The following is a 47,899-nucleotide window of genomic DNA, read 5'->3' on the forward strand; positions in this document are numbered from 1 at the left end:
GCATCCAGCTGGCGCGCGGCTACCTGCGGCGGCCCGACCTGACGGCGGAAAAATTTATCCCCGATCCGTTCGGCGCGCCCGGCAGTCGCTTGTACCGCAGCGGCGACCTGGCCCGCTATCTGGCCGATGGCAATATCGAATTTCTGTCGCGCCTGGACCACCAGGTCAAGATCCGAGGCCTGCGCATCGAGCTGGGCGAGATCGAAGCGGCGCTGCTAGGCTGCGCCGGGGTACGCGCGGCCGTGGTCATGGCCGAGCCTGACGGCGCCGGCGCGCTGCGCCTGGTGGCCTACGTGGCCGGACCGGAGCAGGGCGCCTTGAACCGCGCGACCCTGCAGGCGCAGTTGCTGGCCAGTTTGCCGGACTATATGGTGCCGGCCCTGTATGTCGCGCTGGAGGCGCTGCCGCTCAACGCCAGCGGCAAGCTCGATCGTAAGGCGCTGGCCGCCGCACCTTCGGCCCCTGCTACGCCGGCCGCCGCAGCGCCCCTGGCCATCGGCGGCGCGGCGGCGCACCCGCCCACGCTGCAGGCGACGCTGGAGATCCTGCACAGCGTCATGCCCGGCACCGCGCTGGCGCCGCAGGACGACCTGTTCGCCAAGGGCCTGCATTCGATCGCCATGATGCGCTTTGTGGCCCAGTGCCGCGAACGCATGGGCGTCACCCTCAAGGTGCGCGACGTGTACAAGCTGTCGACGGCACACGCCATTGCCGAGGCGATCCAGGCGGCCAGGGCGGTGGCGCCATGAGGGACGTGCTGAACTTGCCGCAAGCGCGCACTGGGCCGGCGCCCCACCTGAGCGCGCCGAGCGCGCACGGCTGGTCGTTCTGGCGCGTGCTGGAATGCCGCACGGCCGGCTTCCCCGCGGCAGCCGTGCTGGGCTTTGCCGACCCCGACTGCGCCGCTGCCGCCGACGCCCTGGTGCGCGCCCGGAGCGACGCGCTGGATGCCTGGAACGGCGTGCGCGCCGGCGTCAAGGCACGCATCAAGGCGCTGCTGGACGACGTGCGCCATGACCCGTCCGCCAGTGCCCGCCACCAGCAACTGCAGCAAGAGATTCTGGCGTTGCGCGCCGACGCCAAGGCCATCGACCGGCGCCAGTTCAGCGAGGCGTTTTGTGCGCGCACGCCACTTCAGACCGTGCAGGCGCTGCGCGCTGCCGAAGCGGGCCGGCAGCTGGCCGCCGCGCGCTACGACGCCAGCGTGGCCACCGCCCAGCAGCGCAGCCGCGACTGCGCCAGCGCGTTTGCCCGCACGCCGCGCTTTGCCGAGGCGGTGACCTGGCAAAATCCGCTGGCGGCCCACAGCGCCGTTGCGCTGCTGGCGGCGCCGTCCAGCGACGGCGCCGGGGCTACCCGCCTGCGCCGCAGCGAGCAGCTGGTCGCCATGTATGCGCAGCGCTACTGCACCAAGAACGACACGATCGGCTTTTTCGGCCCGGTGGGCTGGGCCACTCTTGGCGACCAGCCGGAGCCGATCCGCTTTCACTGCGAACCGCACTTGCTGGCGCGCCGCAGCGTGTATTTCGAGGACTGGGCGATCCAGGCACTGGCCGCGCGGCTGTCGGCACGGCCCGCCCTGCGCCGGTGGTGCACCCCGCGGCGCATGCCGTATTTGCGCCTCGAAGGGGTGACCTTGCATCTGCAAACCGGCGCCGCCACGCGCCTGAGCCAGGAACAAGCGGCCGTGCTGGGCGCTTGCGACGGCCAGCTCACGGCCGCCGGGATCGCCGCTGCGCTGACGGCCAATCCCTTCCTCGACTTCGACAGCGCGGACGAGGTGTATGCCATCATGGAGGAGCTGGCCGCAAGCCAGCGCCTGGCCTGGGGCTTTGCCGTGTGCGCCAGCGACGCTTGGCCGGAACGCCATCTGCGCACCCAGCTGCAGGCCATCACCGACGACGCACAGCGCCTGCCGGCAGTGGCCGCGCTCGATGCGCTGGAAGCGGCGCGCGCCGCTCTGGCCGCCGCGGCCGGCGACGCCCGCGCCGTGGCCCGCGCATCCGAGCAGCTGGGCGAGGTATTCGAACAGGTCTGCGGCCTGCCCTCGAACCGCCGCGCCGGCGAAACCTACGGCGCTCGTACGCTCGCCTACGAAGACTGCCAACGCGCCATGAGCGTGCAGCTGGGCACGCAGCTGAGCGCACCGCTGCAGGCCGCGCTCGACCCGGTGCTGGCCAGCGCGCGCTGGTTCTGCTACCAGCTGGCGCAGGGCTTCGGGCTGGCTTTCGAGGCGATCTTCGACCGCCTCGCGCGCGCCGCCGGCGCGCTCGACTTCACCGCTTTCTGGGCCGACGCGCAGGTGCTTTTCTTCGGCAACGCGGCGTTCGATGCCAGCGCCATCCAGGCCCAGCTGTGGGCGCGCTGGGAAGCCATCCTGGCCGCGCCGGCGGGGGCGACTTGCATCCAGCACGACAGCGCCGCCGTCATGGGCGCCATCGGCGCCGCTTTCGACGTGCCGCACTGCGGCTGGCGCGCCGCTTGCCACCAAAGCCCGGACGTGATGATTGCCGCTGCCGACGTGGACGCCGTCACGCGCGGCGACTACCGCTTCGTGCTCGGCGAACTGCACTTGGGTCTGAACACGCTGATGAACCATTCCGCCGTCAACCAGTTCGACGAGCCTTGGCGCCTGCTGGCGATGCTGCGCGCCGATCGCGGCGCCCCACGCATCATGCCGTGCCTCTCGCGCGCCGGCACGCAGCAGCCGATCCGGGTTCAGACCGTACTGGAACCCGGGGTCGACGTCGAGCTGTGTTTTTCGCACGACGCGCGCCCGCTCGATCCGGCCAGCGCGCTCGATATCGGCGAGCTGGTAGTGCAGCGGGTGCAGGGCGGCGCCGCTCTGGTGGTGCAAACGCGCGACGGCGCGCGCAGCTTCGACCTGCTGGACGTATTCGGCGAGCTGCTGTCCGGTTTCGCCGCCGACAAATTCCGGCTGCTGGCCCCCGCGTCGTACCGCCCGCGCATCGCCATCGACCGCCTGGTGGTGCAGCGCCAGGCCTGGCGCTTCAGCTGCGCCGAGCTGCCCTTCGTGGCCTGCAAAGGCAGCGCTGCCGCGTTTCTGGAGGCGCGCAGCTGGCGCCTGGAGCGACAGCTGCCGCGCTGGGTGTTCGTCAAGACGCCATGGGAGCAGAAGCCCTTTTATCTCGACTTCGATAGCCCCCTGTACGTGTGGATGCTGGCGCGCCAGGTCCGCAACGCGCAGGACGGCGGGGTGGACCCAACGACCCTGATCGGCATGAGCGAAATGCTGCCGGCTCACAGCGAAGCCTGGCTGCCCGACGCCGATGGCCATACCTACACCAGCGAGTTGCGTATCGTGGCGATCCATGCCGACGATGCGAACGCGTTCACCCATCGAGCAGGAATGCCATGACCAAGCCAAACACGCACCAGACGCCAGAGGCGCCAAACACCCCGAGCGCGCCATTGCCGCCGGCCGCGCTGCGCTTCATCGTCAGCCGCGGGGTCAGCAGCCTGGGCACCACGCTGACCACGTTCGGCCTGAACGTCTGGGTGTTCCGCGAGACCGGGTCGTACGCGTGGTTCGCCTGGCTGGCCATCCTGGCGGCATTGCCCAGTTTGCTGTTCGCGCCGTTTGCCGGCGTGCTGGCAGACCGCTGGAATAAAAAGTCGCTGCTGCTGTCGTGCGACGTGGCCTCGATGCTGGCCATTTCGCTGGCCTTGCTGTGCCTGGGCGCCGGCAAGCTCAACCTGGCGGTGGTGGCACTGGTCACGCTGGTGCTGGCACTGGCATCGGAACTGCGCTGGTCGGCCCTGAGCGCGGCGATCTCGCTGGTGGTGCCGCGCGCCCATCTGGGCCGCATGAATAGCCTGCAGCAATCGTTCCGCGGCATCAGCGTCATGCTGGGGCCGGTGCTGGGCGCCGTGGGCCTGGATTACTTCGGGCTGGGCCCGCTGCTGGCGCTCGACGTGCTCAGCTACCTGATCGGCATCGTCGGGCTGCTGGGCGTGACCATCGCGGCCGCGCCGGCCGGCGCCGCGCCGGCCTACACCAGCTTCTGGCATGAACTGAGCTTCGGCTTTCGCTGGGTGTTCGCGCGCGCCGGCTTGCGCCGCCTGCTGCTGTTCTTCATGGCGATCAATATCGGAGTGGCCGTGTTCAGCGTGACGTTCGCCCCGTATGTCCTGTCGTTCGCCTCCAGCCACGTGCTCGGCACCAGCCTGGGCCTGCAAGGCGCCGGCGGGGTGGCCGCCGGCATGCTGCTGGCGCGCTGGCGCATGCCCGTCAGCGACCAGAACGCGATCGTCTGGGGCGCGCTGGCCTTTGGCCTGTGCATGGTGGGCTGGGGCCTGTGGCGCGCGCCGTGGATGCTGGGCGGCGCTGCCTGCGCCCTCGGCGTGCTCACCACCGTCATCATGGCGTCCAGCCAGACCGTGTGGCAGATGCACGTGCCGCCGGCCATTCAGGGCAAGGTGTTTGCCGTGCGCACCGTGCTCTCGTTCGGCCTGACGCCCCTGGCCATCCTGAGTTCCGTGCCGCTCGCCGGCACCGTGTTTGGCGCCCTGCTGGAGCGCTCCGGCATGCTGGCAGCGCTGTGGGGGCAGGGCGCCGGCGCGGCGATGGGCCTGATGGTATCGGCGCTGGGCCTTGGCGTGAGCTTGTGCGCCCTGGCGTTGCTGGCGGCCGGCGGCTTGCGGCTGGGGGCCGACAGCGGGGCCGATGCCGCATCGCCCGCCGCACCCGAACCGCAGCCTGCCAGCCGGCTGGCCGCCAAGTGAGGCCCCTCGTGACCAATCCAGAGACAACCATGACAGCAGCAATGACATCCGTTCCCCTGACCATCGCCCAGAATGGGCTGTGGTTCCTCAGCCAGGTCGACGAGCACACCAGCGCGTCCTACAACATGGTGTTCGCGTTCGAGTCGGCGCGCGCGCTCGACGCTGGGCTGATGCGCACGGCGCTGGCGCAGATGACGGCCCGGCACGAGGTGCTGCGCGCCGCTGTCCGGGCGCATGGGGGTATCGCTCAGCTGCAGGTGGCCGCGCCCGGCGCGGCGCTGGAGGTGCCGCTGTATTGCGTCTCCGGCAGCGTGCTTGAGGTGGCCCGGTCTGAGAGCGCGACGCCGCTCGACCTTGCGCGTCTGCCTTGCTACCGCGCGCTGCTGATCGAGGCGGGCGCCGGACAGCCCGGTGGCCTGGTGCTGTCGATCCCCCACCTGATCTTCGACGATGCTTCGGCCACTGCCTTCTTTGACGAACTGGCGCAGCGTTATTGCGCGCTGGCGCAGGACAGCTCTTTTCAGGCCGCGGCCGCCGGAGCGAGCTTGCACGACATCGTGCAGCGCGAGATGGCGTTCAGCGCCAGCCCCGCCGGACGCGCCGCCGTGTCAACGGTGGTGGCCCGCCTGCTCGGCATGCCCGACCGCCTGGCGTTGCCGCGCCGGCAAGCGGTCCGCGAATCGCTGCAGGCTTGCTCGGCTGCGAGCGCCAGCGTGATGCTGGCGCCGCAGGCGCTGGCGCAGGTGCACGCGCTGGCCCGGCGCATGCGCGTGACGCCGGCCGCCATGTATCTGGCCGCTTACCAAATCCTGCTGTCGCGTTACAGCGGCCAGAACGACTTCGGCATCGTCATGCCGGTGGCCAACCGGGGGGCGCCCGCCGTGCAGCACTGCCTGGCGTACCTGACCAACCTGTGTGTGGTGCGTGCCCATATCGATAACGCTCAAAGCGCCGGCGCGCTGGTGGCGTCGGTCCGCGACCAGTTGATGGATCTGCAGGACGAAAACGAAGTGCCATTCCCGCTCATCGCCAAGCAGTTGCGCCGCGCCGGGCAAGATGTGCGGGGGGCCCTGTCGCAGATCGGTTTTAGCTACCTGCGCAGCGGCCGGCATGGCTGGCAGTTTGGCGCCCACCACCTGCGCGTCGTCGAAGTGGCGCCGGCTTACCTGAAAAATGAATTCAAGCTCGACGTGCTGGAGTCGGAGCAGGGCGCGCGCTGCCTGTTCCTGTACGACCGCGACGGCTTCGAGCCGCCCCTGGTCGAACGCATGGCCGGCCATTACGTGGCGCTGCTGCAAGCGATCGCGGCCGATCCGGAGCGCCTGCTCAAGCACCTGCCGATGCTTGGCGCCGCCGAACAGGACCAGCTGCGCGCGTGGAGCGGCGCCGCCGTGCCCGCCGCCGACGGCGGCGGCGGCGTGCACCTGCTGTTCGAACAGCAGGCGGCGCGTACGCCGGGGGCGCGCGCGCTGCTGTGGGGCGCGCATTGCCTCAGTTACGGCGAACTTGACGCCCGCGCCAACCAATTGGCACATCACCTGCGCGCGCTGGGCGTGCTACCCGACACCCTGGTGGCGCTGTGCGTCGAACGCGGCCCCGAGATGGTGGTCGGCATGCTGGCCATCCTCAAGGCCGGCGCCGCCTATGTGCCGCTGGACCCGGACTATCCGCCCCAGCGCCTGGCCTACATGCTGGACGACTGCGCCGCCACCGTGCTGCTGACCGAGCAGCACCTGCAAGCGCGCCTGCCGCGAAGGCCGGCGCACACCGTGTGCCTGGACGCCGAGCGCGCCGCAATTGCCTGCCATCCGACTTACGCCACCGGTGTGGCCACGCTGGGGCAGCAGCTGGCCTACTGCATCTACACGTCCGGTTCCACCGGCCAGCCCAAGGGCGCCGTCAATACCCACGCCGGGGTGGCCAACCTGCTGCACTGGTATCGGCATGGTTCGGCCGGCCTGGGCCGGGCCGATCGGGTCATGCTGGCCAGTTCGCTCAGCTTCGACCTGACCCAGAAGAACATCCTCGGCACCCTGGCCGCCGGCGCGACCCTGATCATCCCGGACGGGCCAGCGTCCGACCCGGACAGCTTCCGGCGCGCGCTGCAACAGCACCAGCCGACCCACGTCAACTGCGCCCCGTCGGCCTGGCGCGCCTACGCCGCGGGCCTGACCAGCCATGGCGCGCTGCGCAGCGTGGTGCTGGGCGGCGAAGCCATCGACGCCGCGCTGGCGGCCGACTTGGCCGGCGCCGGCCTGGACCTGGTCAACTCCTACGGGCCAACCGAGTGCGCCGACGTAGCGCTGAGCTACCTGAACGCCGCCGCCGCGGCGCGCACCGACGTGCCGCTGGGCCGTCCCATCCCCGGCGTGCAGGTGTATATCGTCGACGGCGCCAACCAGCGCGTGCCGGCCGGCGTGGTTGGCGAAATCTGCATCGGCGGGGCAGGGGTGGCGCGCGGCTACTGGCGCCGTCCCGAGCTGACGGCCGAGCGCTTCGTGCCCGATCCGTTCGGCGCGCCCGGCAGCCGCATGTACCGCAGCGGCGACCTGGGGCGCTGGCTGGCCGATGGCAGCATTGCCTTTCTGGGGCGCCTGGACCATCAGGTCAAGCTGCGCGGCATGCGCATCGAGCCGGGCGAAATCGAAGCGGCGCTACTGCGCTGCCCCGGGGTGCGCCAAGCGCTGGTGATGGTACGTGAAGACCAGCCGGGCGAGCAAAAGCTGGTCGCCTACGTCACCCCGATCACGGGAGCCGGCGCGCCGCTGGAGCCGGCCGTCCTGCGCGCCCAGCTGGCCGACAGCCTGCCCGCCTACATGCTGCCCGGCGCATGGGTGGTACTGGACACGCTGCCGCTGAACCCCAACGGCAAGACCGACCGCGCCGCGTTGCCCGCGCCGGATGCAAGCCATCACGCCGCCGCGGTTACCTATGTGGCGCCGCGTAGCGCGCAGGAGCGGCGCGTGGCCGCCATCTGGGCCACGCTGCTCAAGCTGCCGCAAGTGGGCCTGCAGGATAACTTCTTCATGCTGGGCGGGCACTCGCTGCTGGCCGCCCAGGTGGTGGCGCAGGTGGAGGAACAACTGCGCGTGGCGGTGCCGATGCGTCTGCTGTTCGATGCGCCCACGCTGGCCGATTTTGCCCGCGCGCTCGACACGCTCGCTGCGCAGCCGGCCAGCATCGCCCCCCTCGGCGGCCCCATTCAACGCCAGGCCCGCGGCCGGGCGACACAGCAATCTCACTAACCTTATCAAGGACCCATTATGGACAACAGCGTTTTTATGGTCGTGATGAATCACGAAGAGCAGTACTCGATCTGGGCCGATGACAGCCCGCCGCCGGCCGGCTGGACGGCGCTTGGCGTCAAGGGCAGCAAGCAGGACTGCCTGGACTACATCCGCACGCACTGGGTCGACATGACGCCAGCGAGCCTGCGCCAGGCACTGGCAGGCTGACGCCACCCCGCAGCGACGATCTCATTGACAATGGACCCGACCATGACCGACCGCTTTTGCACGTCGTTTGCGCAGCAGCGCCTGCTGTTTTTGGATGACTACGAATCCGGCACCAGCTTGTATAACATTGCGGCCGCCTGGCGCCTGCAAGGCCCGCTCGACGGGGCGCTGCTCGAACGCAGTCTGAATCTGGTGGTGGACCGGCATGAATCGTTGCGCACCACGTTCGCGCCGGATGGGCCGGCCGGCGAGGGCGGCGCGCAGCTGATCGCCGCGCAACTGGCCGTGTCGATCCGCATGCACGACCTGTCGGCCTGCGCCGATCCGGAACAGCAGGCGCGCGCCATGGCGCAGGCCGAGGCCCGGCAAAGCTTCGACCTGGGGCGCGGACCGCTGCTGCGCGCGCAACTGCTTGCGCTGGGAGCGCAGCAGCACATTTTCCTGCTGACGCTGCACCACATCGTCAGCGACGGCTGGTCCATGGGCGTGCTGATGCGCGAATTGAGCCTGTGCTACCGCGCGCTGCACGCCGGGACCGCGCCAGCGCTGGCGCCGTTGCCCATCCAGTATGCCGACTTCGCCGTCTGGCAGCGCGACCATCTGCAGGGCGAACGCCTGCAAACCCAGCTGGCGTACTGGCAGCGCACGCTGGACGGCGCTGCGGCGCCGCTCGAGTTGCCCACCGACCGGCCCCGTCCCGCCGTGCTCACGCATCGGGGCGCAGCGGTCGATTTTGCGCTAGACGGCGCGCTCCATGAGCGCCTGCGCGCCCTGGCCGGGGCCGGCCGCGGCAGCACCTTCATGGTCGCCGCCGCAGCCTTGAACGTGCTGCTGCAGCGCTACACGGGGCAACGCGATATCTGCATTGGCTATCCTGTCGCCAACCGCAGCGCCCCCGATGTGCAGGGCCTGATCGGCTTGTTCGTCAACACGCTGGTGCTGCGCACGCGCATCGATGACGAACACACCTTCGCGGCGCTGCTGCAGCAGGTGCGCGACGCCGTGCTGGACGGTGACGCCCATCAGGGTGTGCCGTTCGAGCGCCTGGTGGAAGCCCTGCGTCCGGCGCGCCACCTGAACCGTACGCCGCTGTTCCAGGTCATGCTGTCGTTCTACGACGCCGGCGCCGAGGGCGGTCTCGACCTGCCCGGTCTGAGCAGCAGTATCGTGCCCGTCGCCAGCACCGGCGCCAAGTTCGATCTGTCGGTGGAGCTGATGGTGCGCGATGGCGCCTTGTACGGCGTACTCGAATACAACACCGACCTGTTCGACCATGCGACCATCGAACGCATTGCCGGCCACTACGCTGTCCTGCTGAACGCTGTCGCTGCCGATCCGTTGTGCGCGCTCAAGCACCTGCCGATGCTTGGCGCCGCCGAACAGGACCAGCTGCGCGCGTGGAGCGGCGCCGCCGTGCCCGCCGCCGGCGGCGGCGGCGGCGTGCACCTGCTGTTCGAACAGCAGGCGGCGCGTACGCCGGGGGCGCGCGCGCTGCTGTGGGGCGCGCATTGCCTCAGTTACGGCGAACTTGACGCCCGCGCCAACCAATTGGCACATCACCTGCGCGCGCTGGGCGTGCTACCCGACACCCTGGTGGCGCTGTGCGTCGAACGCGGCCCCGAGATGGTGGTCGGCATGCTGGCCATCCTCAAGGCCGGCGCCGCCTATGTGCCGCTGGACCCGGACTATCCGCCCCAGCGCCTGGCCTACATGCTGGACGACTGCGCCGCCACCGTGCTGCTGACCGAGCAGCACCTGCAAGCGCGCCTGCCGCGAAGGCCGGCGCACACCGTGTGCCTGGACGCCGAGCGCGCCGCAATTGCCTGCCATCCGACTTACGCCACCGGTGTGGCCACGCTGGGGCAGCAGCTGGCCTACTGCATCTACACGTCCGGTTCCACCGGCCAGCCCAAGGGCGCCGTCAATACCCACGCCGGGGTGGCCAACCTGCTGCACTGGTATCGGCATGGTTCGGCCGGCCTGGGCCGGGCCGATCGGGTCATGCTGGCCAGTTCGCTCAGCTTCGACCTGACCCAGAAGAACATCCTCGGCACCCTGGCCGCCGGCGCGACCCTGATCATCCCGGACGGGCCAGCGTCCGACCCGGACAGCTTCCGGCGCGCGCTGCAACAGCACCAGCCGACCCACGTCAACTGCGCCCCGTCGGCCTGGCGCGCCTACGCCGCGGGCCTGACCAGCCATGGCGCGCTGCGCAGCGTGGTGCTGGGCGGCGAAGCCATCGACGCCGCGCTGGCGGCCGACTTGGCCGGCGCCGGCCTGGACCTGGTCAACTCCTACGGGCCAACCGAGTGCGCCGACGTAGCGCTGAGCTACCTGAACGCCGCCGCCGCGGCGCGCACCGACGTGCCGCTGGGCCGTCCCATCCCCGGCGTGCAGGTGTATATCGTCGACGGCGCCAACCAGCGCGTGCCGGCCGGCGTGGTTGGCGAAATCTGCATCGGCGGGGCAGGGGTGGCGCGCGGCTACTGGCGCCGTCCCGAGCTGACGGCCGAGCGCTTCGTGCCCGATCCGTTCGGCGCGCCCGGCAGCCGCATGTACCGCAGCGGCGACCTGGGGCGCTGGCTGGCCGATGGCAGCATTGCCTTTCTGGGGCGCCTGGACCATCAGGTCAAGCTGCGCGGCATGCGCATCGAGCCGGGCGAAATCGAAGCGGCGCTACTGCGCTGCCCCGGGGTGCGCCAAGCGCTGGTGATGGTACGTGAAGACCAGCCGGGCGAGCAAAAGCTGGTCGCCTACGTCACCCCGATCACGGGAGCCGGCGCGCCGCTGGAGCCGGCCGTCCTGCGCGCCCAGCTGGCCGACAGCCTGCCCGCCTACATGCTGCCCGGCGCATGGGTGGTACTGGACACGCTGCCGCTGAACCCCAACGGCAAGACCGACCGCGCCGCGTTGCCCGCGCCGGATGCAAGCCATCACGCCGCCGCGGTTACCTATGTGGCGCCGCGTAGCGCGCAGGAGCGGCGCGTGGCCGCCATCTGGGCCACGCTGCTCAAGCTGCCGCAAGTGGGCCTGCAGGATAACTTCTTCGCGCTGGGCGGGCATTCGCTGCTGGCGGCCAAGGCGCTCGCGCAAATCCGCCAGCAGCTGGGCGTCGACATCGCCCTGAAGCGCTTTTTTGGTGCCTCCACGCTGTCCGATCTGGTCGCGGGGCTGGCTGGCGAGCCGGCCGCAGCGCCGCCTGCCATTGTGCGCGTCACGCGCAGCGATCCCGTTCCCGCCTCGTTCGCGCAGCAGGGGCTGTGGTTCCTCGACCAGTACCAGCCCGGCGGCGACGCCTATAACATTCCCAGCGCGTGGCGCATCCATGGCGCGCTCGACGCGGCCCTGCTCGAGCGCAGCCTGAACGCCGTCGTCGAACGCCACGAAGCGCTGCGCACCAGCTTTGCGCTCGAGCGCGGCACGCCGGTGCAGCGCATCGCCTCAGCCCTACCACTGGACCTGGCGCTGCTGGACCTGTCGGCGCGCCCCGATGCCGCGAGCGATGCGCGCCATCTGGTACGGCAGGAAGCGGCGCAGCCGTTCGATCTGGCGCGCGGGCCGTTGATCCGGACCCGCCTGCTCAAACTGGCCCAAGACGAGCATGTTTTCATGCTGACGCTGCACCACATCATCGCCGACGGCCGCTCGCTGGGCGTGCTGATGGACGAGCTGGGCGAACTGTACCGGGCCGGGCGCGCCGGCAGCGTGCCCGCCCTGGCGCCGCTGCCACTGCAATATGCCGACTTCGCCATGTGGCAGCGCGCCTACCTGCAAGGCGCGCGCCCGCAGGCGCAACTGGCGTACTGGCAGGCCACGCTGGGCGGCGCCGCCCCCGTGCTGGAGCTGCCGCTCGATCATCCCCGTCCCGCCGTGCTCACGCACCGCGGCGCAGCGGTGCAGTTCGATCTGGGCCCGGCGCTCACGGGGCGCATGCAGGCGCTGGCCCGCCAGCGCCGCGGCACGCTGTTCATGGTCGCCGCGGCGGCGTTCAATGCGCTGCTGCACCGGTATACGGGCCAGAGCGACGTGTGTATCGGCTACGGCGTGGCCAACCGCCAGCATCCCGGCCTGGACAGCCTGATCGGCTACTTCGTCAACACCCTGGTGCTGCGCACGGCGGTCGATGCAGCGCAATCGTTCGACGCGCTGCTGGGCCTGGTGCGCGACGCCGTGCTCGACGGCGACGCCCACCAGGATCTGCCCTTCGAGCGCGTGGTGGAAGCACTGCGTCCCGAGCGCCGGCCCGGCCATTCGCCCCTGTTCCAGGTCGCGCTGTCGTTCAATCATGGCGCCGGCGGCGTGATCGGCGTGCCGGGACTGACGTTCGAGCGCATCGACGGCGCCCTTGCCGTGGCCAAGTACGACCTGACGCTGGTGCTGGCCGAACGGGATGGCACCCTGGACGGGGCGATCGAATACAACACCGCGCTGTTCGAGCCGGCCACCATCGAGGGGATGGCCGCAAGTTACGTGGCGCTGCTGGAGGCGTTCGCGGCGCATCCGCAAACCGTGTTGCAGGATGTGGCGCTGCCCGATGCTGACCGGCGCCGCCAGGCGCTGCATGCACGCCTGCAGGCCGGCCCGCACGCCGCTGCCGCAGGCGCTCCCGCGTCGGAGGGCGGCGCGCCGCAGGGCGACCTGGAACAGGCGCTGGCGCAGATCTGGACGCAGGTGCTCGCGCGCGAGCAGATCGGCCGCAACGATAATTTCTTCGAGCTTGGGGGGCACTCGATGCTGGCCGTGGTGATGCTGGCCCTGGTGGGCGAGCTGGGTCATGCGGTGGAGCTGGCGCAGCTGTTCGCCAACCCGACCCTGCGCGGCTTGGCCGCGCTCATCGACGCGCCGCCCGCGCCGGTCTGCGCGCCCGTTTGCCTGGTGCCGCTGCGCGCCGGGGGCAGCTTGGCGCCCCTTTTCCTGGTGCAGCCGCACCAGGAAGAACTGGGGTATGCCAGCGCGGTGGCGGCGCAGCTGGACGCTGCCATTCCCCTGTACGGCCTGGCCGCGCCAGCCGGCGCGGTGGCGGCCGGCGGCATTGCCGCCATGGCGCAGGAATTCCTCGCAGCCATGCGCCACGTGCAACCGCAGGGGCCATACCGGCTGGCCGGCTGGTCGGCGGGCGGCACCATCGCGTATGAAATGGCGGCGCAGCTGCGCGCGGCGGGCGAACCGGTGGCGTTCCTGGGCCTGATCGACACCAGCCGCGAATATGGAACCGAATACCGGCGCTCGGCCGGGGCGGCCCACGCCGGCGCCCACGACTTCAGCGAGACGGACGCGATCTTGCTGACCCTGGCGGACGAGGTACCTGAGGCGGCCCGGGACCAGCTGCACGCGCTGGGCGCGTCCGGTGAGATCGACGCGATGCTGCTGCTGTGCCAACAACTGGGCGTGCTGCCCGCCGGTCAAGACGGCGCGGCCCTGCGCGCCCATCTGGCACGCCGGCGCGCCCTGATGGCAGCCCTGTACGGCTATGCGCCGGCGCCGCTGGACGTGCCGCTCACGCTGTTCATTGCCACCAACGAAGCGCGCACCAACGCCGACCTGGGCTGGGGCGCCATCGCTGGCGCGCAGCTGGACCCGGTGCGCCTGCCCGCCACGCACCAGGGCATCGTGCGCGCCCCGCATGCCGCCGCACTGTGCCGGGCGCTTGCCGCGCGCCTGGACACAGCGGCGCTGCGCGCGGCCTAGGAGCGAACCATGTCGATCAATTTATTATCTTACCGCCACCGTAGTTGTCACCCCATTTGCCCTAAAAGGAGAACGCCATGCTGATTACCCACCTTGGAAAAACCCCGCGCATCGACCCCAGCGCCTATATCGCGCCCAACGCCGTCATTTGCGGCGACGTCACCGTCGGTCCCGGCTGCCGCATCCTGTTCGGCGCCCAGGTCATTGCCGAGGGGGGCGCCATCGCCATCGGCGCGGAGTGCATCGTGATGGAAAACGCGGTGCTGCGCAGCACCGCGCGCCACTCGCTCAGCGTGGGCAACAACTGCCTGATCGGCCCCAACGCCCACGTGGTCGGCTGCACCATCGAAGACGAGGTCTTCGTGGCCACCGGCGCTGCCGTGTTTCATGCGGCGCGCCTGGGCAAGGGATGCGAAGTGCGCATTCACGGCGTGGTGCACTTGCGCACCGACGTCGCTGCGGGCGATACCGTCCCGATTGGCTGGGTCGCCGTCGGCAGCCCGGCCCAGTATTTTCCGGCCAGTGAACACGAGAAGATATGGCAATTACAAATGCCATTGGACTTCCCCCTGACGGTGTACGGCCTCGATCGGGCCGACGCCAGCATGGTGGCCGTCACCCGCGCCATGTCGACCATGCTGGGCACCCATCTCGATGACGTGGACGGCTAGCCGGCGCGGGACACCGTTGTGCGCCAGTCTGGCAGCAGCCTGGCGAATTAATTCACCCCCTTTTGAACTCTAACCTGACCTGAAGAGCACCATGACGAGCGAAAACGTAGATTACGGCCTGACCCCCGACGAAGTTGAATTCTTCTTCAAGAATGGCTACGTCAAGCCATTCAAAGTGTACGAGCCGGAGGAAATGGAAGCACACTGGAAAAAAGTGCGCCTGCAGACACTCAACCGCAAGCACGCTGTGTATGGCGAAAGCACCCTGTCGAACGGCAAGAACAACAACCTGGCCAACTACGACCGCCACCTCGACATTGGCTTCCTGGGCGACCATGTGTGCCACCCGAAGATCGTGCACAAGGTGCGCAGCCTGATGGGGCCGAACCTGCTGTGCTGGAAAAGCGAATTCTTTTCGAAGTACCCGGGCGACGCGGGCACCGACTGGCACCAGGCCGAGTCGTTTGCCGGCGTGGCCGGGCGTCCCCACATCGAGTGGCCCGACAATGCCGAGCGCAAGGGCACGCTGACGGCGTGGTGCGCGTTCACCGACGCCATGATCGACACGGCCTGCCTGGCCATCGTGCCCGGCACCCACAACATGATGTTCTACGACGAGACCAAGCGCCTGGTGTTCGACCCGGAGCGCAACAACAACCTGGTCAAGAACGGCGTGCACCGCGGCCTGTGGGGCTATGACTACCGCGATTTGCAGAAGGACCCGAACTGGGTGCCGGACGAGTCGCAGGCCGTGTACCTGGAAATGAAACGGGGTGAAGTCGTCATTTTCTGGTCGACCGTGCTGCACTCGTCGCTGCCGCACTTGGGCAAGACCCAGGAAATGCGCCTGGGCTTCTCGTCGCGCTACGTGCCGCCGGAAGTGCGCATCCATCCCGATTCCGACGTGCTCACCGAGTTCGGTGGCGAGGTGAGCCTGGAGAACTACGGTGCGATCGTCGTTGCTGGCGAAAACAACTATACGCACAACAAGATCCGCGACACCAACATGCTGGGCCAGCCTTTCAAGCGCGTGTGAGCGGCGGGGCAACGGAGACATATCGATGAACAACTTCCAGGAGCGCACCGTGCCGCACGCGGTCATTACAGCGATGGCCTACACGCTCGGCGAAACCGAGTGCGCCTACAGTGACGTCGTCAATCTGGACGACTTCTTGAAGGCGAACAATTTCCCGAACCTGCCCTCCCTGTTCGGCTGGGGCAAGTACCGCAAGACGGCGGGCGATATCTTCGACCTGGCCATCGACACGGCACGCAAGTCGCTGGCAAGCAGCGGCGTGGCGCCGGCCGAAGTCGACCTGGTGTATGTCTGTTCCACCTGCGTTCCGGGCGACGAGGTCGCGCACATCAAGTACAACGTGCGCCTGCTGGCGGCACTGGGGCTGTGCAACGCGTATCCGATCGGCATCACGCTCAACAACTGCACCAGCTTCCTGTCGGCCATTGCGATGGCAGCGAGCATGGTGCAGGGGGGGCGCTACCGCAACATTCTGATCGTCACGGCCGACAAGGTCTACGACGAGACCATCCGTTTTCAGAATTTTGCCTTGCTCAGCGACGCTGCCGCCAGCTGCATCGTCACGGCGCGGGACACGCCGGGCTTCGCCTTGGTCAACGAGCGTTTCCTGCCCAGTGCCGACCCGGTCGAGCACAATCGGGGCAAGGACGATTCTCCGTTGTACAGCCGGGTCTGCAAGGAATTGCTGGACGGCGCGCGCCTGACCGCCCGTGACGTCAAGAAGGTTTTTACCAGCAATATCTTCAGGCCCATCACCCAGCTCAAGGAAACCAAGCTGGGGTTTTCCAAGGACCAGCTGCACATGGAAAACGTCAGCCGCTACGGCCACTGCTTTTCGGCCGACACGGTCATCAGTCTGGTCGATTACAGCGCCACCAACGGCTTCGCCAGTGGCGAGCACATCGTGATGTCGGCCGATGCGCCCAACCTGCGGGCAAGCCTGCTGTTGCGGCGTCTGGCCTGACGGGCGGGGTGCACCGCACCGACCTATTATTTTTTACTAAGGGAAACACTATGGATTGTGTAATCGAAAAAACTGAAGCAAGGGCCAGCAGCGCGCAGGAGCGCACCGCCGTCCTCGCCGACATCTGGAAAACCATCCTGAACGTCGACAGCGTCGGCGTCGACGTCGAATTCTTCGACATCGGCGGCAACTCGATCCTGCTGCTGGCCATGCTGGAAGTGGTGCAGGAAAAACTGGGCAAGGAAGTCGCACTGGAAGACCTTGCCGAAGGCATCACGATCGAAAAGATCGATTCCTTCCTGGTTGCCTGATGCTCGCCATGTCCGCCGCCGCGCCGCTGGCCCCGGAAGAGGCTTACCGCTTCCGGGCCGCCGGCGCGGCCGACGCCGCCGCGCTGCTGGTGGCCGGGCCGCCCGGTTCGAACCAGGCGCTGATCCTGGCCTACCGCTACCCCTCGCTGGCGGCGCTGTTCCAGGAAGCGGGCTATCCGCAGGCGCCGCGCGGCCTGCATGTGTGCGTGGGCCGGGACGGGCGCATTGCGGGCTGGGCCTGCCGCTACCGCTTCAACGGCCGGGTCGGCTATGCCGGTTCGGCGCAGATCGTCATCGACCAGGATGAAGATCGCTTCAGCGCCCTGGTGGCCCACGGACTGTATGCCCGGCTGGAGGCGGACTGCCGCAGTGCCGGCGTGCACACGGTGGTCAGTACCGTGCACGCCAGCATGGGCACGGCGCTGGCATGGCACCGGGACGCGGGCTTTTCCCCGTGCGGGAATATCGTGCTGGGCGACCAGCAACGGCTGTACATTTTTTCCAGGAGCATCGTCTGACATGATCCGGATCGCAACGATAAACGATGTCGACGCCATGGTCGATGTCTACAACCAGGCCGTCACGGACCAGGTGTACGCCAACTGCGACGACGTGCAACAGCCCGGCCCCGCCTTTGCGGACGCCTATTTTTTCGGCAGCGAGCGCTACATCGTGCTGGTCAAGCTGGACGAGGAGGGCGCGATGCTGGGCTGGGGAGCGCTGAAGAAATTTTCGGCGCGGCCGTACGACCCTGCGATCGCCGAAGTGGCCGTGTATATCGCGCGGGCAAGGCGCTCGCGCGGGCTCGGCATCCGCCTGCTGCAGCAGTTGATCGTGCACGCCACCGGCGCGGGCTTTGACTCGCTGATGGCCGTCATCGTGGGCAAGAACGTGCAGAGCATCCGCGGCAGCGCCTTGTGCGGCTTTGCAGAAGTGGTGCGCCTGCCGGCCATTGCTCGCCTGTACGGGGGCGCGGTCGACATGGTGTGGATGCAAAAAATGCTGGCGCAGACAAGCCGACCCGACCGGCAAGAACCAATTCACCCTATTCACATACCAAGGAATTCGCAGTGACTTCAATCGTAGACAACTCATACCAATTAGGCTACTTCCGCGATAACGACGACTCCCTGCGCCGCCTGAAGGCGCAAGCGTCGATTGTGCTGGACAAGGAAATCGAGCACCTGCGCGCGGCCGGCCTGGCCGACCACCAGCATGTGCTTGACATCGGCTGCGGACCGGGCATCATCTCGACCGCCATTGCCATGCGCACGGCGCCGTGCCGCTTGGTGGCCGGCGACGTCAATGACATCAGCATCGCCGAGACACGCCGCCAGTTCGACACCAATGGCATTGCCAATGCCGAAGTCAAGCTGCTCAACGTGTACGACGAGTCGCTCGCCGAACTGGGCAAGTTCGATTTCGTCTACTCGCGCCTGCTGTTCCAGCACCTGTCCGATCCGATCCGCGCCATGGCCAATGTCCGCGCCAGTCTGGCCGAAAAGGGTCGCTTTTGCATTTGCGACATCGATGACAGCTGGCTCAGCATTGCGCCCGATACACCGGAGTTCGGCGCCTTCATCGCGCGCGCCGGCCAGGCCCAGGCCCAGCGCGGCGGCGACCGCCACGTGGGCAGCAAGCTGGCCAGCTACATGAAGCAGTCCGGATTTGCCGACATCCAGAGCAGCGTGCTGATGGTGACGACCGACATGATCGGCAAGGATGCCTTCTGCGATCTGGTGTTCGGCTACAAGCTCGAATGCATACCGGACGCCGAGCTGGCCACCGCCAGACAGGAGCTCGACCAGATCCGCGAGCGCATTTTCGCGCCGGAAGGCTGGGCGGCGGTCGGCGTGTTCTTCGTCTCCGGCCAGCTGGCCGGCACGGCCGCGCCGGGCGCGTAAGGTTCATCGGGCAGGGCGCCGGCGCCGCACATGCTGCGCCGGCGCCCCGCCATCTCTATCGGAAGCAATCAGGAAGCAATCAGGAAGCAATCAGGAAGCAATCAGGAAGCAACGACGCACATGAGACTCATCGACGGACACACCCACGTGGCATCGACCCATTTCATTCCCACCGAATTCATGGATGGGATTGTCGATAACATGATGGAACAGATGCACCTGTCGCCCGTGCCCGTGGCGCGCGAGCGCGCCATGGCGCGTTTGCTGGCGGGCTACCAGGATCATGACGCGGACATCCAGGTGCGCGAGATGGACAAGCTGGGCATCGAAAAATCGGTGCTGCTACTGCCTGATTTCACCTATGCGCTCAAGGGCAACGCGTATACCGTGGACGAGATGTTCGCCCGCCACTGGCAGATCCTGCAGCGCCATCCCGGCCGCTTCGAGGTGTTCGCCGGGGTTGATCCGCGCTGGGGGCGCGACGGCCTTGCCACGTTCCAGCGGGGGGTGGAGCAGTATGGCTTCCGCGGCCTGAAGCTGTATCCGCCGTGCGGCTACCAGGCCGACGACCCGGCCCTCACGCCATTCTATGAGTATTGCCAGGAATATCACCTGCCGGTGCTGCTGCATACAGGTTCCACCTCGCCCGTGCTGGCGTTCGGCCCGGCCGTGCCGATGCACGTGGACGGACCGGCCCGCAGGTATACCAACATCAGCTTCATCCTGGCGCACGGGGCTGTCAATTACCAGGAAGAATGCGTCAACCTGTGCCGTTACCGGCCGAATGTGTACCTGGACCTGAGCGGGGCCCAGTGGAGCGCCGCCAATCCCCATCACCTGGCCGATTTTCTCAAGCTGTTTTCGAACGGAATCAACCACAAGATCATCTTCGGCACCGATTGGCCCATCAATAAATATCACCTGAACAGCACCATGATCGACCTGCTGCGCAGCGAAGACCAGGGCCGCCCCCGGGTACCGGTGCGCGAGGCGCAGCTGATCCTGGCCGGCAATATCGAACGCATCCTGGCCAAGGCCCGGGTGGCGCGCCCCGCGGCCGACGGCGCGGCGGCGTGATGTTTGCGCCCGCACAGACTGGCTTTACCCAACATTCATGAGGAGTAGCGACTTGCCCGATTTACCTGAACCCACCGCCGGCGCCAGCTGTGCGGACCTGATTGCCCTGTTGCGCACCAACGCGCAGCGCAGCATCACCTATTACAGCGGCAAGGCCGCGCACGAGGTCAGCTTCGGCCAGCTGCACCAGCAGGTCAACGATGCCATTGCCGTGCTACAGGACTACGGCGTGGCCGCGGGCGACCGGGTAGGGGTGGTGGCGGCCAACGGCCAGGCCGCCCTGTTGATCGATTTGGCGCTGCTGGGCGCGCACTGCACCGTGGTGCATCTGCCCGAGAGCGCGGTGGCCGCCACGCTGGCCATGGTCGGCCCCGACAACCTGGACTACCTGATCGTCGAGAGCGATCGCCACGACAGTGGCGCCATGGCGCAGTTCGAGCCGGCCGGACAGGTCGCGGGCCTGGCGCTGTACCGCCGTGCCGGCCCTTGCGCGCGGGCGGCGCCGGCCAAGCTGATGGGCGCTCCGGCCCTGATTTTTTCCTCGGGCACGTCCGGCAAGATCAAGCAGATCGTCGTCAACCCCATCGGCGTGCTGCATAACGCCACCGTGTTTTTCAGCGCCTTCGCGCCGCAGCCCGACGACCGTTTCATGATCTTCCTGCCGCTCTCGAACTACCAGCAGAAACTGCTGATGTACGGCTGCATTTTGTACGGGATCAGCATCTGCCTGACCGACACGCGCCATGTGATGGCGGCCCTGCGCAACTGCCCCAGCACCCTGTTCCTGGCGCCGCCCATTTTCTATGAATCGGCCTGGCAACTGGCCGGCGCGGGCGCCGCGGACGCGGCCCACAAAGCGACCAGCCTGCGCGCGTTCTTCGGCGGCGCCATGCGCATCATGTGGTCAGGCATGGCGCCGATTGCCCCGGCCATCCTGGAAGACTACCAGTGCGCCGGGGTTCCCCTGTACGAAGCGTACGGCATGACCGAATACGGCCCCATTTCCAGCAACCTGCCGGGCCGCAACGTGATCGGTTCGGTCGGGCGGCCGCTGGCCGAGGGCAGCGTGCAGATTTCCGAGGCCGGCGAAATCATCCTGCGCCCCGACACCGCGCTGACCACCGGCTACCTCGCCGAGCACCCCGACGACGAGCGCGCCGTGTACACGGAAGAGGGCGCCATTGCCACGGGCGACCTGGGCTATTTCGACGATCAGGGCTATCTGTTCATCCAGGGCCGCAAGAAGGAGCTGTTGATCACCTCGGCCGGCTACAAGATTCACCCGCAGTCGGTGGAGCAGGCCTTTCGCGACCTGGAGTTTGTCCGGCACGCGGTGCTGATGGGAAACGGCAAACCGTATCTGGGCTTGCTGCTCATCGTCGAGGCGCTCGACGACGCGGTACGCGCCCGCGTCAATGCGCGGGTGGCTCGGCTCAACGCCGACGAGTGCAAGCTGTTTCCCATCAAACGGCTGCTGATTCGGACAGAAAATTTTACATGCGAGAACGACATGCTGACCCGGAACATGAAGCTGAACCGCACAGCGATTGCCCGAACCTACGAACAGGAACTGTTTTGCTAACCTGCGCGGCCACCCGCGCTCATCCCGGACCAACGACTTCATGAATCATTACTTTTTTCTCGCATTGATAGGATTCATCGCGCTGCCGACGCTGTTGAGCAGACTATGCCGGATCGATAAAATCTTTCCGCTTGTGTTCGTGCAACTGATTGTCGGGCTGCTCCTGCAATCGAGCGGCGCGCTGGCCTGGCTGGCCCGGCACGACATGAACTTGACCACGGGCCCACTGGCCGATTCGCTCAACGGCCTGGGCTGGCTGGGCATTTGCCTGCTGATCGCGCTGACCGGGTCCGAGTCGGCGCCCAGGGGGGCGGGCCGCAAGGCCTGGCAGTTCATTCCCGTGAGCGTGGTGGGCTTTTCCGGCACCTGCCTGATCGGCAGCGCGGTCGGCTACGCGCTGGCGCTGCGCTATCCGGTCCTGCTGGGACCGAACGCCGACATCGGCTTGTTCTCGTTTGCCATCGGGCTGGCCCTGTCGGTGACGGCCTTGCCAGTGCTCGTGTCGATCTTGCGCGAGACGGGCCTGGCCGGCAGCGCCATCGGCAACCTGGCCACCAACAGCGCCATGCTGGACGACCTGTGGATGTGGGTGGGCCTGGCCGTGATCCTGTCGCTATCGAACGGCAGCGGCGCCCATCCGGCCGGGCTGCTCGCCGCGCTGGCGCTGTACCTGGTGGTGATGATCGGGCCGGTGCGCTACCTGCTGCGCCGCTGGTGCCTGGCCGCCGCGGGACGCAGCGCCAGCGACCGGATCATCGTGGCCGTGTCGGTGGTGTTCCTGTCGGCCGTGAGCACCGACTACATCGGCCTGCATCCGATACTGGGCACCTTCGTGGCCGGCGCCATCCTGCCGCGCGAAGCACTAGCGGACTGGCGCGATTCGCTGCTCCACTTCAGCCACATTATGCTGCTGCCGTTCTTCTTCATCATGACCGGGCTGCGCCTGAGCATCGAGGTGCAGGGCCAGTCGCTGATCGAACTCACCCTGATCGTCACGGCAGCGGCCGTGTTGAGCAAGTTTTTCAGCATCAGCGCGGCCGCCCGCGTGCTGGGTCACTCGTGGCGCAACAGCTTCGCGCTGGGCAGCCTGATGCAATGCAAGGGCCTGATGGAGCTGGTCGCCATCAACATCCTGCTCGATGGCGGCATCATTTCCGGCCCCATCTTCTCGGCGCTGGCCATAATGGCATTGCTGAGCACCTTGATCACGGCCCCGCTGATGAAAGGGATGCTGGGCGCGCCGGCACCGGTCGCGCCGCTGGCCGGCGTGCCGGCGCAGACCCCCTAAGCCCATGCCGCTCGCCGATCCCGGATTGTGATCTTGTTTCCGATTTTTTATTTGCGCTACTTCGAAGGCCCGCTATGCTACTGACATCACCCACCGGCGCCACCCGTTCCGGCATCTGCGCCACGGTCGGCCTGCCGCTTGCACGCAGCGTGCTGGCCCTGCACGACCTGGCCGACCTGGACTGCGTGGAGGGATCGCGCCAGGCGCGGCATGCCGACCTGTTTCTCAACTTCGACATGCTCACCTCGTGCAACCTGCGCGATTTCGCCCGCGTCAGCCTGTACCTGAAGGCCAACGGCGGCGCCCTCTGCGAAGCCGAACCGCTGCGCCTGATCGTGCAGGCGCTGGGCCACTGGGCCAGTTTCGACTATCCGGCGGCGCGGCGCGATTTTGTCGCCCACATAGCCCGCTACGACTGTGACGTGCTGGCCATCTTCATGCTGCACATGCTGGATTTCTGCACCGGCCGCACGGTCGAGCTGCTTGACGTGCTCAACCGCGCCGACGAGCGGGCGCTGGCCGAGGGCAGCCAGTACCCGTATTATCTGGCCATCAAATCATTCGTGCTGTGCGAACGGGGCGACTATGACAGCGCGCTCGAGCATGGACTGGCCTCGTTCGGCCTGGAACGCGACAATATCTACGCGGTGCATGCCATCACCCACGCGTACCACGAGATGAAAGACGATGCCAGCATCATCGCCTTTCTGCGCGAGCACGAGCATGACTGGATCGACAACCCCGGAATGCGCATGCACGTGTACTGGCACAAGGCGATCGCCGAGCTGGGCCAAGGGCAGCCGGGCAGCGCGCGCGCCTCGTTCGACTACTTCGCCTCGATGCGAGCTTGCTCGCACGCAGAGCAGGACCTGGACATTGTCGGTTTTCTGTGGCGTCACAAGATGGCCTATCCGAACGATCACCGCTACGACGCGCTGTGGCGACAACTGGCGGATCGCTGGACGGGCTGCATCGGCGCGTCGATCTCGTACTTTCACGACTTGCACGCGGCGCTGTGTTTCTGCGCCGCCAACAAGCCTTTCCTGATCAAGAAAATGATCTACCGCAGCGATGGGGTAGGGGTGCCTTACGACGCGCACCAGGTGGGCGTGGCCATCCTGACGGCGGTTTATCACTACTCGGCGGGCAATTACGCCGAGACCGTTTCTATCTTGGAATCGACGCTGGCGCAGTGGCCCAAGATCGGCGGCAGCGGCGCCCAGCGCGAGCTGCTGTCGTTGACACTCCGCGATGCACTGTTACGCTGCCGTACCGCCTCGCCCAAGGTGCACCAGCCCGCGCCGGCGCTGAGCCACCACGCAATCATGGCCGTCACCGGCCTGACTTACTGATGTCCGGCATCTTGCCACGCATCGCCGAGAACGCCATGAAAAGGACACTGACATGATGGTAGCAACACCCGACAATCTTCCCGTCTACCGGCTGCTGACGGGACCGGACGACGCCGGATTCTGCGAGCGCATCAGCGCGGTGCTGGCGCAAGGCTATGTCTTGCACGGCGGCCCGGCGGCGACGTTCGACGGCGCCCGGGTGATCGTCGCGCAGGCCGTCATCTGGCCCCACGTGGTAGTGGCGGCGCCGGGCTCGCCGGCGCAGGACAGAGCGGCATGACCGAGCGCCAATCAAACGAGCCCCCATGGCCGACCCTGGTGCCGTGCGGCTTATGAGCGGGCTGCACCCGGGCCGGGACGGGCGCATTGTTGCTGCCCTCGCGCCTGCGTTGAACATCTACCTGGTGCCGCTCGAGGTCGACGGGTTTGCGCTGGAGCGTTTCGACGAAGCCGGCATTACCCTCCCACCGCAGATTGTGCGCAGCGCCCCGATCCGGCAAATCGAATATTTTTACGGGCGGCTGGCGGCGCGCCAGGCGCTCGCGCAGCTGGGGCTACCCGATGCCCAGATCGGCACCGGCCCCATGCGCGAGCCGTTATGGCCGCGCGGCGTGACCGGCAGTATTTCCCACACCCGGTACCTGGCTGCCGCCATCGCTGCGCCGGCGTCCGTGCACGGCGCCATCGGCATTGATATGGAAACGGTCATCGGCCCGGCACTGCGCCCGGTACTGATGTCGACAGCAGTGTCGCCGGCCGAGATGGACTATCTGTCCGGGCTGCAGCTGGAGCACCCCATGGACTGTCTGCTGACCTTGGTGTTTTCTGCCAAAGAAAGTTTTTTCAAGGCTGCGTTCCCGAAGGTCCGGCGCTATTTCGACTTCGATGCTGTGGAGCTGCGCGCGTTCGACGGCGCGGCCCGTACACTGACGTTCGAAGTGCGTGAAGAGCTGTGCAATTGCTTGCGCGAGGGCGACGTCCGGGTGGTGCGTTACGACATGATCGACGCCGACACGGTGTGTACCCATTGCATTTATGGATTCGAGCAGGAACTGCCGGTCGAGCTGGTGTGGTGCCGGGTGGGCGTGCCGGCGTGACGGCGCAATACGCGGCGAGCACGGCATTGATGCCAACTGAGCGTGAGATCCATTTACTCCAAGTGCTTGCGTGTTGGTGACTTGGCGGACGTAATCTTGTCAGCCCGGAGCAGAAACGGTGCTCGGCAGGTTATGGAGATGTCAGCGTACCGGTCAATCAAAGTTCCTTATGGGAGGAGGATGAGCAGTCGCTGACAATGAGCTTTGCGTTGGAGCGCTTCCCAATGGTAGATCAAAACCAGTAATGAAAATCGAATTCTATAGCATTCGACATTATAAGAATAATGTCATATTTATTGCGTTATTGATTGGATTCTCAACGTATTACGTCATATTATCGACGCTTACTTGACAGGAGGCCTCACCATGGACCTATCAATTCAATCCACTGAAAAAGACCTGCTCGCCGCGATCGAAGATCTGCGTGCGCGTTTCCCGCGTACCCAAGATCTGTACCGCGAGGTCTGCGTCCTGCTGTTTTTCCGACAAGGCATCACGCCCACCGCCAACAAGCTCTACCAACTGGTACGCAAGGGCAGCATGTCAGCGCCGACCGAGGCGCTGAGCCACTTTTGGGACACGCTGCGCGAACGCTCCCGCGTCAGAATCGAACATGCCGACCTTCCGGATGACCTACAGTCGGCCGCCGGTGAAGTGGTGGCGGCGCTCTGGAAATCGGCACAGACGATGTCCCGGAATGCGCTGGCCGGGTTTCAGGCGGAATCGGCCGCAGCGGTCGACGCCGCCAGATCTGGCGAAGCGCAGGCAAAGGCCGGCCAGGCAGAGGCCGTGGAAGCGCTGGAGCAGGCTCGCGCGCAGGCACGTGGCGCCGAGGAACTGGTCGGCCAGCTTCGCCAAGAACTGGCGGCAGCGGGGGCGACAAAAGCGGGCCTTGAGGCGAGTCTGGAAGACTTACGCGGGCGTTTGGCGGACGTACAGATGCGGCTCGATCAGTCACATGATGAGTATGCGGTCGAACGGGAAAAGCTAGCTGAGCGCACTCGTTTGGCGGAGCACCGTTTCGCAGATATGGAAAAGCGCGCGCTTTTGGAAGTTGACCGTGAGCGAACGACGTCGGCGAGGCTCCAGAAGGCGCTCGAAACAGAGCGAGGTGCGCATGCCGCCGCAAGCGAGCGCCTGCATGCGGACCACAATGCGGCCCTGTCAACGATCGGGAAGTTGCGCGAACAGGTCGGCGCCTTGCAAAACTCGGTCGACACTTTCGACAAAGAACGAAACCGCGAGGGTGCAGAGATTCAGTCCCTACGAGTCCAGCTCGAGGCGGCGATACTCCAGGCGGCCGTCGATAGCGCCCGGGCGGAGGAGATACGCGGGGAGCTGCAAAGGTATCGGACAGACGCTAAAACCCGCCCGGAGCGCGCCACTCAGCTTGGGCACGGCAGCAAACGGCAGCGCAAGCCGTCCAGGATTGTCGGCGAGCCGTAGACCCGCGGACCAAGTGTGTTATCCACGGATTTGGACGGCAGACTGCATGGCTAGGCTGCTACGCCGGCGGCTGCCAGCACCATATCCCGTATAAGCGAGGACAGCCAAACAGGCAACGTCAGAAGTTTGTGACCAAACTGACGGCGTCGTGCTGCGTTAAGCATTGGCAGCGACATAAATTTGTTACCAGCCTGCGAAAAGCGGGGGTCTTCTGACAAAAAAGCCCTTATTTGCTGCAACAGAAAGCTGATTGCGTATTCCGCCGAAACTGGACACCTGTTCCGCCGCAAACTGGACAGTCGTTCCGCCGCAAACTGGACACTTGGTCCAGGCCAAACTGGACACTTGAGGCGATGCGGCGCGGGGTCGAGCTTGGGTTTTACTCCTGTTGGTGGGTACTTGTCAAACCTGCACGCTTTTTCCGCATTGATTCTCCTTTCAAATTGAGATGATGGGCGTTGTGGACCAGGCGGTCGAGGATCGCGTCAGCCAAGGTCGCGTCACCGATGGCGGCGTGCCAGTGCTCGATGGGAATTTGACTGGTGACGATCGTGGAACGGACCCGTGCCTGTCGTCGAATACTTCCAGCAGGTCGCGCCGGTGCACGTCGTCGAGCACGGCAAGGCCCCAATCGTCAATTATCAAGGTGTCGATTTTGGCCAGTTGCTTGAGCAACTTGCTGTAGCGGCCGTCTGCACGGCCGATGCTCAGCTCATCGGCAGGCGCGGCAGGCGCACGTAATAGGCGCTGTACCCCTGGCGGCAAGCCTGGTGCGCGAGTGCACAGGCTAGCCACGTCTTGCCCACGCCGGTGGGGCCGGTCAACAGCACGTTCTGATGGGCAGTCAGCCAGTTACCGTTCAGAAGGCGCTGGAACAAGGGCTTATCAAGGCCGCGCGCATGGCGGTAGTCGATGTCTTCGGCAGCAGCATTCGGTTTGAGCTTGGCGCGTTGCAGGCGCAGCGCCAAGGCCTTGCCATCGCGTTCCGTGGCTTCATGGTCGATCAGCAGGGCCGAGCCGTTCATCGAAGCCGAGATGATCCAGATCCAGCCCGCTCTGCTCGGCGAAGGGCACGCGCCATTCCGAACAGCTTGAGGCGGGTGAGTTGTCATAGGTTGGGTGATTCAACATGGTTGTTCCTTGGTGGTGGCTGGGCGCTGGCAGCGCTCAGTCGAATCTGAAATAAACGGTTTATACTGTTTAGTTAATAATCAATGGAGATGATTCGATTGGTAGTAAGCCGCGCCACGCAGGTTCTCGTGCTCGGGCAGATCGAGCGTGCGTTGCGCAGTGAGCAGCTCGAGATCGAGGCCATTCTTGAGGATCGACTGCACGCTGGACCAGCTCACCGCGTTGTGTTTAAGCGCGCGTGCACAGGCCGCCTCCAGCCGCGCGATGCCATACTTCTGCCCGAGTGAGAGCACCCCCAGGCAACTGCGGAAGGCCTGCTGGGGATGGCGCCGCTGATGCAGCAGGCGCTCAACCAGCACCGAGCAGCGTGGGCCGATGGCGGCTGCGCGACTGGTCAGGGTTTCGGCATTCCAGCCAGCGACCTCGCGGTGCGCCGCCGGCATGTGTGCGTCAATTGTGGTGTGACGCCCTTTGAAAGCGCAGTACGCATGGCTGGCGATGCGCAGCCCGCGCAGAAAGACTTCGACGGTGTTCGTGGTGGCGCGCACGTCCACCTGGACACGGGGCGTGCTGACACGGCACCGAGTAGTAGTGGCCGTCGAGCTCGACGTGGTAGTCGACGCCAACACGTGCCACCTTCCACTCGGCATATTCGTAGCCCTGTTGCGGGAGCGGGCGCAGTGCGGGCTGGTCCATCTCGGCGAAGGCACTGGCGCGGCAACCCGGCAACTTCTTGAAGGGACGCTGGTTCAGGTCGGTGAGCAGCACTTTCAGTTCACGATTGAGTTCATTCAAGCTGAAGAAGCGCTGGTGACGCAGTCGGGCAAGCACCCAGCGCGTCACCACCAGCACGCCGTTCTCGACCTTGGACTTGTCCTTGGGCTTGCGGGCCCGCGCCGGCAGGACGGCGACGCCGTAGTGGTCTGCCAGGTCGTGGTAGGTGGGGTTGATGTCCGGCTCGTAGCGCGACGCCTTCGATACACCGCTGCGCAAATTGTCGGGCACCCACAGTTCGCTGCAGCCTCCGTAAAAGTCGAGTGCACGCACGTGGCTGCCAATCCAATCGGGCAGCTGCTGGCTCCAGGTGGCCTCCAGGAAGGTGTAATTCGATGCGCCCAGCACGGCGACGAAGATCTGCGCTTCCCGTATCTCGCCCGTGCTGCCATCGATGACGCCAACGGTCTGGCCGGCGTAGTCGATGAACAGCCGTTCACCCGGCGTGTGGGTCTGACGCATCGACAGCGTCAGGCGCTGGCGCCAGCGGCGATAGTGGTCGCAGAAGGCGCTGTACTGGAAGCCTTCGGTCTGCTCGGCCTTGTATTCCTGCCACAGCAGCTCCAGCGTGACGCCCTTGCGGCGCAGCTCCCGATGGACCTTGGGCCAGTCCGGTTCGGCGCGCTGCACCGACGACGGTTCGCTGGGCGGGAACAGCGCCCGCTCGAGGGCTGTGTCGTCAAGTGCTCCTGGTAGCGGATAGGTCAAGCCGGCCAGCTTCGCGCGGGCCAGGTAGTCTGACACCGTGGTTGGCGATACTTTGATGATGCGGGCGATTTCCCGCTTGGAACGCCCGTGCTCGAAATGGAGCCGCAGGACTTCATGGATTTTGCGCATGGATAACCTTTTATTGGTCAAGCAACCCTCCGGAAAAAATCCGGCAGGTTGCCACAGTTATCCCCTTGCTACACGCCTCTTCAGGCCGCTTCAAACTGTCAAGTTTGGAGCGGAATCACTGTCCAGTTTGCGCTGGACTGGGTGTCCAGTTTGGCGCGGAATGCGTGTCCAGTTTGCCGTGGAACGAGTGTCCAGTTTGGCGTGGAATGGGTGTCCAGTTTGCCGCGGAATACGCAGGCAGTTTCAATAGTCCAGGGAATTGCGACGGTTCAAGCCCGACACCCTGCTAGCCCAACCGGAATGCCATGCCTGTTAGTGCATTCATCGTCATGGGGGGCGATGCGGCGGGCGATATGGTGCGCAAATTCATTGTCGATTTCGATGGCAATGTCAGGCAGCGGACGGTCATCAGCGTCCGCGTAATCACACGAAGCCCATGCGCTATTGTGCGCTTCCATGGCCTTGGAGTGCCGCGACACGCGGTCGATCGAGATTTTGCAATCCTCTTGTACATCTGTCGTAAGCAGGAGCGGAGTGACTGCGCGTTTGTCGCGCTTTAGCACGGCAGGATACCGGAAATAGACCGGACACGAGGACTGTGAAATCCACAAACAAAAACGCCAACCGGTGATGGTTGGCGTTTCGTGAGGTATATTCTTGGTGGCCCGGGGCGGAATCGAACCACCGACACAAGGATTTTCAAGTTTAGGTTCTAGCGTAGCTGCATCATTGTTGTTGCGCCCATAGCGGTTCGCCTACGGACCAGGTGGGCGGCATGGTTTGTTGGATGAAATCTATCACAAGCATGCCAACCCTGTTGATGTAGCGTTCGACGAGCACACATTGACCATTTTCCATGCAGCGGTAGCCAATCTCGTGCGATGGACCGGCCAAGACCGGCCAGTTTTTGTACTCGAAAACCGATGGTGCACGGTACTTTGCTTGAGCAAATTTTTCACGAGAGACGCCAACGCGATGGCCGCTCCATGAAAGCACCAGCAAAGGACAATCCAGTCTTGCCAACCGTCGGTGAAGCCGGGGCTGGCTGCGTCGTCCTTTAGCCAAATACGACCTTTGACTGCTTGACGAATTCCACGAAATTGACGCACTCAACCTTTACATCAGCCATCGCACATACAGCAGGAATCTTGTAGTTCGCCATGATCTTTGGCAGCCCAGGTTGCGCCGCCTCGTTCGAGATCAGGCGTACTCGTGCAGACCGAGCTGTGGCGATGATCATCAGGTCATTTTCGTCCACGCCACCGCCGTATTTATCGCTTACGATCCCGAGCAAATTCTTAATGCGCAGGGCATCTTGGAGGATTGCATCGGTCATTGGAAGTGTGCCGACGCCGTTTTCTTCAAGCCACTGAGCGCACTCTGGAGCTACATGCCCAACTTCCGTCAGCGCAACGCTTGCCATCACAATGCTTTGGTCGACTAACTGAGCGGCCATCCAGCGCCACATGCCGGGGAATTGAGCAACGGGATAGTTGTCCCAAGCGTAGACGATGGAGGACGCGTCAAACACCTGCATAGTGCCGTTCCAGCTGGTGCAGATCGTTGAGCTTCAAACCGTCGAGATAGCTACTGGCTTTCGCGAGCGTGATGTAGCGCCCGCTGAGCGCGTTCAACACCGTGCGTACGAATGTGTCCCCGAAAATATGCTTGGGCTCACGGTGACGGTAAGCGCGCGATCCACTGTCACCCTCTGGGATGACCAAGTTCGACCGCCATTCGCGGTAGGCAGCGTATTGGCGTTGCGACAGTCGCCCGCTATCAAGCAATCTGCGCAAGATCACTTCGCCGCTTACACCCCATGCCTTGCGCTCGCGATCCAGCCACGTGTCGTACTCTGCGACGTCGCCTGGACGATTCGTGTCATCGATTCCGGCCAAGAATTCGTCAGGGACCAACACATGTCCGGCGAACGCGTTGGCGTCACGCTCAAGGCCGCGATGCGACTGCATATCGTTTTCGTCATCGATCGAACTTGCACGATGTAAAAGGAGATGTCCCAGCTCGTGCATGAGCGTGAACGATTGTTGTGGTTCCCATTGCTGTTTCTTGACCACGATCACTGGGCATGCAGGGTCGTACAGAGTAAATCCGAGAATCGGGTTTTCTTTCGCGATCTGCCACTTGCCGTTATAACCGTTACTACGGAATACCAGAATGCCCTGAGCTTCGACAGCATCGCGATATGTGTCGAACGTGTTCATACCGTTCAGGTTCAGCCAGCCCCGTGCCATACGGGCAGCTTCACGTGGGTTGTCACGCGGAAGGTCTGGCGCAGTGAACTGCGGCAAGTCCTGATTGCTCAGTTCGTCGCGCAAGCTCAAGAAGACCGAACGCTGGTGCTCCACGCGCTCGATGAACTTCTTGATCTTCGCCGTCAGTTCCGGCTTTTGGTTCGCGAGCGTCCGAAAGGCGAGGGTGTGCACGTGGTCCTCATCGACCGGACCTGGCTCCAGGAAGAACAATACGCCTCGACCAAAATACTCGGCAAGTTTGCTGAGCTGATTGAAGGTCATCCCACCTTCGCCATCCATCACGCGTTCGATGCTTGCCGGGGCAATGCCGAGTTCAGCCGCGAGGTCGCCCGTCGTCATGCCATGGTCAGCACAGCACCAAGCTATTCGGGTCGGGTTGATCGAGTGAATTCGTTCCATTGTGATTAAATTATACATGTCATAGTGATGGCAAACTGATGTCACAGCCCCGGCGTGTCGATTCGTCGGGCATGCTCAATTCACCATCGTGTGTATGGCGCAGAAGATGAAGAACAAGCTGTGCGTATCGTGCGGCAGGGCTTTTCAGCCACGTCCGCAAACCCCTCAGCAGTCGTATTGCTCTGCGGCGGAGTGCCAACGGAACAAGCATCAATTCAACACCATGTATCTTTCGGTTAGTTTCACTTTCAACCGGGATACAGAGACATGCAGCGGCTACAGCGCAACTGTCATGGGGTTTGGATAAGCTCCGATCTTCTAATCGGACAGAGCGCCCCTGTTAGGCGGTGTTGGCGGCGCAAATGAGAAGCCCTCGACCTTGGACATCCTGACGATTTGGTCGCTACGTGGTGGACAGCAGCAATTTGTGCTGAGTACCGGAAATAGACCGGGCACGAGGACTTTCTGTTTCTGGAAGAAAAAACGCCAACCTGCATGGGGTTGGCGTTTCTTAGATTCTTGGTGGCCCGGGGCGGAATCGAACCACCGACACAAGGATTTTCAATCCTCTGCTCTACCAACTGAGCTACCAGGCCAAGAGGCATGATTATAGTCAGCCGATGAGCGGATTGCAAGGGCAGCCAAAAACTTTTTTCGAAATGCCGCCATCCCGTATGCGAAAACCTTGTCATTTCTACCCGCTATAATGACCGCATGACTAATCCAACTTCTTCTACCGGGCGCAGCCAGGGCGACGTCTGCATCGTCGGCAACGGCGCCATCGCCAAGACGGCTGCACTCGGATTCTCGCAGGCCGGTTTCAAGGTGACAATGCTGTCGCCGCCGTCCGGTGCGCCGGCCGCAGCCGCGCAAACGGCGGGCGAGCAGCCTTACGACGTGCGCGTCTACGCGCTGAACCACACCGCCCACTCGCTGCTGTCATCGCTCAAGGTGTGGGGCGCACTTGACCAGGCGCGCGTGGCGCCGGTCGATTCGATGGTGGTCAACGGCGATGGCGACAATCCGGGCGACGTGGAATTCGACGCCTTCGGCGCCCACGTCGGCGCGCTGGCGTGGATCGTCGAAGACCGCAACCTTTGCCAGGCGCTCGACGCCGCCTTGAAGTTCGCCCCTAATGTCAACATGGTCAACGGCCGCGCAGTTCGCATCGAAGCCGACGATGACGGCGCCACCGTCCACCTCGAAGGCGGCGGCGCGATCCGCAGCTCGCTCGTCGTCGGCGCCGACGGCGGCCACTCCTGGGTGCGCGGCCAGTGCGATATCGACCTCGATTACCGCTCCTACCACCAGCGCGCCGTGGTCGCCAACTTCTCGTGCGAGAAGCCGCACCACGGCGTGGCCTACCAGTGGTTCACCGGCGCGGAAGGCATCGTCGCGCTGCTGCCGCTGCCCGGCAACCACGTGTCGCTGGTGTGGTCCGCGCCCGACGCGCTGGCCGACACGCTGACGCGCGAAAGCGCCGGCGAGTTGGCGATCCGCCTGATGGCGCTGGCCGAGGACAAGCTGGGCGTGATGCGCCCGCTGCAGCCTGAAACCATCCGCGACTTCCCGCTGGCGCTGATCCGCCCGCACGCGATCACCGCGCCGCGCGTGGCGCTGGTCGGCGACGCCGCCCACGTGGTGCATCCGCTGGCCGGGCATGGCATGAACCTCGGCTTCGCCGACATCGCCGACCTGCTCACGGCAGTGTCGGAGCGCGAAGACCACCGCACCATCGGCGACGAGCGCGTGCTGGCCCGGTACGCCCGCGCGCGCAAGGAAGACGTGTTCCTGATGCAGTTCGCCACCGACGGCCTGGCCCGCCTGTTCGGCACCGACCTTGAGCCAGTTCGCGTTGTCCGCAATTTGGGATTAAACTTGCTGGATAAGTTGCCGATGCTCAAGCGTCGGCTGATCAGCCACGCGATGGGTAAATAGGCGTGGCCGGTCCATTCATTTGCAGGACAACCGGAGAAGTCATGGTAAAGAATAAACTCGCACTGCTGGTGCTGAGCGGCGGCATTGTGTCGTGCGTTGGCGCCCAGACGCCTGTCGAAGCGAACATCAAGAAAGTGATCGAGCCGCGCCTTGGCGGCGGCGTCAAGATCGATTCGGTGAAGGCGACCCCGTACGCGGGGCTGTACGAGATCCGCGCCGGCGGCGACATCATCTACACCGACAAGAAGGGCGAGTTCCTGTTCATCGGCCATGTCTACAACGCCAAGACCTCGCAGAACCTGACCAAGGAACGCATCGACGAGATCAACAAGATCAATTTCGCCGACCTGCCGTTCGAGTCGGCGCTCAAGATGGTCAAGGGGAACGGCAAGCGCACCATCGCCATCTTCGAAGACCCTAACTGCGGCTACTGCAAGCGCTTCCGCCAGACCACGCTGAAGGAACTGGATAACGTGACGGTCTACACCTTCATGTACAACATCCTTTCCGAAGATTCGATCGCCAAGTCCAAGAACATCTGGTGTGCGGCCGACCGCAACAAGGCCTGGGATGACTGGATGGTAGGTGGCAAAGTGGCGCCAGCCGCGCCGGCCAAATGCATCGACCCGCACGAGAAGATCTTCGCGCTGGGCCGCAAGCTGCGCATCGAAGGCACCCCGGCCATCTTCTTCACCGACGGCACCCGCATCCCGGGCGCGGTCGATGTCAAGACCCTCGAAGCGAAGTTCGCTGCAATCAAATAAACTACCCGCGGGCCTTCTGGCCCGCGTTTCACATCTGCGCCGCCAAACAGTACATACGATCCACCATCCAAAACCAGGAGTAGGCAATGCTCACCTTGAATATCAACGGGCGCGACATGCAGGTCGACGCCGACGAATCCACGCCCGTGCTGTGGGCGCTGCGCGATAACCTCAACATGACGGGTACCAAATTCGGCTGCGGCGCGGCCCTGTGCGGAGCCTGCACCGTGCACCTGAACGGCGATCCGGTCCGCTCCTGCGTCACTCCGATCTCGGTCGCGGTCGGCCAGAAAATCACCACCATCGAGGCGATAGAGTCAGACAAGGTCGGCAAGGCGGTGCAGGATGCGTGGGTGCGCCACGACGTGCCGCAGTGCGGCTACTGCCAGAGCGGCCAGGTGATGAGCGCCACCGCGCTCCTGCGCACCAACAAGGCGCCGAGCGACGCTGACATCGACAGCGCCATGAGCGGTAACGTCTGCCGCTGCGGCACCTATCAACGCATCCGCGCGGCCATCAAGGACGCGGCGAAAACCCTGGCCTGAGGAGAGCACCATGCGTAAAGAATGGATCAACCACGCAGCGCTTGTGCGCCCGCCCGAAGGCGGCATGTCGCGCCGCAGCTTCATGAAGGTCGGCGCCGTGGCCGGCGGCGGGCTGGTGCTCGGCTTCTTCCTGCCGGGCGCGAACAAGTTTGCGCAGGCAGCGGACCGCGCGAAGCCGGTGCATGCGCCAAACGCCTTCCTGCGGATCGCGCCTGACAATACCGTCACCATCATGGTCAACCGCCTCGAATTCGGGCAGGGCGTGCATACTGCGCTGCCAATGCTGATGGCCGAGGAACTGGACGCCGACTGGTCGCAGGTGCGTGGCGAGCTCGCGCCCGCCGGCGACGCCTTCAAGGACCCGAACTTCGGCATGCAGATGACCGGCGGCTCGGGCAGCGTCGCCAACTCGTTCATGCAGTACCGCGAAATCGGCGCCAAGGCGCGCGCGATGCTGGTGGCCGCCGCCGCGCAACAGTGGAACGTCAAGCCGGAGCAGTGCCGCACCGCGAACGGTTTCGTCATCGGGCCGGACGGGCAGAAGGCCAGCTACGGTTCGCTGGCCGACGCCGCGATGAAGCAGCCGGTGCCGACGACCGTCGCGCTCAAGGATCCGAAGGACTTCCGCTTCATCGGCAAACCAGCGCGGCGCCTCGATGCGCGAGCCAAGTCTGACGGCAGCCAGCAGTTCGGCATCGACTTCACGCTGCCAGATGCGAAGGTGGCGCTGATCGCGCACCCGCCGGTGTTCGGCGCCAAGGTAGCGAAATTCGATGCCAGCAAGGCCAGGGCAATCAAGGGCGTGCTCGATGTGTTCGAGGTGGATACCGATCGCGGCGGCAAGGGTGTGGCGGTTGTCGCCAGCGGCTACTGGCCGGCGAAGCAGGGCCGCGACGCGCTGGTCATCGAGTGGGGCACCACCGGTGTCGAGAAAGTCGACTCCAGCAAGCAGCTGGCGGAACTGACCGCGCTGGCGAAAAAACCGGGCACGGTAGCGAAGCAGGCCGACATTTCGGCGCTGGCGCGCGCACCGAAGAAGATTTCGGCCGTCTACGAATTTCCCTACCTGGCGCATGCTCCGATGGAGCCGCTCAACTGCGTGGTCGACCTGAAGGCCGACAGCTGCACCGTGTGGGCAGGCTCGCAGTTCCAGACTACCGACCACGCAGCCGTGGTCAAGACCTCGGGACTGAAGCCGGAGCAGGTGAAGTTGAACACGATGATGGCCGGCGGCGGCTTTGGCCGCAGGGCGGTGCCGACGTCCGATTACATCGTCGAAGCGGTCAACGTGGCCAAGGCATGGCAGGCCGCTGGGAAGACAGGCCCGGTCAAGGTGATGTGGAGCCGCGAAGACGACATCAGGGGCGGCTACTACCGGCCTTCGTATGTGCACCGCGCCGACATCGGCCTGGACGCGAAAGGGAAGATCGTGGCGTGGGACCACGCCATCGCCGGCCAGTCGATCATCACCGGCACCATGTTCGAGCCGTTCATGGTCAAGAACGGCGTCGACCACACCACGGTGGAAGGCATGGGCGCGCCGTACGACGTGCCGCTGAACCTGTCGGTACACACGCTCAAGGCCAACGTGCCGGTGCTGTGGTGGCGTTCGGTCGGTTCGACCCACACCGCCTTTGTGATGGAAACGCTGATCGACGAGGCAGCGCACGCCGCAGGCGCAGACCCGGTTGCCTACCGCAAGAAGCTGCTGGGCGAGAAACACAAGCGTCACCTGGCCGCGCTGGACCTCGCGGTCGCGAAGTCCGGCTACGGTAAGAAAAAGCTGCCGAAGGGCCGCGCCTGGGGTGTGGCGATGCACGAGTCCTTCAACACGGTAGTGGCTTATGTGGTCGAAGCATCGGTCACGAAAGGCGTGCCGAAGCTGCACAAGGTGACGGCGGGCGTACACTGCAACCTGGCAGTCAATCCGCTGACCATCGAAGCCCAGGTGCAGGGCGCGGCACTGATGGCGCTAGGCACCACGCTCCCGGGCGCCGCCATCACGCTGAAGGAGGGCGTGGTGGAGCAGCAGAACTTCGGCGACTACACCGTGGCGCGCATGAGCGACATGCCGCAGGTGGACGTGCACATCGTTCCATCGTCCGACCCGCCGACCGGGATCGGCGAGCCTGGCCTGCCGCCGCTGGCGCCGGCGTTTGCGAATGCCGTGTTCCGGCTGACCGGCAAGCGCCTGCGCAAGCTGCCGTTCGACCTCGCGGCGGCGTAAGTACAGCGCATGGCCCTCGTCGGTATCCTGCTTGCCGCCGGCCGTGGGCGCCGCTTCGATCCTTCCGGTGCGCGCAACAAGCTGTTGCAAACCCTGCCGGGCGGTGCCACGGTGGTCGCCGCCAGCGCGCGCGCGCTGCTGGCGGCGCTGCCGAAAGTGATCGCCGTGGTCGGCCCGGCCGATTCCGTCGTGGCCGCGCAGCTGAAGGCACTGGGCTGCGAGGTCACTGTGTGTCAGGAAGCCGACACCGGCATGGGCGCGTCGCTGGCCCATGCCATTTCACATTCGCTCCCCGCTGCCGATGCCTGGCTGATAGCGTTGGGCGACATGCCGTATGTACGGCCGTCGACGTATGCGGCGCTGGCGGCAGCCCTTAACGCCGGCGCCGGCATCGCCGCGCCCGTGATGGCGGGGCGGCGTGGCAATCCGGTCGGGTTCGGGGCCGCGCATCTGAGCGCGCTGCTGGCGCTGACAGGCGACGAGGGCGCGCGCCGTATTGTTAAATCGGCCCCGGTCACGGAAGTGGAGGTTGCCGATGCCGGAATATTTCGCGACGTCGATACCCCTGCCGACCTGCTAATACGTCCTGATTCAGGCTAAACTATTTCGCGAAGCGTCATCCACAGGACCCCATAATGAAAAAGACAGCGACCAGGAAAACGGCTGCGATCCAGTACACCATCATCCCCAAGAACCTTGCCGGCCACCTGTTCGAGGTAAGCGTTACCGTCGCCGCGCCTGCCGACGACGGCCAGGTGTTCGCGCTTCCGGCGTGGATACCGGGCAGCTACATGATCCGCGAATTCGCGCGCAACATCGTGCAGATCCGCGCCGAATCGAACGGCAAGGCGGTCCCGCTGGTTAAGCTGGACAAGCACTCCTGGCGCGCCGCGCCCTTATCCGGACCGGTCACGGTGACCTACGAGGTCTACGCATGGGACCTGTCGGTGCGCGCAGCCCACCTCGACCAGACCCACGGCTTCTACAACGGCACCAGCGTGTTCCTGCGCGTGCTGGGACAGGAGGACCTGCCGCACGAAGTCGACATCGGCCGTCCGGCCGATCCGGAAGCGCAATCGTGGCGCGTCGCGACCGCGATGCCCGAGCTGGGCGCGAAGCGCTACGGCTTCGGCACTTATGTGGCATCCAACTATGACGAGCTGATCGACCATCCGGTCGAGATGGGCGACTTCGCACTCGGCACCTTCAAGGCGCACGGCGTCCCGCACGACATCGTCATCACGGGCCGCGTACCCAATCTCGACATGGCGCGCCTTCAGGCCGACCTCAAGTCGTTGTGCGAAACCCAGATCGCGTTCTTCGAGCCGCGCAGCAAGCGCGCGCCGATGGACCGCTACGTGTTCATGACGATGGCAGTCGGCGATGGCTACGGCGGGCTGGAACACCGCGCATCCACCGCCCTGATCTGCAACCGCAACGACCTGCCGAGCACCATCGCACCAAAGTTTTCCGAGCCGAGCGAAGGCTACATCAAGTTCCTCGGCCTGTGCAGCCACGAGTATTTCCATACATGGAACGTCAAGCGCATCAAGCCAGCGGCGTTTGCACCGTACGACCTGCAGGCCGAGACTTACACGCCGCTGCTCTGGCTGTTCGAGGGATTCACCAGCTACTACGACGACCTGCTCCTGCTGCGCAGCGGCCTGGTTACCGAAGCGGCCTACCTCAAGCTGCTGGGCAAAGCCATCGGCAGCGTATTGCGTGGCAGCGGCCGCACCAAGCAAAGCGTGGCCGATTCGAGCTTCGACGCCTGGAGCAAATACTACCGCCAGGATGAAAATGCGCCGAACGCCATCGTCAGCTACTACGGCAAGGGCTCGCTGATCGCACTTGCGTTCGACCTGGCCATCCGCGCCAAAACCGACGGGAAGAAGTCGCTGGACGACATCATGCTGGCGCTGTGGCAGCGCTACGGGCACGATTTCTATCCGACTGTCGGACGCGGCGTCACCGAGGCGGAAGTCGAGGCGCTGTTCGATGAAGTAAGCGGACTGAAACTGAAGCCGATGTTCGACCGCTACGTGCGCGGCACCGAGGACCTGCCGCTGGCGAAACTGTATGCACCGTTTGGCGTGAAGCTGGTGGACGAGCGCAAGAACGCCAAGCCTTCGCTCGACGCCAGCATCGGCCGCGAGGGAGGCGACGCGAAACTGGGCCAGGTGCATGAGGGCGGGGCGGCGCACCAGGGCGGCATGTCGGCCGGCGATGTTCTCGTTGCGGTGGATGGGCTGCGGGTGGCGGGGACGCCCAACAACGTGGATGCGCTGCTGGCGCGCTACAAGGTGGGCGAAACGGTGACTGTGCACGCGTTCAGGCGCGATGAGCTGATGGCGTTCAAGGTGACGCTGCAGGGTGATCGTGTACCCGGCATCACGCTGGCTGCGCCGGAAAAGAAAGTCAAAGGGCTGGTGCGGCCAAGCGCAGTCCGTTAGCGCCCGCCCGTCGTTCCTGGTACTGCCAGAAACGACTTCCCGCGAAAGCGGGAACCTATACTGAATCAATGACATACGCTCAGCATGGGTTCCCGCGTGCGCGGGAACGACGGTTCTAAGTTTGGTGGATGAGCGCGTAGCGCTTATTCGCCATCTCAGCCAAACAAGCGCTGCAACTCCACACCCGGCTCCGGCTGTCGCATGAACGCCTCGCCGACCAGGAACGCGTGCACGTTCGCGTCGCGCATCAGCTTCACATCATCCGGCACCATGATCCCCGATTCGGTGACCACCAGCCGGTCATCTGGAATGCGTGGCAGCAGCCCGATGGTCGTCTGCAGCGACGTCTCGAACGTGCGCAGGTTGCGGTTGTTAATCCCCATCAGCGGCGTGCGCAGCTTCAGCGCGGCGGTCAGTTCATCGCCGTCGTGCACCTCGACCAGCACATCCATGCCCAGCTCCAGTGCGCACGCTTCCATCTCCGCCATCAGCCCGTGGTCCAGCGCCGCGACGATCAGCAGGATCGCATCCGCGCCCATCGCGCGCGCCTCGTAAACCTGGTAAATATCGACCAGGAAGTCCTTGCGCAGCACCGGGATATCGCAAGCGGCCCGCGCCTGCTTCAGGTAGTCCACCGAACCCTGGAAGAACTGCACGTCTGTCAGCACCGACAGGCATGCCGCGCCGTGGCGCGCATAGCTTTCGGCGATGTTCGCGGGACGGAAGTCCGCGCGCAGCACGCCTTTCGACGGCGACGCCTTTTTCACTTCCGCGATCACGCCGGCCTTGCCTGCGGCGATGTGCTTGCGCAGGCTGGCTTCGAAGCCGCGCGGTTTGCGTTGCGCATCGGTATCCGCTTCCACGTCGCTGCGCAGGCTCGCAAGGCTGCGGTACTTCCTGGCGGCGGCGACTTCGTCGGCTTTGACTTCGAGGATTTTGTTGAGGATGTCGGACATGATGGATTAGTGTTGTTTCGATAGTGCCAGCTTGATGCCGAGCCAGATGAACAGGACGCCGGTGGCGCGGCCAAACCACATCGCCACCTTCGGGCCGACCTTGACGCTGGCGCTGGCGCGCGCGGTGAACAGTGCCAGCGCGTGGCACCACAGCATGCTGTTGAAATTGAAAATGATGCCCAGGACGATGAAGGCCAGTGCCTTGTTCGGCGCATCAGCATCGATAAACTGCGGCACGAACGCAAGGAAGAACAGCGCGACCTTCGGATTGAGCACGTTGGACAGGAATCCCTGCCCGAAAATCTTGCGCAAGGGGAGGGGCGGCGCCGCCGTCGCAGCGGCCGCGCGCGGCTTGCTGCGCAACAGTCCGATCGCCATCCAGATGATGTAGGCCGCGCCTACATATTTGACAACCAGGAAGGCGGTGGCGGAGGTGGCGAGGATGGCCGACATGCCCAGCGCCGCCGCAAGTACATGTACCATCACGCCGGCGCCGGTACCCAGGGCCGCGGCCGATCCGGCTTTGAAACCCTGGCTGGCGCTGCGCGCCATGATCAGAAGCGTATCCGGCCCGGGCATGATGCTGAGCAGCAGGCCGGAGATGACGAACAGGTAGATGTCGTGAATGCCGAACATGGGCCGCCCCGGTTTAGCTGGCGCCCAGCTGCTGCGTCACCTGCACGAATTGGGCGAGCTTCTCCCTGGCAGCGCCCGACGCGATCGCCGCGCGCGCCTTGACCAGTCCTTCTTCGATCGACGGCGCCACGCCTGCCGCATACAGCGCGGTGGCGGCGTTCAGGCAGACGATGTCGTACGGCGCGCCCGGCTCGCCATTGAGCGCTTCCATGATCTTGGCCTTCGATTCCACCGAGTCCGCCACCTTCAGGTTGCGGCTGGCGATCATCTGCATGCCGTAGTCCTCGGGGTGGATCTCGTACTCGCGGATTTCGCCGTTGACCAGTTCACCCACCATGGTCGCCGCGCCGAGCGACACTTCGTCCATGTTGTCGCGGCCCCAGACCACCATCGCATGCTGGGCGCCGAGGCGCTGCAGCACGCGCACCTGGATGCCGACCAGGTCGGGGTGGAACACGCCCATCAGGATGTTGGGAGCGCCGGCCGGATTGGTCAGCGGACCGAGGATGTTGAAAATCGTGCGCACGCCCAGTTCGCGCCGCACAGGGGCGGCATGCTTCATCGCCGCATGGTGGTTCGGTGCGAACATGAAGCCGATGCCGGTCTGCGCGATCGACTGGGCGATCTGCTCGGGCTTGAGGTTGATGTTGGCGCCGAACGACTCGATCACGTCGGCGCTGCCGGACGAGGACGACACGCTGCGCCCGCCGTGCTTGGCCACGCGCGCGCCGGCCGCCGCGGCGACGAACATCGACGCGGTGGAGATATTGAAGGTGTGCGCGCCGTCGCCGCCGGTACCGACGATGTCGAGCAGGTTCGTGGTGTCGGCCATCGGCACCTTGGTCGAGAACTCGCGCATCACTTGCGCGGCGGCGGTGATCTCACCGATGGTTTCCTTTTTCACGCGCAGCCCCATGGTCAGGGCCGCGATCATGGTCGGCGACATTTCGCCGGACATGATCTGGCGGAACAGGTGCAGCATCTCGTCGTGGAAGATCTCGCGGTGGTCGATACAGCGCAGCAGGGCTTCTTGTGGGGTGATCGGCATGGCGGTTCCTGTTATGTGCGCTTAGCGTTCGAGAAAATTCTTCAGCAGTTCGTGCCCGTGCTCGGACAGGATCGACTCGGGGTGGAACTGTACGCCCTCGATGTCGAACTCCTTGTGGCGCACGCCCATGATTTCGCCGTCGTCGGTCCATGCCGTCACTTCGAGGCAGGACGGCAGCGACGAGCGCTCGATCGCCAGCGAGTGGTAGCGGATCACGGTGAACGGGCTTGGCAGCCCCTTGAACACGCCGACGCCGGTATGCGCCACCAGCGAGGTCTTGCCATGCATGACCTTCTTGGCGCGGACCACCTTGCCGCCGAACGCGGCGCCCAGGGCCTGGTGGCCGAGGCACACGCCCAGGATCGGCACCTTGCCCTTGAACTCACGCAGTATGTCGATCGAGATGCCGGCTTCGGCCGGGGTTTTCGGGCCGGGCGAAATGCAGATGCGGTCCGGCTTCATGGCCGCGATCTCTTCGATCGTGATTTCGTCGTTGCGCACGGTGCGCACTTCCTCGCCCAGCTCGCCGAAGTACTGCACCAGGTTGTAGGTGAACGAGTCGTAGTTATCGATCATCAGCAGCATGTCAGAGCTCCCCATCCAGGCCGTCTTGCACTTGTTCGGCCGCGCGCAGCACGGCGCGCGCCTTGTTTTCGGTTTCCTGCCATTCCATCTCGGGGATGGAATCGGCCACGATGCCGGCCGCGGCCTGCACGTACAGCATGCCGTCCTTGATCACGCCGGTGCGGATCGCGATCGCCACGTCCATCTCGCCACCAAACGACAGGTAGCCGCAGGCGCCGCCGTAGATGCCGCGCTTGGTCGGTTCCAGCTCGTCGATCACTTCCATCGCGCGCACTTTCGGCGCGCCGGTCAGGGTGCCGGCAGGGAAGGTCGCGCGCAGCACGTCGAGGTTGGACATGCCTTCCTTCAGGCGGCCTTCGACGTTGGAGACGATGTGCTGCACGTGCGAGTATTTTTCGATCACCATGCGGTCGGTGACCTTGACGCTGCCGATCTGGGAAATGCGGCCAAGGTCGTTGCGCGCCAGGTCGATCAGCATCACGTGTTCTGCGATTTCCTTCGGGTCGGCCAGCAGTTCGGTCGCCAGTTCGGCGTCGCGTTCCGGCGTGGCGCCGCGCGGGCGGGTGCCGGCGATCGGGCGCAGCGTGACCTTGCGGCCGCCGTCGGGCAAGGACTCGTTGCGCACCAAAATCTCTGGTGAGGCGCCGACGATCTGCATGTCGCCGAAGTTATAGAAGTACATGTAGGGCGACGGATTCAGCGAACGCAGCGCGCGGTACAGGGTCAGCGGGTTGTCGACGTAGGGCTTGCGGATGCGCTGGCCGATCTGCACCTGCATCAGGTCGCCGGCCATCACATATTCGTGTGCGCGGGCGACGGCCTTCAGGTAGTCCTCCTTGCTGAAGTCGCGCACCGCTTCGGTACGCACCGAGCTGGAAGTCACCGGTGCGTCGACGCCGCGGCGCAGCATCATGCGCAGGTCCTTCAGGCGCTGGCGCGCTTTCGAGAACGACTCCGGCTGCGTGGTGTCGGCGTAGACGATCAGGTACAGCTTGCCCGACAGGTTGTCGATGACGGCCAGTTCCTCGGTCACCATCAGCTGGATGTCGGGCAGGCCCAGGTCGTCCTTCGGGGCGCTATCGGCCAGCTTGCGCTCGATGTGGCGCACGGTGTCGTAGCCGAAGTAGCCGGCCAGGCCGCCGCAGAAGCGCGGCATGCCGGGACGCAGCGCGACCTTGAAGCGCTGCTGGTAGGCCTCGATGAATTCGAGCGGATTGCCTTCATGCGTCTCGATGACGCTGCCGTTCCTGACGATCTCGGTGCGGCTGCCGAAGGAACGCAGCAGCGTCTTCGCGGGCAGGCCGATGAAGGAGTAGCGGCCGAAGCGTTCGCCGCCGACCACGGATTCGAGCAGGAAGGTGTTGCGGCCGCCGTCCTGTGTCTGGGCCAGCTTGAGGTAGAGCGTCAGCGGCGTTTCGAGATCGGCGAAAGCTTCCGCGATCAGTGGAATACGGTTGTAGCCTTCGGTGGCCAGCGATTGGAATTCGAGTTCGGTCATGCTTTTCTCCAGGCCGCCAGTTTCAGTGTGGGTGGCGGTGGGTTTCAAAAAACCTGTCGGCGTGCAGGTGCAGACGACAGCAATCGGGTGGGTTACTTAGCCCAGGATTGCCAGCGTCGCCAAAGCCAGGCCTCAATCGAGCCGGCTTGCGTGACATTGTGTTTTTTGATGAAAAACATGCGTTATTTGTTCAGTGTGCGCTGTGGTTATGCGTTTGAATCAAGGTTGCCGCTTCCAGCAGTGAATCAACTATACCATCGGAATCCGTTTCGTGTATAGAGACCCCGTGGTTATAACCATATGGCACAGTGAGCACATAGCAGCCGGCCGCGCGCGCCGCCTCGGCGTCGTTGGACGAGTCGCCGATGGCCACCACTTCCTGCGGTTTCAGGCTGAAGTCCTTGCATACGTGGAGCAGGGGCATGGGGTCGGGCTTCTTTTTTGCGAACGAGTCGCCGCCGTAGATGACTTCGAAGTAGGGCGCCAGGCCTTTTTCAGCCAGCAGCGGCAGCGCGAACGCGACCGGCTTGTTGGTCACGCAGGCCAGGCGCAGGCCCTGCGCGCGCATCGCCTTCAGGCCTGCCTCGACATCCATATAGATGGTGCTGTGCTTGCCGTTGATGTCGAGGTAGTGGCGCTGGTAGGCGTCAAGCGCCTCCCCGATGCGGTGTTCGACGCCGGCGGCGTCGAAGTCCTGAGCCAGCACGCTGCGGATCAGGTTCTCCGAGCCTTTGCCGACCATCAGCGCGATCGCTTCCTGCGAGATGGCGGGCAGCTCGAAGTCGGCGCGCATGCGGTTGATCGCGACGTGGAAGTCGGGGATGGTGTCGAGCATGGTGCCGTCGAGGTCGACGATCGCCGCGCGGATCGGGGAAGCGCCTTTTTTCATCGTTACTTGCCGACGGTAGCCAGCTGGGTGCGCATCGCGTCGATCACGCCCTTGTAGTCGGGCTGGCCGAAGATGGCCGAACCGGCGACAAAGGTGTCGGCGCCCGCGGCAGCTGCAGCGGCAATGTTGTCGACCTTGATGCCGCCATCGACCTGCAGCATGATGTCGCGGCCGGATTCGTCGATCTTCTTGCGCGCGTAGGCGATCTTGTTCAGCGCTTCAGGAATGAAGGACTGGCCGCCGAAGCCCGGATTGACCGACATGATCAGGATGATGTCGATCTTGTCCATCACGTGGTCGAGGTAGTGCATCGGGGTGCCCGGGTTGAACACCAGGCCGGCCTTGCAGCCGCTGTCGCGGATCAGCTGCAACGTGCGGTCGATGTGCTCGGACGCTTCAGGGTGGAAGGTGATGATGTCCGCGCCGGCTTTTGCGAAGTCGGGGATGATGCGGTCGACCGGCCTGACCATCAGGTGCACGTCGATCGGCACTTGCACGTGCGGGCGGATCGCCTGGCATACCAGCGGCCCAATTGTCAGGTTGGGAACATAATGATTGTCCATCACGTCGAAGTGGATGATGTCGGCGCCGGCGGCGACGACATTGCGGACTTCCTCGCCCAGGCGGGCGAAATCGGCGGACAAAATGCTGGGAGCGATGCGGTAAGTGGTCATGGCAAAGTTGTTGCGGACGATTAAAGATGCGCTATTTTACGCTCATCGGCAGCCGGCATTGCGCTACGCCCATTATTTGCGGCCCGATGTATCATGATCGACAAGTCCGCCAACGGGCGCCTTTAGTTCACAAAAGCAATATAAACAGCACTAGTCGAGGGGTTTTAATGGCAGCTTACGAATTTACTGTTTCGGTCAGGACGCAATATCTGCCGGAGCAGTCCGATCCCGACCGCACCACCTTTGTTTTCACCTATTCCATCACCATCCAGAATAGCGGCGAGGTGCCTGCACAGCTGATCTCGCGCCACTGGGTGATCACCGACGCCAACAACCATGTGCAGGAAGTGCGCGGGCTGGGCGTGGTCGGGCACCAGCCGCTGCTGAAGCCGGGCGAACAGTTCGAGTACACCAGCGGCACCCAGCTGGCGACGCCGCAGGGGTCGATGTACGGCGAATACTTCTGCGTCGCGGAAGATGGACATCAATTCGAAGTAAAAATTCCCGAATTCGTGCTGTCGCTGCCGCGCACGCTGCACTGATCACTGATCACTGCTCGCCGGGCGCCTTGTCGTCGCCTGGCGGCTTGGTGGTTTCTTCCTCGCTGCCGGTCTGCTTCGGGCCCGAGTACATGGTCCACCACACGATAAATACAAACAGGAACAGGGCGACGGCCCCTTCCAACATCAAAATCCACATATCAGTCCTTATGTTATCTACACGCCGCAGTTTACTCGTTTCGTTGGGAGCCGTGGCATTGACGCTGGCGGCCTGCACCACTGCGCCGCCGCCCAAGCCGACTCCGCCCATCATCATGCCGCCGCCGGTGCAGCCGGTGCCGATGCCCGAACCTCCGCCGGTGACGCCGCCGCCAAAGCCGGAACCGGCGCCGCTGATGACGCCCTCCACCTTCAGCGCCTTGCCGGGCTGGGACCGCGACGAACTGCGAGAGGCGTGGCCGGCGTTCATGAATTCGTGCTCGGTGCTGGTGCGCCGGACCGACTGGAAGGAGGCGTGCATGGCGGCGCGCGTGGTCGATGCGGCCGATGCGGCAGCCGTACGCGGCTTCTTCGAAACGTATTTCGTGCCGAACCAGCTGCGTTCGCCCGATGGCGCCGATACCGGGCTGATTACCGGCTACTACGAACCGATGCTGCGCGGCGCCCGCAAGCGCGGCGGCGAGTTCCAGACGCCGCTGCACAAGGTGCCGGACGACCTGCTGACGATCGACCTGTCGAGCGTCTACCCGAGCCTCAAAGGCATGCGCCTGCGCGGCCGGCTGGTCGGCAACAAGGTGATCCCGTACCGGAGCCGCGCCGAAATCGACCGCGCCGACGCCAACGGCAAGGAGCTGCTGTGGGTGGACAGCCCGGTCGACGCCTTCTTCCTCGAAGTGCAGGGATCGGGCCGGGTTGTCCTCGATACCGGCGAAACCGTGCGCGTTGCATACGCCGAGCAGAACGGCCATCCGTACAAGGCGATCGGACGCTGGCTGATCGACCAGGGCGAGCTGACGTCGGCGGACGCCACGATGCAGGGCATCAAGGCATGGATCGAGCGCAATCCGACACGCCGGCAGGAACTGTTCAATGCGAACCCTAGCTACATCTTCTTCAAGGAAGAGCGCCTGCCCGATCCGCGGGGCGGACCGAAGG

Annotated in this window: 39 protein-coding genes, 1 tRNA gene and 2 pseudogenes; 28 read left to right on the forward strand and 14 right to left on the reverse strand. The window is 65.0% G+C overall.

Annotated features, from left to right (window positions below; translation table 11 throughout):
- From D3872_RS00025 to D3872_RS00115, 20 genes are all read left to right on the forward strand, one after another.
- Positions 1-749: non-ribosomal peptide synthetase (locus D3872_RS00025; RefSeq protein WP_147373744.1), on the forward strand; the 749-nt coding region annotated here is incomplete at its 5' end.
- On the forward strand, positions 746-3,379 hold the full coding sequence (locus D3872_RS00030) for a lantibiotic dehydratase (protein WP_119808875.1): 2,634 nt from the start codon (positions 746-748) through the stop codon (positions 3,377-3,379). The genes D3872_RS00025 and D3872_RS00030, both read left to right, overlap by 4 nt.
- On the forward strand, positions 3,376-4,746 hold the full coding sequence (locus D3872_RS00035) for an MFS transporter (protein WP_119808876.1): 1,371 nt from the start codon (positions 3,376-3,378) through the stop codon (positions 4,744-4,746). The genes D3872_RS00030 and D3872_RS00035 overlap by 4 nt, the downstream gene beginning before the upstream one ends.
- A 41-nt stretch (positions 4,747-4,787) precedes the next feature.
- Positions 4,788-7,991: a non-ribosomal peptide synthetase gene (locus D3872_RS00040; RefSeq protein ID WP_182915617.1), complete on the forward strand. Its 3,204-nt coding sequence runs from the start codon at positions 4,788-4,790 to the stop codon at positions 7,989-7,991.
- Positions 7,992-8,009: 18 nt separating this feature from the next.
- Entirely contained in the window at positions 8,010-8,201 is a 192-nt protein-coding gene (locus D3872_RS00045; protein ID WP_119808878.1) for an MbtH family protein, read from the forward strand.
- Between the two features lie 42 nt (positions 8,202-8,243).
- A complete protein-coding gene (locus tag D3872_RS00050; protein WP_182915618.1) occupies positions 8,244-13,889 on the forward strand; it encodes a non-ribosomal peptide synthetase in 5,646 nt (1,881 codons plus the stop codon).
- Positions 13,890-13,966: 77 nt separating this feature from the next.
- Positions 13,967-14,560: a gamma carbonic anhydrase family protein gene (locus tag D3872_RS00055; protein WP_119808880.1), complete on the forward strand. Its 594-nt coding sequence runs from the start codon at positions 13,967-13,969 to the stop codon at positions 14,558-14,560.
- A 91-nt stretch (positions 14,561-14,651) separates the two neighbouring features.
- Positions 14,652-15,596 carry a chlorinating enzyme gene (locus D3872_RS00060; protein WP_119808881.1) on the forward strand — a complete coding sequence of 315 codons (945 nt, stop codon included), beginning with the start codon at positions 14,652-14,654 and terminating at the stop codon, positions 15,594-15,596.
- 25 nt (positions 15,597-15,621) lie between these two features.
- Positions 15,622-16,560, forward strand: coding sequence for a 3-oxoacyl-[acyl-carrier-protein] synthase III C-terminal domain-containing protein (locus D3872_RS00065; protein WP_119808882.1), 939 nt, complete (start codon positions 15,622-15,624; stop codon positions 16,558-16,560).
- Positions 16,561-16,610: 50 nt separating this feature from the next.
- The gene (locus tag D3872_RS00070; protein WP_119808883.1) at positions 16,611-16,871 is read left to right on the forward strand and encodes a phosphopantetheine-binding protein; all 261 of its coding nucleotides are present in this window, start codon (positions 16,611-16,613) and stop codon (positions 16,869-16,871) included.
- The gene (locus tag D3872_RS25455; protein WP_182915619.1) at positions 16,871-17,389 is read left to right on the forward strand and encodes a GNAT family N-acetyltransferase; all 519 of its coding nucleotides are present in this window, start codon (positions 16,871-16,873) and stop codon (positions 17,387-17,389) included. Before D3872_RS00070 ends, D3872_RS25455 begins: the two co-directional genes overlap by 1 nt.
- Before the next feature lies 1 nt (position 17,390).
- Positions 17,391-17,945 (forward strand): GNAT family N-acetyltransferase, encoded by a 555-nt coding sequence (locus D3872_RS25460; RefSeq protein WP_182915620.1) that lies wholly within the window; start codon positions 17,391-17,393, stop codon positions 17,943-17,945.
- The gene (locus D3872_RS00080; protein WP_182915621.1) at positions 17,942-18,775 is read left to right on the forward strand and encodes a class I SAM-dependent methyltransferase; all 834 of its coding nucleotides are present in this window, start codon (positions 17,942-17,944) and stop codon (positions 18,773-18,775) included. The genes D3872_RS25460 and D3872_RS00080 overlap by 4 nt, the downstream gene beginning before the upstream one ends.
- Positions 18,776-18,895: 120 nt before the next feature.
- Positions 18,896-19,852 (forward strand): amidohydrolase family protein, encoded by a 957-nt coding sequence (locus D3872_RS00085; protein WP_182915622.1) that lies wholly within the window; start codon positions 18,896-18,898, stop codon positions 19,850-19,852.
- Between the two features lie 52 nt (positions 19,853-19,904).
- Complete coding sequence (locus D3872_RS00090; RefSeq protein ID WP_182915623.1) at positions 19,905-21,434, forward strand: AMP-binding protein; 1,530 nt, start codon at positions 19,905-19,907, stop codon at positions 21,432-21,434.
- 40 nt (positions 21,435-21,474) lie between these two features.
- Positions 21,475-22,722: a cation:proton antiporter gene (locus D3872_RS00095; protein ID WP_119808888.1), complete on the forward strand. Its 1,248-nt coding sequence runs from the start codon at positions 21,475-21,477 to the stop codon at positions 22,720-22,722.
- A 74-nt stretch (positions 22,723-22,796) separates the two neighbouring features.
- Positions 22,797-24,074, forward strand: coding sequence for a tetratricopeptide repeat protein (locus tag D3872_RS00100; RefSeq protein WP_119808889.1), 1,278 nt, complete (start codon positions 22,797-22,799; stop codon positions 24,072-24,074).
- Positions 24,075-24,126: 52 nt separating this feature from the next.
- A complete protein-coding gene (locus D3872_RS00105) occupies positions 24,127-24,354 on the forward strand; it encodes a DUF1737 domain-containing protein (protein WP_220476840.1) in 228 nt (75 codons plus the stop codon).
- A 25-nt stretch (positions 24,355-24,379) separates the two neighbouring features.
- Entirely contained in the window at positions 24,380-25,171 is a 792-nt protein-coding gene (locus D3872_RS00110; RefSeq protein WP_119808890.1) for a 4'-phosphopantetheinyl transferase family protein, read from the forward strand.
- Between the two features lie 366 nt (positions 25,172-25,537).
- Positions 25,538-26,617, forward strand: coding sequence for a DNA-binding protein (locus D3872_RS00115; RefSeq protein WP_119808891.1), 1,080 nt, complete (start codon positions 25,538-25,540; stop codon positions 26,615-26,617).
- A 379-nt stretch (positions 26,618-26,996) separates the two neighbouring features.
- Here the strand turns inward: D3872_RS00115 and istB are convergent.
- From istB to D3872_RS00145, 6 genes and pseudogenes are all read right to left on the reverse strand, one after another.
- A pseudogene (gene istB / locus D3872_RS00120) lies at positions 26,997-27,748 on the reverse strand (IS21-like element helper ATPase IstB).
- Positions 27,749-27,828: 80 nt separating this feature from the next.
- Positions 27,829-29,359, reverse strand: a pseudogene (istA, locus tag D3872_RS00125) (IS21 family transposase).
- 726 nt (positions 29,360-30,085) lie between these two features.
- The gene (locus tag D3872_RS25130; protein ID WP_147373745.1) at positions 30,086-30,361 is read right to left on the reverse strand and encodes a hypothetical protein; all 276 of its coding nucleotides are present in this window, start codon (positions 30,359-30,361) and stop codon (positions 30,086-30,088) included.
- 55 nt (positions 30,362-30,416) lie between these two features.
- Positions 30,417-30,896, reverse strand: coding sequence for a DUF4411 family protein (locus tag D3872_RS00135; protein WP_119808893.1), 480 nt, complete (start codon positions 30,894-30,896; stop codon positions 30,417-30,419).
- Complete coding sequence (locus D3872_RS00140) at positions 30,883-31,971, reverse strand: ImmA/IrrE family metallo-endopeptidase (RefSeq protein WP_229459081.1); 1,089 nt, start codon at positions 31,969-31,971, stop codon at positions 30,883-30,885. The genes D3872_RS00135 and D3872_RS00140 overlap by 14 nt, the downstream gene beginning before the upstream one ends.
- Before the next feature lie 580 nt (positions 31,972-32,551).
- Positions 32,552-32,627: transfer RNA gene (locus D3872_RS00145), tRNA-Phe, on the reverse strand.
- 118 nt (positions 32,628-32,745) lie between these two features.
- On the opposite strand from D3872_RS00145, the gene D3872_RS00150 reads away from it, so the two are divergent.
- From D3872_RS00150 to D3872_RS00175, 6 genes are all read left to right on the forward strand, one after another.
- Positions 32,746-33,969, forward strand: coding sequence for an FAD-dependent monooxygenase (locus D3872_RS00150; protein ID WP_119808894.1), 1,224 nt, complete (start codon positions 32,746-32,748; stop codon positions 33,967-33,969).
- A 41-nt stretch (positions 33,970-34,010) separates the two neighbouring features.
- Complete coding sequence (locus tag D3872_RS00155; RefSeq protein WP_119808895.1) at positions 34,011-34,733, forward strand: DsbC family protein; 723 nt, start codon at positions 34,011-34,013, stop codon at positions 34,731-34,733.
- A gap of 86 nt (positions 34,734-34,819) precedes the next feature.
- On the forward strand, positions 34,820-35,278 hold the full coding sequence (locus D3872_RS00160) for a (2Fe-2S)-binding protein (RefSeq protein WP_119808896.1): 459 nt from the start codon (positions 34,820-34,822) through the stop codon (positions 35,276-35,278).
- Between the two features lie 10 nt (positions 35,279-35,288).
- Positions 35,289-37,505 carry a xanthine dehydrogenase family protein molybdopterin-binding subunit gene (locus D3872_RS00165; protein ID WP_119808897.1) on the forward strand — a complete coding sequence of 739 codons (2,217 nt, stop codon included), beginning with the start codon at positions 35,289-35,291 and terminating at the stop codon, positions 37,503-37,505.
- Positions 37,506-37,514: 9 nt separating this feature from the next.
- The gene (locus D3872_RS00170) at positions 37,515-38,105 is read left to right on the forward strand and encodes a nucleotidyltransferase family protein (protein ID WP_119808898.1); all 591 of its coding nucleotides are present in this window, start codon (positions 37,515-37,517) and stop codon (positions 38,103-38,105) included.
- Positions 38,106-38,140: 35 nt separating this feature from the next.
- Positions 38,141-39,958, forward strand: a complete 1,818-nt coding sequence (locus tag D3872_RS00175) for a M61 family metallopeptidase (protein ID WP_119808899.1) — start codon at positions 38,141-38,143, stop codon at positions 39,956-39,958.
- A 155-nt stretch (positions 39,959-40,113) separates the two neighbouring features.
- On the opposite strand, the gene trpC is transcribed toward D3872_RS00175, so the two are convergent.
- The 7 genes from trpC to rpe all read right to left on the reverse strand — a co-directional run bounded on the left by trpC (position 40,114) and on the right by rpe (position 46,244).
- Positions 40,114-40,914, reverse strand: a complete 801-nt coding sequence (gene trpC / locus D3872_RS00180) for an indole-3-glycerol phosphate synthase TrpC (RefSeq protein WP_119808900.1) — start codon at positions 40,912-40,914, stop codon at positions 40,114-40,116.
- Positions 40,915-40,920: 6 nt separating this feature from the next.
- Positions 40,921-41,550: a LysE family translocator gene (locus D3872_RS00185; protein WP_119808901.1), complete on the reverse strand. Its 630-nt coding sequence runs from the start codon at positions 41,548-41,550 to the stop codon at positions 40,921-40,923.
- Between the two features lie 13 nt (positions 41,551-41,563).
- A complete protein-coding gene (trpD, locus tag D3872_RS00190) occupies positions 41,564-42,598 on the reverse strand; it encodes an anthranilate phosphoribosyltransferase (protein WP_119808902.1) in 1,035 nt (344 codons plus the stop codon).
- Between the two features lie 21 nt (positions 42,599-42,619).
- Positions 42,620-43,183, reverse strand: a complete 564-nt coding sequence (locus tag D3872_RS00195; RefSeq protein ID WP_119808903.1) for an anthranilate synthase component II — start codon at positions 43,181-43,183, stop codon at positions 42,620-42,622.
- A 1-nt stretch (position 43,184) separates the two neighbouring features.
- Complete coding sequence (trpE, locus tag D3872_RS00200) at positions 43,185-44,681, reverse strand: anthranilate synthase component I (protein ID WP_119808904.1); 1,497 nt, start codon at positions 44,679-44,681, stop codon at positions 43,185-43,187.
- A gap of 190 nt (positions 44,682-44,871) precedes the next feature.
- The gene (locus tag D3872_RS00205) at positions 44,872-45,570 is read right to left on the reverse strand and encodes a phosphoglycolate phosphatase (RefSeq protein ID WP_119808905.1); all 699 of its coding nucleotides are present in this window, start codon (positions 45,568-45,570) and stop codon (positions 44,872-44,874) included.
- A 2-nt stretch (positions 45,571-45,572) separates the two neighbouring features.
- Positions 45,573-46,244 (reverse strand): ribulose-phosphate 3-epimerase, encoded by a 672-nt coding sequence (gene rpe / locus D3872_RS00210; RefSeq protein ID WP_119808906.1) that lies wholly within the window; start codon positions 46,242-46,244, stop codon positions 45,573-45,575.
- Positions 46,245-46,411: 167 nt separating this feature from the next.
- Between rpe and apaG the strand changes: the two genes are divergently transcribed.
- Positions 46,412-46,786 carry a Co2+/Mg2+ efflux facilitator ApaG/CorD gene (apaG, locus tag D3872_RS00215; RefSeq protein ID WP_119808907.1) on the forward strand — a complete coding sequence of 125 codons (375 nt, stop codon included), beginning with the start codon at positions 46,412-46,414 and terminating at the stop codon, positions 46,784-46,786.
- A 7-nt stretch (positions 46,787-46,793) separates the two neighbouring features.
- On the opposite strand, the gene D3872_RS26175 is transcribed toward apaG, so the two are convergent.
- Positions 46,794-47,153 carry a hypothetical protein gene (locus tag D3872_RS26175; protein ID WP_229459082.1) on the reverse strand — a complete coding sequence of 120 codons (360 nt, stop codon included), beginning with the start codon at positions 47,151-47,153 and terminating at the stop codon, positions 46,794-46,796.
- On the opposite strand from D3872_RS26175, the gene mltA reads away from it, so the two are divergent.
- Positions 47,140-47,899 (forward strand): murein transglycosylase A (mltA, locus tag D3872_RS00220; protein WP_229459083.1); only part of this gene is annotated, 760 nt, incomplete at its 3' end. The two genes, D3872_RS26175 and mltA, sit on opposite strands and share 14 nt — an antisense overlap.

Origin of the sequence: Massilia cavernae (assembly GCF_003590855.1) — a bacterium.
Taxonomy (GTDB): domain Bacteria; phylum Pseudomonadota; class Gammaproteobacteria; order Burkholderiales; family Burkholderiaceae_D; genus Telluria_A; species Telluria_A cavernae.

What these genes read in the sequence shown, in the direction of transcription:
- D3872_RS00035 (WP_119808876.1), top strand. Translation starts at nt 3,376, where the DNA reads ATGACCAAGCCAAACACGCACCAGACGCCAGAGGCGCCAAACACCCCG.
- D3872_RS25460 (WP_182915620.1), top strand. Translation starts at nt 17,391, where the DNA reads ATGATCCGGATCGCAACGATAAACGATGTCGACGCCATGGTCGATGTC.
- trpD (WP_119808902.1), bottom strand. Translation starts at nt 42,598, where the DNA reads ATGCCGATCACCCCACAAGAAGCCCTGCTGCGCTGTATCGACCACCGC.
- D3872_RS00205 (WP_119808905.1), bottom strand. Translation starts at nt 45,570, where the DNA reads ATGAAAAAAGGCGCTTCCCCGATCCGCGCGGCGATCGTCGACCTCGAC.
- D3872_RS00050 (WP_182915618.1), top strand. Translation starts at nt 8,244, where the DNA reads ATGACCGACCGCTTTTGCACGTCGTTTGCGCAGCAGCGCCTGCTGTTT.
- D3872_RS00160 (WP_119808896.1), top strand. Translation starts at nt 34,820, where the DNA reads ATGCTCACCTTGAATATCAACGGGCGCGACATGCAGGTCGACGCCGAC.
- D3872_RS00085 (WP_182915622.1), top strand. Translation starts at nt 18,896, where the DNA reads ATGAGACTCATCGACGGACACACCCACGTGGCATCGACCCATTTCATT.
- D3872_RS00095 (WP_119808888.1), top strand. Translation starts at nt 21,475, where the DNA reads ATGAATCATTACTTTTTTCTCGCATTGATAGGATTCATCGCGCTGCCG.
- D3872_RS00030 (WP_119808875.1), top strand. Translation starts at nt 746, where the DNA reads ATGAGGGACGTGCTGAACTTGCCGCAAGCGCGCACTGGGCCGGCGCCC.
- trpC (WP_119808900.1), bottom strand. Translation starts at nt 40,914, where the DNA reads ATGTCCGACATCCTCAACAAAATCCTCGAAGTCAAAGCCGACGAAGTC.
- D3872_RS00065 (WP_119808882.1), top strand. Translation starts at nt 15,622, where the DNA reads ATGAACAACTTCCAGGAGCGCACCGTGCCGCACGCGGTCATTACAGCG.
- D3872_RS00140 (WP_229459081.1), bottom strand. Translation starts at nt 31,971, where the DNA reads ATGACGACGGGCGACCTCGCGGCTGAACTCGGCATTGCCCCGGCAAGC.
- D3872_RS00115 (WP_119808891.1), top strand. Translation starts at nt 25,538, where the DNA reads ATGGACCTATCAATTCAATCCACTGAAAAAGACCTGCTCGCCGCGATC.
- D3872_RS00195 (WP_119808903.1), bottom strand. Translation starts at nt 43,183, where the DNA reads ATGCTGCTGATGATCGATAACTACGACTCGTTCACCTACAACCTGGTG.
- D3872_RS00150 (WP_119808894.1), top strand. Translation starts at nt 32,746, where the DNA reads ATGACTAATCCAACTTCTTCTACCGGGCGCAGCCAGGGCGACGTCTGC.
- D3872_RS00170 (WP_119808898.1), top strand. Translation starts at nt 37,515, where the DNA reads ATGGCCCTCGTCGGTATCCTGCTTGCCGCCGGCCGTGGGCGCCGCTTC.
- D3872_RS25455 (WP_182915619.1), top strand. Translation starts at nt 16,871, where the DNA reads ATGCTCGCCATGTCCGCCGCCGCGCCGCTGGCCCCGGAAGAGGCTTAC.
- apaG (WP_119808907.1), top strand. Translation starts at nt 46,412, where the DNA reads ATGGCAGCTTACGAATTTACTGTTTCGGTCAGGACGCAATATCTGCCG.
- rpe (WP_119808906.1), bottom strand. Translation starts at nt 46,244, where the DNA reads ATGACCACTTACCGCATCGCTCCCAGCATTTTGTCCGCCGATTTCGCC.
- D3872_RS00135 (WP_119808893.1), bottom strand. Translation starts at nt 30,896, where the DNA reads ATGCAGGTGTTTGACGCGTCCTCCATCGTCTACGCTTGGGACAACTAT.
- D3872_RS00055 (WP_119808880.1), top strand. Translation starts at nt 13,967, where the DNA reads ATGCTGATTACCCACCTTGGAAAAACCCCGCGCATCGACCCCAGCGCC.
- D3872_RS00105 (WP_220476840.1), top strand. Translation starts at nt 24,127, where the DNA reads ATGATGGTAGCAACACCCGACAATCTTCCCGTCTACCGGCTGCTGACG.
- D3872_RS00045 (WP_119808878.1), top strand. Translation starts at nt 8,010, where the DNA reads ATGGACAACAGCGTTTTTATGGTCGTGATGAATCACGAAGAGCAGTAC.
- D3872_RS00155 (WP_119808895.1), top strand. Translation starts at nt 34,011, where the DNA reads ATGGTAAAGAATAAACTCGCACTGCTGGTGCTGAGCGGCGGCATTGTG.
- D3872_RS00165 (WP_119808897.1), top strand. Translation starts at nt 35,289, where the DNA reads ATGCGTAAAGAATGGATCAACCACGCAGCGCTTGTGCGCCCGCCCGAA.
- trpE (WP_119808904.1), bottom strand. Translation starts at nt 44,681, where the DNA reads ATGACCGAACTCGAATTCCAATCGCTGGCCACCGAAGGCTACAACCGT.
- D3872_RS00060 (WP_119808881.1), top strand. Translation starts at nt 14,652, where the DNA reads ATGACGAGCGAAAACGTAGATTACGGCCTGACCCCCGACGAAGTTGAA.
- D3872_RS00185 (WP_119808901.1), bottom strand. Translation starts at nt 41,550, where the DNA reads ATGTTCGGCATTCACGACATCTACCTGTTCGTCATCTCCGGCCTGCTG.
- D3872_RS00040 (WP_182915617.1), top strand. Translation starts at nt 4,788, where the DNA reads ATGACATCCGTTCCCCTGACCATCGCCCAGAATGGGCTGTGGTTCCTC.
- D3872_RS00100 (WP_119808889.1), top strand. Translation starts at nt 22,797, where the DNA reads ATGCTACTGACATCACCCACCGGCGCCACCCGTTCCGGCATCTGCGCC.
- D3872_RS00070 (WP_119808883.1), top strand. Translation starts at nt 16,611, where the DNA reads ATGGATTGTGTAATCGAAAAAACTGAAGCAAGGGCCAGCAGCGCGCAG.
- D3872_RS00175 (WP_119808899.1), top strand. Translation starts at nt 38,141, where the DNA reads ATGAAAAAGACAGCGACCAGGAAAACGGCTGCGATCCAGTACACCATC.
- D3872_RS00110 (WP_119808890.1), top strand. Translation starts at nt 24,380, where the DNA reads ATGGCCGACCCTGGTGCCGTGCGGCTTATGAGCGGGCTGCACCCGGGC.